The 55,211-nt window shown below is 72.0% G+C and carries 51 protein-coding genes, 5 tRNA genes, 1 other RNA gene and 3 pseudogenes; 20 read left to right on the top strand and 40 right to left on the bottom strand.

Going from position 1 to position 55,211, the window contains the following annotated elements; all coding sequences use genetic code 11:
• The first annotated feature begins 217 nt into the window (after nt 1–217).
• Entirely contained in the window at nt 218–556 is a 339-nt protein-coding gene (locus tag ACIGEZ_RS31320; RefSeq protein ID WP_399837895.1) for a DoxX family protein, read from the top strand.
• A 4-nt stretch (nt 557–560) separates the two neighbouring features.
• On the opposite strand, the pseudogene ACIGEZ_RS31325 reads toward ACIGEZ_RS31320, so the two are convergent.
• A pseudogene (locus tag ACIGEZ_RS31325) lies at nt 561–662 on the bottom strand (DUF397 domain-containing protein); the annotation flags it as partial.
• Entirely contained in the window at nt 634–1,584 is a 951-nt protein-coding gene (locus tag ACIGEZ_RS31330) for a Scr1 family TA system antitoxin-like transcriptional regulator (RefSeq protein WP_399837898.1), read from the bottom strand. The pseudogene ACIGEZ_RS31325 and the gene ACIGEZ_RS31330, both read right to left, overlap by 29 nt.
• 126 nt (nt 1,585–1,710) lie before the next feature.
• Between ACIGEZ_RS31330 and ACIGEZ_RS31335 the strand changes: the two genes are divergently transcribed.
• The 4 genes from ACIGEZ_RS31335 (at nt 1,711) to ACIGEZ_RS31350 (ending at nt 3,995) form a co-directional block, all read left to right on the top strand.
• Entirely contained in the window at nt 1,711–2,082 is a 372-nt protein-coding gene (locus ACIGEZ_RS31335; protein WP_399837900.1) for a hypothetical protein, read from the top strand.
• Between the two features lie 12 nt (nt 2,083–2,094).
• Nucleotides 2,095–2,373, top strand: coding sequence for a hypothetical protein (locus ACIGEZ_RS31340; protein WP_399837903.1), 279 nt, complete (start codon nt 2,095–2,097; stop codon nt 2,371–2,373).
• Between the two features lie 78 nt (nt 2,374–2,451).
• Complete coding sequence (locus ACIGEZ_RS31345) at nt 2,452–3,015, top strand: TetR/AcrR family transcriptional regulator (RefSeq protein ID WP_399837905.1); 564 nt, start codon at nt 2,452–2,454, stop codon at nt 3,013–3,015.
• Nucleotides 3,012–3,995, top strand: coding sequence for an alpha/beta fold hydrolase (locus ACIGEZ_RS31350; RefSeq protein ID WP_399837907.1), 984 nt, complete (start codon nt 3,012–3,014; stop codon nt 3,993–3,995). The genes ACIGEZ_RS31345 and ACIGEZ_RS31350 overlap by 4 nt, the downstream gene beginning before the upstream one ends.
• Here ACIGEZ_RS31350 and ACIGEZ_RS31355 read toward each other — a convergent pair.
• From ACIGEZ_RS31355 to ACIGEZ_RS31375, 5 genes are all read right to left on the bottom strand, one after another.
• Nucleotides 3,976–4,266, bottom strand: coding sequence for a hypothetical protein (locus ACIGEZ_RS31355; protein WP_399837909.1), 291 nt, complete (start codon nt 4,264–4,266; stop codon nt 3,976–3,978). The genes ACIGEZ_RS31350 and ACIGEZ_RS31355 overlap by 20 nt on opposite strands.
• A 554-nt stretch (nt 4,267–4,820) precedes the next feature.
• Nucleotides 4,821–5,792, bottom strand: coding sequence for a SigB/SigF/SigG family RNA polymerase sigma factor (locus tag ACIGEZ_RS31360; RefSeq protein WP_399837912.1), 972 nt, complete (start codon nt 5,790–5,792; stop codon nt 4,821–4,823).
• 235 nt (nt 5,793–6,027) lie between these two features.
• Nucleotides 6,028–7,185 carry a SigB/SigF/SigG family RNA polymerase sigma factor gene (locus ACIGEZ_RS31365; RefSeq protein ID WP_399837914.1) on the bottom strand — a complete coding sequence of 386 codons (1,158 nt, stop codon included), beginning with the start codon at nt 7,183–7,185 and terminating at the stop codon, nt 6,028–6,030.
• A 219-nt stretch (nt 7,186–7,404) separates the two neighbouring features.
• Nucleotides 7,405–7,698: a Dabb family protein gene (locus ACIGEZ_RS31370; protein WP_399837917.1), complete on the bottom strand. Its 294-nt coding sequence runs from the start codon at nt 7,696–7,698 to the stop codon at nt 7,405–7,407.
• Nucleotides 7,699–7,737: 39 nt separating this feature from the next.
• Complete coding sequence (locus ACIGEZ_RS31375; protein WP_164986384.1) at nt 7,738–7,902, bottom strand: hypothetical protein; 165 nt, start codon at nt 7,900–7,902, stop codon at nt 7,738–7,740.
• Nucleotides 7,903–8,313: 411 nt separating this feature from the next.
• On the opposite strand from ACIGEZ_RS31375, the gene ACIGEZ_RS31380 reads away from it, so the two are divergent.
• Nucleotides 8,314–12,243 (top strand): hypothetical protein, encoded by a 3,930-nt coding sequence (locus tag ACIGEZ_RS31380; RefSeq protein ID WP_399837919.1) that lies wholly within the window; start codon nt 8,314–8,316, stop codon nt 12,241–12,243.
• A 54-nt stretch (nt 12,244–12,297) separates the two neighbouring features.
• Here the strand turns inward: ACIGEZ_RS31380 and ACIGEZ_RS31385 are convergent.
• The 4 genes from ACIGEZ_RS31385 to ACIGEZ_RS31400 form a co-directional block, all read right to left on the bottom strand.
• Nucleotides 12,298–12,385, bottom strand: a tRNA-Ser gene (locus ACIGEZ_RS31385).
• Nucleotides 12,386–12,452: 67 nt separating this feature from the next.
• The gene (gene tadA, locus ACIGEZ_RS31390) at nt 12,453–12,881 is read right to left on the bottom strand and encodes a tRNA adenosine(34) deaminase TadA (RefSeq protein ID WP_399837921.1); all 429 of its coding nucleotides are present in this window, start codon (nt 12,879–12,881) and stop codon (nt 12,453–12,455) included.
• A 179-nt stretch (nt 12,882–13,060) separates the two neighbouring features.
• Nucleotides 13,061–13,588, bottom strand: coding sequence for a hypothetical protein (locus tag ACIGEZ_RS31395; RefSeq protein ID WP_399837923.1), 528 nt, complete (start codon nt 13,586–13,588; stop codon nt 13,061–13,063).
• Between the two features lie 215 nt (nt 13,589–13,803).
• The gene (locus ACIGEZ_RS31400; protein WP_399837926.1) at nt 13,804–14,010 is read right to left on the bottom strand and encodes a hypothetical protein; all 207 of its coding nucleotides are present in this window, start codon (nt 14,008–14,010) and stop codon (nt 13,804–13,806) included.
• Between the two features lie 103 nt (nt 14,011–14,113).
• On the opposite strand from ACIGEZ_RS31400, the gene upp reads away from it, so the two are divergent.
• On the top strand, nt 14,114–14,749 hold the full coding sequence (upp, locus tag ACIGEZ_RS31405; protein ID WP_399837929.1) for a uracil phosphoribosyltransferase: 636 nt from the start codon (nt 14,114–14,116) through the stop codon (nt 14,747–14,749).
• Between the two features lie 108 nt (nt 14,750–14,857).
• Here upp and ACIGEZ_RS31410 read toward each other — a convergent pair whose 3' ends face one another.
• Both ACIGEZ_RS31410 and ACIGEZ_RS31415 read right to left on the bottom strand, forming a co-directional pair.
• On the bottom strand, nt 14,858–15,490 hold the full coding sequence (locus ACIGEZ_RS31410) for a LytR C-terminal domain-containing protein (RefSeq protein ID WP_399837931.1): 633 nt from the start codon (nt 15,488–15,490) through the stop codon (nt 14,858–14,860).
• Nucleotides 15,491–15,739: 249 nt separating this feature from the next.
• The gene (locus tag ACIGEZ_RS31415; protein ID WP_003949502.1) at nt 15,740–16,036 is read right to left on the bottom strand and encodes a type II toxin-antitoxin system VapB family antitoxin; all 297 of its coding nucleotides are present in this window, start codon (nt 16,034–16,036) and stop codon (nt 15,740–15,742) included.
• Nucleotides 16,037–16,131: 95 nt separating this feature from the next.
• Between ACIGEZ_RS31415 and ACIGEZ_RS31420 the strand changes: the two genes are divergently transcribed.
• On the top strand, nt 16,132–17,706 hold the full coding sequence (locus tag ACIGEZ_RS31420) for a helicase HerA-like domain-containing protein (protein WP_399837934.1): 1,575 nt from the start codon (nt 16,132–16,134) through the stop codon (nt 17,704–17,706).
• On the opposite strand, the gene ACIGEZ_RS31425 is transcribed toward ACIGEZ_RS31420, so the two are convergent.
• The 9 genes from ACIGEZ_RS31425 to ACIGEZ_RS31465 all read right to left on the bottom strand — a co-directional run bounded on the left by ACIGEZ_RS31425 (nt 17,707) and on the right by ACIGEZ_RS31465 (nt 25,938).
• On the bottom strand, nt 17,707–19,260 hold the full coding sequence (locus tag ACIGEZ_RS31425) for a M28 family metallopeptidase (RefSeq protein ID WP_399837937.1): 1,554 nt from the start codon (nt 19,258–19,260) through the stop codon (nt 17,707–17,709).
• Nucleotides 19,261–19,458: 198 nt separating this feature from the next.
• Nucleotides 19,459–20,085, bottom strand: a complete 627-nt coding sequence (locus tag ACIGEZ_RS31430) for an HhH-GPD-type base excision DNA repair protein (protein ID WP_399837940.1) — start codon at nt 20,083–20,085, stop codon at nt 19,459–19,461.
• A gap of 41 nt (nt 20,086–20,126) precedes the next feature.
• Nucleotides 20,127–21,110 carry a prolyl aminopeptidase gene (pip, locus tag ACIGEZ_RS31435; RefSeq protein ID WP_399837943.1) on the bottom strand — a complete coding sequence of 328 codons (984 nt, stop codon included), beginning with the start codon at nt 21,108–21,110 and terminating at the stop codon, nt 20,127–20,129.
• Nucleotides 21,111–21,120: 10 nt separating this feature from the next.
• Complete coding sequence (locus ACIGEZ_RS31440) at nt 21,121–21,696, bottom strand: RBBP9/YdeN family alpha/beta hydrolase (protein WP_399837945.1); 576 nt, start codon at nt 21,694–21,696, stop codon at nt 21,121–21,123.
• 75 nt (nt 21,697–21,771) lie between these two features.
• Entirely contained in the window at nt 21,772–22,416 is a 645-nt protein-coding gene (locus ACIGEZ_RS31445) for a TetR/AcrR family transcriptional regulator (RefSeq protein ID WP_399837948.1), read from the bottom strand.
• Between the two features lie 114 nt (nt 22,417–22,530).
• Nucleotides 22,531–22,818: a metal-sensitive transcriptional regulator gene (locus ACIGEZ_RS31450; protein ID WP_399837950.1), complete on the bottom strand. Its 288-nt coding sequence runs from the start codon at nt 22,816–22,818 to the stop codon at nt 22,531–22,533.
• A gap of 135 nt (nt 22,819–22,953) precedes the next feature.
• Nucleotides 22,954–24,168 carry an RNA polymerase sigma factor gene (locus ACIGEZ_RS31455; protein ID WP_399837952.1) on the bottom strand — a complete coding sequence of 405 codons (1,215 nt, stop codon included), beginning with the start codon at nt 24,166–24,168 and terminating at the stop codon, nt 22,954–22,956.
• Nucleotides 24,165–24,599 (bottom strand): YciI family protein, encoded by a 435-nt coding sequence (locus ACIGEZ_RS31460; protein WP_399837954.1) that lies wholly within the window; start codon nt 24,597–24,599, stop codon nt 24,165–24,167. The genes ACIGEZ_RS31455 and ACIGEZ_RS31460 overlap by 4 nt, the downstream gene beginning before the upstream one ends.
• Before the next feature lie 133 nt (nt 24,600–24,732).
• Nucleotides 24,733–25,938, bottom strand: a complete 1,206-nt coding sequence (locus tag ACIGEZ_RS31465; RefSeq protein WP_399837957.1) for a winged helix DNA-binding domain-containing protein — start codon at nt 25,936–25,938, stop codon at nt 24,733–24,735.
• A 287-nt stretch (nt 25,939–26,225) separates the two neighbouring features.
• On the opposite strand from ACIGEZ_RS31465, the gene ACIGEZ_RS31470 reads away from it, so the two are divergent.
• Nucleotides 26,226–26,627 carry a hypothetical protein gene (locus ACIGEZ_RS31470; protein WP_399837959.1) on the top strand — a complete coding sequence of 134 codons (402 nt, stop codon included), beginning with the start codon at nt 26,226–26,228 and terminating at the stop codon, nt 26,625–26,627.
• Here the strand turns inward: ACIGEZ_RS31470 and ACIGEZ_RS31475 are convergent.
• The 3 genes from ACIGEZ_RS31475 to ACIGEZ_RS31485 all read right to left on the bottom strand — a co-directional run bounded on the left by ACIGEZ_RS31475 (nt 26,575) and on the right by ACIGEZ_RS31485 (nt 29,571).
• Entirely contained in the window at nt 26,575–27,633 is a 1,059-nt protein-coding gene (locus ACIGEZ_RS31475; protein ID WP_399837961.1) for an aldo/keto reductase, read from the bottom strand. The genes ACIGEZ_RS31470 and ACIGEZ_RS31475 overlap by 53 nt on opposite strands.
• A gap of 10 nt (nt 27,634–27,643) precedes the next feature.
• On the bottom strand, nt 27,644–28,477 hold the full coding sequence (locus ACIGEZ_RS31480; protein ID WP_399837964.1) for an alpha/beta fold hydrolase: 834 nt from the start codon (nt 28,475–28,477) through the stop codon (nt 27,644–27,646).
• A 134-nt stretch (nt 28,478–28,611) separates the two neighbouring features.
• A complete protein-coding gene (locus tag ACIGEZ_RS31485; RefSeq protein WP_399837967.1) occupies nt 28,612–29,571 on the bottom strand; it encodes a DUF5937 family protein in 960 nt (319 codons plus the stop codon).
• Nucleotides 29,572–29,701: 130 nt separating this feature from the next.
• Between ACIGEZ_RS31485 and ACIGEZ_RS31490 the strand changes: the two are divergent.
• A pseudogene (locus ACIGEZ_RS31490) lies at nt 29,702–30,928 on the top strand (MFS transporter); the annotation flags it as partial.
• Nucleotides 30,929–31,036: 108 nt separating this feature from the next.
• Here the strand turns inward: ACIGEZ_RS31490 and ACIGEZ_RS31495 are convergent.
• The 5 genes from ACIGEZ_RS31495 to ACIGEZ_RS31515 form a co-directional block, all read right to left on the bottom strand.
• Nucleotides 31,037–31,252 carry a DUF4287 domain-containing protein gene (locus ACIGEZ_RS31495; protein WP_399838117.1) on the bottom strand — a complete coding sequence of 72 codons (216 nt, stop codon included), beginning with the start codon at nt 31,250–31,252 and terminating at the stop codon, nt 31,037–31,039.
• A 92-nt stretch (nt 31,253–31,344) separates the two neighbouring features.
• The gene (locus tag ACIGEZ_RS31500; RefSeq protein WP_399837970.1) at nt 31,345–33,297 is read right to left on the bottom strand and encodes an FtsX-like permease family protein; all 1,953 of its coding nucleotides are present in this window, start codon (nt 33,295–33,297) and stop codon (nt 31,345–31,347) included.
• Between the two features lie 326 nt (nt 33,298–33,623).
• A complete protein-coding gene (locus ACIGEZ_RS31505; RefSeq protein ID WP_399837973.1) occupies nt 33,624–34,283 on the bottom strand; it encodes an ABC transporter ATP-binding protein in 660 nt (219 codons plus the stop codon).
• Nucleotides 34,280–34,684, bottom strand: coding sequence for a hypothetical protein (locus ACIGEZ_RS31510; protein ID WP_399837974.1), 405 nt, complete (start codon nt 34,682–34,684; stop codon nt 34,280–34,282). The genes ACIGEZ_RS31505 and ACIGEZ_RS31510 overlap by 4 nt, the downstream gene beginning before the upstream one ends.
• A 138-nt stretch (nt 34,685–34,822) precedes the next feature.
• The gene (locus tag ACIGEZ_RS31515; RefSeq protein WP_399837976.1) at nt 34,823–35,404 is read right to left on the bottom strand and encodes a dienelactone hydrolase family protein; all 582 of its coding nucleotides are present in this window, start codon (nt 35,402–35,404) and stop codon (nt 34,823–34,825) included.
• Nucleotides 35,405–35,963: 559 nt separating this feature from the next.
• On the opposite strand from ACIGEZ_RS31515, the gene ACIGEZ_RS31520 reads away from it, so the two are divergent.
• Nucleotides 35,964–36,281, top strand: coding sequence for a hypothetical protein (locus ACIGEZ_RS31520; RefSeq protein ID WP_399837979.1), 318 nt, complete (start codon nt 35,964–35,966; stop codon nt 36,279–36,281).
• A 182-nt stretch (nt 36,282–36,463) separates the two neighbouring features.
• Entirely contained in the window at nt 36,464–37,024 is a 561-nt protein-coding gene (locus ACIGEZ_RS31525; RefSeq protein ID WP_399837982.1) for a hypothetical protein, read from the top strand.
• A 368-nt stretch (nt 37,025–37,392) separates the two neighbouring features.
• On the opposite strand, the gene ACIGEZ_RS31530 is transcribed toward ACIGEZ_RS31525, so the two are convergent.
• On the bottom strand, nt 37,393–37,614 hold the full coding sequence (locus tag ACIGEZ_RS31530; RefSeq protein ID WP_399837984.1) for a hypothetical protein: 222 nt from the start codon (nt 37,612–37,614) through the stop codon (nt 37,393–37,395).
• A 291-nt stretch (nt 37,615–37,905) separates the two neighbouring features.
• A pseudogene (locus ACIGEZ_RS31535) lies at nt 37,906–38,220 on the bottom strand (PIN domain nuclease); the annotation flags it as partial.
• A gap of 703 nt (nt 38,221–38,923) precedes the next feature.
• Here ACIGEZ_RS31535 and ACIGEZ_RS31540 point away from each other — a divergent pair.
• The gene (locus ACIGEZ_RS31540) at nt 38,924–39,265 is read left to right on the top strand and encodes a hypothetical protein (protein WP_399837986.1); all 342 of its coding nucleotides are present in this window, start codon (nt 38,924–38,926) and stop codon (nt 39,263–39,265) included.
• 26 nt (nt 39,266–39,291) lie between these two features.
• Complete coding sequence (locus ACIGEZ_RS31545; RefSeq protein WP_399838120.1) at nt 39,292–39,600, top strand: type II toxin-antitoxin system PemK/MazF family toxin; 309 nt, start codon at nt 39,292–39,294, stop codon at nt 39,598–39,600.
• Between the two features lie 20 nt (nt 39,601–39,620).
• Here the strand turns inward: ACIGEZ_RS31545 and ACIGEZ_RS31550 are convergent, their stop codons facing one another.
• From ACIGEZ_RS31550 to ACIGEZ_RS31565, 4 genes are all read right to left on the bottom strand, one after another.
• Nucleotides 39,621–42,053: a helicase-associated domain-containing protein gene (locus ACIGEZ_RS31550; RefSeq protein WP_399837988.1), complete on the bottom strand. Its 2,433-nt coding sequence runs from the start codon at nt 42,051–42,053 to the stop codon at nt 39,621–39,623.
• 492 nt (nt 42,054–42,545) lie between these two features.
• Nucleotides 42,546–43,508, bottom strand: coding sequence for a hypothetical protein (locus ACIGEZ_RS31555; RefSeq protein WP_399837991.1), 963 nt, complete (start codon nt 43,506–43,508; stop codon nt 42,546–42,548).
• 139 nt (nt 43,509–43,647) lie between these two features.
• The gene (locus ACIGEZ_RS31560; protein WP_399837994.1) at nt 43,648–45,120 is read right to left on the bottom strand and encodes an ATP-binding protein; all 1,473 of its coding nucleotides are present in this window, start codon (nt 45,118–45,120) and stop codon (nt 43,648–43,650) included.
• A gap of 223 nt (nt 45,121–45,343) precedes the next feature.
• A tRNA-Ser gene (locus ACIGEZ_RS31565) sits at nt 45,344–45,431 on the bottom strand.
• A gap of 174 nt (nt 45,432–45,605) precedes the next feature.
• On the opposite strand from ACIGEZ_RS31565, the gene ffs reads away from it, so the two are divergent.
• The 6 genes from ffs (at nt 45,606) to ACIGEZ_RS31595 (ending at nt 54,095) form a co-directional block, all read left to right on the top strand.
• Nucleotides 45,606–45,704, top strand: an RNA gene (gene ffs / locus ACIGEZ_RS31570) — signal recognition particle sRNA small type.
• 36 nt (nt 45,705–45,740) lie between these two features.
• Nucleotides 45,741–47,954: a DNA polymerase III subunit gamma and tau gene (locus ACIGEZ_RS31575; RefSeq protein WP_399837997.1), complete on the top strand. Its 2,214-nt coding sequence runs from the start codon at nt 45,741–45,743 to the stop codon at nt 47,952–47,954.
• 61 nt (nt 47,955–48,015) lie between these two features.
• Nucleotides 48,016–49,266: a phosphoribosylamine--glycine ligase gene (purD, locus tag ACIGEZ_RS31580; RefSeq protein WP_399837999.1), complete on the top strand. Its 1,251-nt coding sequence runs from the start codon at nt 48,016–48,018 to the stop codon at nt 49,264–49,266.
• 250 nt (nt 49,267–49,516) lie between these two features.
• Entirely contained in the window at nt 49,517–51,421 is a 1,905-nt protein-coding gene (locus ACIGEZ_RS31585; protein WP_399838002.1) for a hypothetical protein, read from the top strand.
• A 172-nt stretch (nt 51,422–51,593) separates the two neighbouring features.
• Entirely contained in the window at nt 51,594–53,054 is a 1,461-nt protein-coding gene (locus ACIGEZ_RS31590; protein ID WP_399838004.1) for a N,N-dimethylformamidase beta subunit family domain-containing protein, read from the top strand.
• A 129-nt stretch (nt 53,055–53,183) separates the two neighbouring features.
• Nucleotides 53,184–54,095, top strand: a complete 912-nt coding sequence (locus ACIGEZ_RS31595; RefSeq protein ID WP_399838006.1) for a phosphoribosylaminoimidazolesuccinocarboxamide synthase — start codon at nt 53,184–53,186, stop codon at nt 54,093–54,095.
• 43 nt (nt 54,096–54,138) lie between these two features.
• Here ACIGEZ_RS31595 and ACIGEZ_RS31600 read toward each other — a convergent pair.
• From ACIGEZ_RS31600 to ACIGEZ_RS31615, 4 genes are all read right to left on the bottom strand, one after another.
• Nucleotides 54,139–54,214 (bottom strand) — tRNA-Gly (locus ACIGEZ_RS31600).
• Between the two features lie 148 nt (nt 54,215–54,362).
• Nucleotides 54,363–54,435 (bottom strand) — tRNA-Gly (locus tag ACIGEZ_RS31605).
• Nucleotides 54,436–54,514: 79 nt separating this feature from the next.
• Nucleotides 54,515–54,586 (bottom strand) — tRNA-Gly (locus ACIGEZ_RS31610).
• An 88-nt stretch (nt 54,587–54,674) separates the two neighbouring features.
• A complete protein-coding gene (locus tag ACIGEZ_RS31615) occupies nt 54,675–55,004 on the bottom strand; it encodes an Lsr2 family protein (protein ID WP_399838009.1) in 330 nt (109 codons plus the stop codon).
• Nucleotides 55,005–55,211: the final 207 nt, after the last annotated feature.

The raw sequence follows: 55,211 nt of genomic DNA on the forward strand, positions 1-55,211 counted from the left end.
CAGGGAGCGCCCTTGACGCGGTGGCGGAAGGCGCGACTCTCGGAAAGAGGGCGGCCGCACCAGAAGCCCACCAGGAACGCCCACCACAAGGGCCCGGACCCGCAGTTCACGTCGGCCGAAGAAAAAGTCGCCCGCGCGGTCACACGTACCGCCTGCGCGGGGTCAGAGGGGTGAGCGAGCGAGAAGCGTTCGCCGCAGTCCGGCAGAGGAGCCCCTCATGTCCACCACCGCCATCGTCGTCACCGCCGTCGCCGCCTTCATGGCCGGTTTCTCCGGTGCCTCGATCTTCTTCCGCGCCAAGTTCGTCGTCGAGCCGCTCGCCGAGTACGGCGTTCCGCGCTCGTGGTGGAACCTGCTGGGCGCGGCCAAGCTGGCCGGCGCGGTCGGACTCCTCGTCGGCTACGCCGTCCCGGCGATCGGTATCGCCGCCGCGATCGGCCTCGTCCTCTACTTCGCCGGTGCCGCCATCACCGTGATCCGCGCCCGCGCGTACGGGCACGTGCCGTTCCCGCTGCTCTACATGGCTCCGGCGGTCGCCGTCCTGGCCCTGGTGTGACGGTTCACAGGCTGTGGACGAAGACGTCCCACGCCGAACGACCGAAGACGACAGCAGGGCCCTCCGGGGCCTTGCTGTCACGTACGGGGACGAGGTCGGGGAATCCGGGGGCGACTTCGAGGCAGTTGCCGCCGTCGTTGCCGCTGTAGCTGCTCTTGATCCAAGCCGACGCGTCGAGTTCGTGCTTCTGCATGGTGCTCGTACCCCTTCATCGCCTCGCTGATCAAAGCGGCGGACTCGTCCGCTGACAGACTGTCTGCCCGGAGCACATCATAGGTCTGGCTATGCCGGGCGAAGAGGGCCGGATCATCGATGAAATGGCCTTGCCCCAGGGATTCCGAGTAGACCCACTCGTCCCCCTCCGGGAGACGGATCAGCGACATCGAGGTGTTGGGGCGGACCAGTTCGGCGCGGTCGGCAGGGGCGACCTGGATCACGAAGTTGGGCCGACGGCCCAACTCCAACAGGTGCGCGCACTGGTCGCGCATAACGGCGGCGTCGCCCACTACGTTCCGCAGACAGCTCTCGTCGACAACGGCCATGTACAGAGGGCCACCTTCTGCCAGGAATCGCTGCTGGCGGCTCAGTCGGGCTTTGACCCTCTTTTCGGCTGCGTCCGCTGTGGCGATCTGCGAGAGCAGAGCGTGCGCGTACTCCGGCGTCTGCAACAACCCCGGCACCACCTGCACCTGGTACTCCCGTAACGCCACCGCCTCGCCGTCCATCGCCGCGCGCCGCTCGAACCAGTCCGGGTGCTCCACCTGCGGGTACCAGTCGATCCGCCCCCACAACCGCAGCAACACCCCGCCCGTCCCCAGCACCTCATCGCACGCCTTCGCGAACGTCTCCGTCGGGACTCGCTTGGCCGCCTCCACGCGCGCCACCTGTGAGCGGTCGCAGTGGACGAGGTGGGCCAGGGCCTCCTGGGTGAGGCCCGCCGACTCCCGGTAATGCCGGAGGAGTTCGCCGAAGACGTCCGCCGTCGTGGCGGCTGCCTCCATGCTCACCCTCGCGTTTCTCTGGGTCATCCCAAACCCCCTCGTGACAGTGGCCCTTGGCACGCGGCGAGCGTTGTGGCCGCCCCTCCCATTGAGCAACGCTGAAGACACAGAGAGTAGTCGCCCGATCGGGTGAGCCGAGGAAGGAACCGAGGAATGGCAGGGCACACGGAGTGCGGGGCGTACCTGTACGACCCGGTCGCGCGGAAGGTCGGCGAGTACCGGGGGCAGGCCGGGCCGTACGCGATGCTGCGGCCGATCGGCGGAGGGCGCGAGTGGCAGGCGGACCCGGACGGGGTGCGGCCGGCCACCCAGGACGAGCGGCTCAGCGCCGGCGTACGCGCCGCCAACGAGCGGGCGAGTGCGACGTACGACGTGAGCCGCCCGCCCGCCCCCGTCCCGCACTGCGTCGAGTGCGGCGAACTCGCCGGCTCCCGCGCCGCCGCCCGCGCCCGGTTCGACTGGAGCGCCGAGACCGACGTGAACGTCCTGCTGCGGCGGCACCTCCAGTCGGGTCACCCCGAGTGACGTGCGGGTCCCTTGATCGTTGGCCTCGCCGTGAACATGAAGAAGCTGGCCGCCACGGCCACCCTGGCCCTCGCTGCCCTCGCCCTCGCCGCGCCCGCCCACGCCGCCCACGCCGCCGACGACGACGGCGACTTCGGCGGCGGCGGCAACGCCGCCGACGGCTGGAACTCCGCCGCGGCCGCCGTCTGCCGTCAGGAAGTCGCCGTCGTGCCCGTCATGGGTGACTGGGTCGGGGATCACGCCGACAACTGCTCCGACGGCAACGTCGTCGACCCCTCCGGACGTAGTTAGCCCCGCCCCGCCCCACCTCGCCCCACCTTCCTAGAGGTGCTAGGTTGACTCCTAGAGCCTCTAGGAAGGAGCTCGCGCATGGTGCGCGCCGGTATCACCCCCGACCTCCTCGTCCAGGCCGCCGCCGAGATGGCCGACGAGAACGGGTTCGACAAGGTCACCGTCTCCGCCCTCGCCCGCCGCTTCGGCGTGAAGGACGCGAGTCTCTACTCGCACATCCGCAACCTCCGCGACCTGCGCGTCCGGCTCGCCCTGCTCGCCACCGCCGAGATGAACGAGGCCATCGGCGCCGCCGTCGCCGGCCGCTCCGGCAAGGACGCGCTCGTCGCCTTCGCCGACGCCTACCGCGACTACGCGCTCGCCCACCCCGGCCGCTATACGGCCACGCAGCAGCGGATCGAGCCGGCCGAGGTGGCCGACACCGCCGCCTTCCGGCGCAGCGTCGAGCTCACCTACGGCATGCTCCGCGGCTACGGCCTCGCCGAGCCCGACATCACCGACGCCGGACGCCTGCTCCGCAGCACCTTCCACGGCTACATCCACATCGAACTGAGCGGCGGATTCGCCCACTCCCGGCCCGTCGCCGCGTCCTGGGCGCGCTCGCTCGACGCCCTCCACGACCTCCTGGAGAACTGGGCATGAACGTCGGCACGCTGAAGGTCCCCGGTGCCACCCTGCGCTACGAGGTCCGCGGCAGCGGTCCCGTCCTGCTGCTCATACCCGGCGGCGCCGGCGATGCCGGCCTGTACGAGGGGATGGCGGACCTGCTCGCGGCCGCCGGGCACACCGTGGTCTCGTACGACCAGCGCGGCCTCTCGCGCAGACCGCTCGACGGGCCGCTCGCCGACCAGCTCGTCGCCGAGTGGCGTGAGGACGCCCTGAGCGTCCTGGACGCGGTCGTCCCGGCCGGCGAGCAGGCGTACGTCTTCGGCAGCAGCTCCGGCGCCATCGTCGCGCTGGACCTGCTCGCCGCCCACCCCGAGCGGGTACGACGGCTGGTCGCCCACGAGCCGCCGCTGGTCGAGCTGCTCGCCGACCCGGATCCGTACCGTGCCCACTTCGCCGAGGTGCGCGAGCTGAACCGCACGCAGGGGCTCGGGCCCGCGATGGCGCGGTTCGCCGAGCAGCCGGGGGAGGGGCCGGGGGAGACCCCTGGGGAGGCGACCAGTGCGCCGGCGGCCGGAACCGCTGCGACCGATGCGGCTGCGACCGATGCGGTGGCGACCGATGAGCTGGCGACCGGCGCGGTGGCGACCGGCGCGGTGGCGACCGGCACGGTGGCGGCCGGTGAGCGCGGGCAGCAGCGGCCGCACGCCGAACTCCCGCCCAGCATCCGGCCGATGGCCGCCCGCATGACGGCCAACCTGCCGGTCTTCCTGGAGCACGTCCTGTGCCCCTTCTCCTCCTCGCGGCCCGATGTCGGCCGGCTGCACGCGGCCGCCGCGAAGCTGATCCTGGGCGTCGGCCGGGAGTCGGCCGGTCAGGAGGCGCTGGTCGGGCCGGCCCGGCGGCTCGCGGAGCTGACCGGCGCACCGACCGCCGAGTTCCCCGGCGGGCACGTGGGCTGCACCGAGTATCCGGGGGAGTTCGCGGCCCTGCTGCTCACTGCCATGCGGCGGTGACCTCGCGGGTGTCCACGTGCATGCCGAGCGGCACCCGCCAGGAGTCCACGCAGACCGTGTACGTCTCCGTCCGCACCGCCCCGGCGGCCAGGGGCGCGGGCAGCGGCCGGCTCGACCGGATGGTCCCCCAGTCGATGCCGAGGGCGCCGATGATGTGCGTGCCGAAGTCGACGGTTCCCGAACGGATCGCGGTGCCACCGGTGTTGCGGAAGGTGACGGTCACGTTCTCGCACCAGCGGGCGTCCGCGTCCGTGAGGGTGGGGGCGGACACGGTGAGTGCGGCGGGCGCCGGCGGGGGGCCGGTGGGCGCCGTCGTCGAGGGGGCCGGGGCCGGGGCGGGGGTGGGGGCGGGCGGTGCCGTGGTCCCCGGTGGTCGGTTGCCCGGTGTCCCCGCGGTACGGGGCGGGGGCGTGGCGCCCGTGCCCGTACGAGGGGTGTCCGGTGACCTCGGAGCCGTACCGCCGGGTGTCGTACCGCCAGGTGTCGTACCGCTCGGAGTCGTACCACCACCGCTCTCCGGCGGGCGTGACGTGCTCGACGTGTCTCCGGGGTCCTGGGAGTCCTGAGGGCCCCCGGATGCCGACGGGTCCAGTGGGACCAGTGTCACCGATCCCGATGGCGGTGCCGCTTCCTTCGGTGACGAGCCCGCGCCGACCGCCGCGTACCCCTCGCCGTCGTCGCCCGAGCCGCAGGCGGTCAGCGCTCCGCCGAGGCAGAGCGCGACCACCACGAGTCCCGGTCGCTTCCTTCGCCACACGGGCATGGACTTGGACTTGGACATGGACATGGGCGCAGTGTGGCTGACGATGCGTCAGCAAGGAAGGGTCAGTCCGCGATCAGGCCCTCGCGCAGCTGCGCCAGCGTCCGCGTGAGCAGCCGGGAGACGTGCATCTGGGAGATGCCGACCTCCTCGCCGATCTGCGACTGGGTCATGTTCGCGAAGAAGCGCAGCATGATGATCTGCCGCTCGCGGGGCGGGAGTTTGGCGAGCAGCGGCTTGAGCGACTCGCGGTACTCGACGCCCTCGAGGGCCGCGTCCTCGTAGCCGAGGCGGTCGGCGAGGGAGCCCTCGCCACCGTCGTCCTCGGGGGACGGGGAGTCGAGCGAGGAGGCGGTGTACGCGTTTCCGACGGCGAGGCCGTCGACCACGTCCTCCTCCGACACCCCGAGCACCGCGGCGAGTTCGGGCACGGTCGGGGAGCGGTCGAGCTTCTGCGCGAGCTCGTCGCTGGCCTTGGTCAGCGCGAGGCGCAGCTCCTGGAGGCGGCGCGGGACGCGCACCGACCACGAGGTGTCGCGGAAGAAGCGCTTGATCTCGCCGACCACGGTCGGCATCGCGAACGTCGGGAACTCCACGCCGCGTTCGCAGTCGAAGCGGTCGATCGCCTTGATCAGTCCGATCGTGCCGACCTGGACGATGTCCTCCATCGGCTCGTTGCGCGAGCGGAAACGGGCCGCCGCGTACCGGACGAGGGGGAGGTTGAGCTCGATGAGGGTGTCGCGGACGTAGGTCCGCTCCGGGCTGTCCGCGGCCACGCCCTCGTCGTCCAGGGCGCGCAGCCGGAGGAACAGGGAGCGGGAGAGGGTGCGGGTGTCGATGGCCTCGGGTGTGACGACCGGCGGGGCGGCGAGGGGTTCCTCGCTCTCCACGGCGGTCGGAGCCGTCGTCTGCGCGGGCACGGGCAGCGGCGCGGACGGCGACGCGGGGAGCGGCGCGGGCGTCGGCACGGGCGTCTGCACGGACTCGGGCATGGGCGTGAGCGTGAGCACCTTCGAGCTGCCCTGTTCTGCGGACATGCCACCCCCTTGAGGTCGCGGACGGTCGTGTCGGCCACGACCATCGGAGGAACGCAGCCTCCACCTGAATACCGGAGGCGGGGCTGCGGCAAACGCGGTTCCAGCAGAATGTCACATGTCGGCAACACGCTGTAGTGACTTGTCGACACAGCGAGGGTGAATATCCGCAGGAAACAAGGGGTGTGCGGCATTTGGGGTGCCGGAAAACTGCTCCGAAACGGTCTACCCGTTCCGGTTACACCTCGATCCGATTTGCGGATCTCAACCGGGCGAAGCTCCGGGCGAGGAGCCTTGACACATGCATCTGGGAGACCCCGAGCTCCTGGCTGATCTGAGACTGGGTCAGATTGCTGTAGTAGCGCAGCATCAGGATCCGCTGCTCGCGCTCGGGGAGCTGGACGAGCAGATGCCGTACGAGATCGCGGTGTTCGACACCGGCGAGCGCGGGGTCCTCGTAACCGAGCCGGTCGAGCAGTCCGGGCAGTCCGTCGCCCTCCTGGGCCGCCTCAAGGGAGGTGGCGTGGTAGGAGCGGCCGGCCTCGATGCAGGCCAGCACCTCGTCCTCGCCGATCTTCAGCCGTTCGGCGATCTCGGCGGTGGTGGGGGAGCGGCCGTGGGCGGTGGTGAGGTCCTCGGTGGCGCCGTTGACCTGCACCCACAGCTCGTGGAGGCGGCGGGGGACGTGGACGGTGCGGACGTTGTCGCGGAAGTACCGCTTGATCTCGCCGACGACGGTGGGCATGGCGAAGGTCGGGAACTGGACGCCCCGGTCGGGGTCGAAGCGGTCGATGGCGTTGATCAGGCCGATGGTGCCGACCTGGACGACGTCCTCCATCGGCTCGTTGCGGCTGCGGAAGCGGGCGGCGGCGTACCGCACGAGCGGCAGGTTGGCCTCGATCAGGGCCCCGCGCACCCGGTGGTGCTCGGGGCTGCCCGGCTCGAGGTTCTTGAGCTGCCCGAAGAGCACCTGCGTCAGGGCGCGGGTGTCGGCGCCGCGGGTGCTCTGGGGCCGGGGGCGCGGGGTCTCGGGGCCGCCGGGCTCGGTCTGGGGGGCGGCGGGGGCCGCGGACCCGTTTGCGGTCCCGGTACCGGTCCCGGTCGTGGTCGCGTGCGGGGTCGGGGTCCCGTGCGGGGCCGTGGCCCCGTTCGGGCTCGCGTTCGGGGTCGGGTTCGTGGTCCCGTTCGGGCTCGCGTTCGGGGTCGGGTTCGTGGTCCCGTTCGGGCTCGCGTCCAGGGTCGGGTTCGTCGTCCCGTTAGGGCTCGCGGTCCCGTTCGGGGGCGCCGTCGGCGTCGTGTTCGCGGTCGCGGTCGGGGTCTCGTACGGGGTCGCGTGCGGGGTTTCTTTCGGGGTCTCGTTCTGGGGCGGGACCTGAGGCGCTGTACTGGCCGGCACGTTCACGCCACCCCTTTGGCTGGTCTTGCTGGTGGACTGGCTTAAGTAGGTCAACTACGGTCAACTCATCCGTCAAAAGCGGTCATAGCATCACAAGACATGTCCACTGTGTGCAAGCACCGCATAACCACGTGTTGAGGGTGCGTTGGGCAGCAAAAACCCCGGGCCCCTCGCCGTGGTGGCGAGGGGCCCGGGGGAGACCGGAGGACCTGGCGGGTCCTAGAACTCGTAGTCGGCGATGACCCACGTCGCGAACTCGCGCCACTGGGCGACACCCGCCTGGTGGGCCGGGTGCTCCAGGTAGCGCTGCAGCGCGTCCTTGTCCTCGACGGCCGAGTTGATGGCGAAGTCGTAGGCGATCGGCCGGTCCGAGATGTTCCAGGCGCACTCCCAGAACGTCAGCTCGGGGATCTGGGAGCCCAGCGCGCGGAAGGCCTCGACGCCGGCGGCCACGCGCGGCTCGTCGCGCTGCACGCCGTCGTTGAGCTTGAAGAGGACCAGATGGCGGATCACGGCGGGTACTCCCGGTGGTGCGGGTCGTCCTAGGTCGTCCTAGTTGACGAGCTCGGTCATGAACTGGCCTACGCCTTGAGCGGCGCTCGATATGCCCTCGAACCCTACCTGGACGAGATCCGCCGCCCGGGCCGGGGACGTGATGATCGTGTACAGCACAAAGACCACGACCGCATAGAGCGCGATCTTCTTCGCCTGCGCCATCCGCCTGCCCTCCCCTGCCGCCCGCTGCGCGGTCGCCGAGTCTAGCCCAGCCCCTCCTCACGGGGCCTTTATGGACCAAGGGCCCGGCGGCAGGGGCCTTTTGCCGACGTCCGGCAGGGTGCCGGACGCGCAGTATGGATGTCGAGCCCGGCGGATCTGGCAGGAATCCGCAGGGCTGAGGAGCCGGCCCTCACTGCGGGGTCCGTGCCGCGTGCTTCCCCCTGACTGCGGCGCAGGACTTACAGGACCGGCTCTCATCGGGGGGAGCGGCTTGTCCCCCCGATGCCGCTCCCCCCGTCCTCGACTTTCCTGACTGCCTGTAGGTGTCATGCGCATGGCCGCGTGCATGGTGCTGCGGCTAGTGTGACGACGCTTCACGTACGCGACGGGCGTTCCCGAGGGGGCCGAGCGGTGAGCACGGTGGACGACGGCGGCAGCGACCACGGCTACGACGGTCGCAGAGACGGCGACAGTGAGGGCGGCTACGACGCCGGCAGCGGCTCGGAGGCCGAGCCCCCACGCTCCTACGCCTCCGCGCGCGACATGTACATCGCCGAGCAGGGCGACGTCCACCTCTACGTCGAGCACCCCGACGGCCGCGAGCACCACACCGTGGGCCCGATCGTCGACGGCTGCCCCTACCCGGGTCTCTCCGCCTTCACCGCCGACGAGGCGGACCGTTTCTTCGGCCGGCGCAGACTCCTCACCGAACTCGGCGAGCGGCTCGCCGAGTGCCACGCCGCCCGCACTCCGGTCGTCGTCGTCGCCCCGTCTGGCGCGGGCAAGACCTCCCTGCTCCAGGCCGGCCTGTGGCAGGACCTCGACCGGGGCGGGGTGCCGGTGCCGGGCTCGCGGCACTGGCCCAGGGTGTTGCTGACGCCGACGGCGCAGCCCGTACGGGAGCTCATCGGGCGCCTGGCGGGTGTCACAGGTGACGACCAGGACCGCTTGGCGGCCTGGTGGGCGGGCGACCGCTCACGGTTCGCGGACCGGCTGCGCCGGGCCACGCCGGAGGGCGGGCGGATCCTCGTGGTCGTCGACCAGGCGGAGGAGCTCTTCACCCTCTGCCCGGACCCCACCGAGCGGCAGGCCTTCGTCGACCTCCTCGCCTGGCTCGCGAACCCCGCCGACCACGGCGACCCCGCCGCCCCCGGCGACACCCGCACCGCCGCTCGCCCTGGCGACCGCCGCCCCGTCGCCACCCCCGGCGACCATCGCACCGGCGCCGGCCCCACCGGCGCCGGCCCCGCCGCCGCCGGCCGCCCCGCCGCCGGCCCCGGCGCCCGCGCCCCCCTCGGCCTCGTCGTACTCGCGCTCCGAGCCGACTTCTACGCCCGCTGCGCGGAGCTTCCCTGGCTGCGGACCGCCGTACAGAAAGGCCAGCTCCTGCTCTCCCCGATGACCCGCGAGGAACTCCTCGACGCGATCAGGCTCCCGGCCAGGGCGGCCGGATTGCGGCTCGAACCGGGGCTGGTCGAGATCCTCCTCACCGACTTCGGCGCGACGGCCGGCGAGGCCGGCGGCGAGGCCGGCGGGCTCCCGCTCCTCGCCCACGCCCTGCGCGCCACCTGGCAGAACCGCAGCGGCCGGCTCCTCACCGTCCACGGCTACACCAGCACCGGCGGCGTCGCCCACGCCCTGGGCAACAGCGCCGACCGCGTCTACGACCGGCTCGACCCGGCGGCCCGGAGCGCCGCCCGCCGGCTCTTCCTCGGCATGGTCACGATCGGCGAGGACACCGCCGACAGCCGCCGCCGGGTCCGCCGCGACCAGCTCCTCGCCACCGTCCCCGACCAGGAGGCCGCCGAGGCAGTCCTGGCCGCCTTCACCAGCCGGCGGCTGCTCGTCCAGGAACGGGAGACGGTCTCGATCACCCACGAGGCACTCCTGACCGCCTGGGACAGCCTCCACGGCTGGATCAACGACGACCGGCCCCGCAACCTCGCCCTCCAGGAACTGGACGCCGCCGCCCGCGCCTGGCACGCCACCGGCCGCGAACCCGACGCCCTCCACCGGGGCAAGCCCCTCGACCGCGCCCTCGCGGTGGCGCCACGGCCCGCGCGGCCGGAGGAGGACGATCCCCTCAGGCGCGACTTCCTCGACGCGTCGTTACGCCTCCGCAAGCGGACGGTACGGAACAGGCGGCGGCTCGTCGCCGTCCTGGTCGCCCTGGTGCTCGTGGCCGGTACGGCCGCCGTGGCCGCCGTACGGCAGCGGGACGCGGCACAGGCCGAGCAGCGGGCGGCCCTCGTCTCGCGGATCGTCACGCAGGCGGACACACTGCGCGGCGCGGACCCGGCGCTCGCGGCCCAGCTGGACCTGGTCGCCCACCGCCTCGCACCGCGCCGCGACACCACCATGAACCTCCTCGTCGACGGCAACGCGATCCTGCCGAGGACGCTCACCGGGCTGGGGATCCTCGTGCACCTCGTGGCGTACCGCCCGGACGGGCGGGTCCTCGCCGCGGCGGACGGGCGGGGCACGCTCCGGCTCTGGGACGTCTCCGACCGGTCCCGCCCCCGGCCCCTCGGCGAGCCGCTCGACAGCAATCCGCTCGCCACCTTCCTCACCTTCAGCCCCGACGGGCGAACCCTGGCCAGCGGCGGCTTCGGTGAGAAGGTCCGGATGTGGAACGTCGCCGACCCCGCCCGTCCCGCCCGCCTCGACCTGCCGCTCGACGCCCAGGGCGGCAAGGTGGTGCTCGTGGCGTTCAGCCCGGACGGGCGTCTGCTCGCCGGCAACGGACCCAAGGGCCGGATCCTCTTCTGGGACCTCACCGACCCGGCCCGCCCCGCCCTGCTGCGCCAGCCGCTCACCGGCTCGACCGGTTTCCGGAGCCTGGCCTTCGGCCCCGACGGCCGTACTCTCACCGCCGGGGGCAACGAGAGCGCCGTACTGGTGTGGGACCTCGCCCACCCGACGCGCCCGCCCACGCAGCTCAAGCCGCCGAACCCGGCCATCAGGCCGTACCGGGTGGCGTACAGCCCGGACGGGCGGACCCTCGCCACGAGCAACGACAAAAGGGTCTGGCTGTGGAACCTCACGGACCCGGCCCGGCCCACCCGGCTTCCCCTGTACCTCCCGGCCACGGCCGACGTGAACGGCCTTGCGTTCAGTCCGGACGGGCAGACCCTCGCCGTCTCCGACCGCGCCCGGACGGTAGGCCGGTGGAACGTCGCCGACCCGGCCGCCCCCAAGGGACGGCCCGCCGTCCCCAACGCCGTGGACGAGATCGGGGCGATCGCCTTCAGCCCGGACGGGCGAACCCTGGCCGGCGGCACGGGCAACGGCACCCTCAAGCTGTGGAGCCTCCCCGGCGGGACCCTTCCCGCGGCCGCGTACGACAGCAGGGCGCTGGCCTTCGCCCCGGACGGCCGGACGCTCGCCACCGGCGGAAAGGACGGCAGGGCCCGCCTGTGGAGCCTCGCCGACCCGGCCCGCCCCCGCGCCCTCGGCGAGGTCGCCGCAGGTACGGACGAGGTGACCGCCCTCGGCTTCGGCCCGGACGGGCGCACGCTCGCGGTCGGCGGGAGCGACGGCGACCTCGGCCTGTGGAACGTCGCCGACCCGTCCCGCCCCCGGCCGCTCGGCTGGCCCGCCCGGCTCGCCGACGAGGGGCGGCCACTGGCCCTGAGCCCGGACGGCCGCACCCTGGCCGCCGCCGGCAGGACGGCGGTCACTGTACGGAGCCTCGCGGATCCCGCACGGCTGGCCGAGGCGGACGGGTCCCTGACGCATGAGAAGGGCGTCGACTCACTGACCGTCAGCTCCGACGGGCGCACCGTCGGCGTCGGGTACGCCGATGGCAGGTTCGCGCTGTGGGACGTCACGAAGCCGCGGCCGGTCGCCGAGCTCGACGGTTCGCCGGATGCCACGTGGGAGCGCCACAGCGTGGCCTTCGCCCCGGACGGGCGCACCCTCGCGAGGGCCATCGGGGACACGACGACCCTGTGGAACCTCGACGACCCGGCCCGGCCCACGGCGCTGGGCACGCTGGCCGGAAGCAGCGCCGTCGAGACCCTGGCCTTCGCCCCGCGCGGCGACCTGCTGGCCGAAGGAAACGCCGACGGCACCATCAGGTTCACCGACCCGGACCGTCCCACGGGCCTGAGCCGTGCCCTGAGCAGCCACCCGGGGCGCGTCGAAGCCCTCGCCTTCAGCCCCGACGGGCGGACCCTCGCCGGGGCCGGCGTCGACCAGCCCGTCCGCCTCTGGTCCACCGCCCCCGACGCCGCCGCCCGTTGGATCTGCGCCGCCACCGGTGCCACCCTCACCCCGGCCCAATGGGCGCAGTACGTCCCCGGGTTGGCGTACGACCCGCCGTGCCCTGCCGAGAACTAGGGGGGCATGAAAAAACCTCCCCGACCCGCGTTTCCGCAGTTCGGGGAGGTTTTCTGGCGGTAGCGGAGGGATTTGAACCCTCGGTGACTTGCGCCACACTCGCTTTCGAGGCGAGCTCCTTCGGCCGCTCGGACACGCTACCGAGAGAGAGCTTAGCCCAAAGGTGCCCGTGGACTGAAATCCATAAGTCCTCGCAGGTCGGCCGGGGGTCAGCGGTCCCGGAAGAAGCGGGTGAGCTGGAGCGAGCACTGTTCTTCGAGCACCCCGTGGATCACCTCGGGCCGGTGGTTGAGCCGCCGGTCGCGTACGAGGTCCCAGAGCGAGCCGGTCGCGCCCGCCTTCTCGTCGAACGCGCCGAACACCACCCGTTCGACCCGCGCCTGCACGAGCGCGCCCGCGCACATCACGCAGGGCTCCAGGGTCACGACGAGCGTGCAGCCGGTCAGCCGCCACTCGCCGGTCTCCGCGGCCGCCCGGCGCAGGGCGAGGACCTCGGCGTGGGCGGTCGGGTCGCCGGTGGCCTCGCGCTCGTTGTGGCCGAGGGCGAGGACCGTGCCGTCCGCGGCGAGTACGACGGCGCCGACCGGCACGTCGCCGGCCAGCGCGGCCTTGTCGGCCTCGGCGAGAGCCAGCCGCATCGGGTCCCGCCAGGGGTCCCGTACGGGATCGGCGCCCGCGCCCGGGCCGGGTTCTGCGCCTGGGCCGGGTTCTGCGTCCGGGCCGGGTTCTGCGCCTGGGCCGGGTTCTGCGTCCGGGCCACGTTCTGCGCCCGGGCCGGGTTCTGCGCCCGCGCCCGGGCCACGTACGGCGAGCGGCACTAGCGCACGGCCTCCAGGATCTCCCCGGCGCCGAGGACCTCCGCGATCTCGCCCAGGGCGTCCTCCTCCAGGGCGAGCAGCTGCCGCTCGGTCAGTCCGAGGTCGGCGAGGATCTGCCCGTCGCCGAGCGGACCCGACGGGACGACGCTGTCCTCGTCGGTGTCCTCGTCGCGCGCCTCGGCCTCCGGCTCCCCGTCCTCGGTGCCGTCCAGGTCGACCAGATCGTCGAGCGCGTCGGGGCGCTCGTTGTCGCCGAGGAGTTCGCTGGTGAGCATCTCCCCGTACGAGGAGCGGGCGGCGGCGGCCGCGTTCGAGACGAAGACGCGGGGGTCGTCCTCACCGTCGACGCGGACGAGCGCGAACCACGCGTCCTCCTGCTCGATGAAGACGATCACCGTCTCCATCTCGTCGGCTGCGGACTGGCGGGCCAGATCGGCGAGGTCCGCCAGCGTTTCCACGTTGTCGAGCTCTGTATCGCTCGCTTCCCACCCGTCTTCGGTGCGCGCGAGCAGTGCGGCGAAGTACACCTGACTCTCCCACTGATCAGAGGTGTGACGATCCGGCGCGGCGCTCCTGATGCCCCGCCCAATCGGCATCGTGGCAGAAACCGGGGCCTCAGGAGAGGTCTTCGGCTGTTGCGTCGTGCATCAGTCTGAACGACACCGCGATCGGGTGGGCGTGCGACCCCGGCGCACAGAGGGGGCGCATCGCCCGTCCGGCCCGGCGGTGCCTCGCGGGCCGGTCACCAGCGGAAGGTCCGCATGCGCATCGCCTGCCGCATCCGCGCCGCCCGGGCGCGCCGGGGCTGCACGCGGTCGCGCAGCGCCTTGGCCTCGTTCAGTTCGCGCAGGAACTGGGCGCGGCGCCTGCGGCGTTCCGCGTCGGTCTCGTGGCGCGGCTCCTCGGCGTGCGAGGCCGTCTCGCCGGGCGTCTCTTCCAGGTCGGGCATAGGCCACACCACCCCATCCCCATGGCTGGGTCCGGTCCCTGTGCTGCCCTCCCACCTTCCCTCGCTGGCATGGGTTGACGCCAGTCCCGGCTACTGTTGGGGCATGCGTCTCCACGTCGTCGATCACCCGCTGGTCGCCCACAAGCTCACCACGCTGCGCGACAAGCGCACGGACTCCCCGACCTTCCGCCGACTGGCCGACGAGCTGGTCACCCTGCTCGCCTACGAGGCCACCAGGGACGTGCGCACCGAGCAGGTCGACATCGAGACCCCCGTCACGCCGACGACCGGTGTGAAGCTCTCGTACCCGCGGCCGCTGGTGGTCCCGATCCTGCGGGCGGGTCTCGGCATGCTCGACGGCATGGTGCGGCTGCTGCCGACCGCCGAGGTGGGCTTCCTGGGCATGATCCGCAACGAGGAGACGCTGGAGGCGTCGACCTACGCCACGCGGATGCCGGAGGACCTGTCGGGCCGCCAGGTGTACGTCCTCGACCCGATGCTCGCGACCGGCGGCACGCTGGTGGCGGCGATCCAGGAGCTGATCAAGCGCGGTGCGGACGACGTGACCGCGGTCGTGCTGCTCGCCGCCCCGGAGGGCGTCGAGGTCATGGAGCGCGAGCTGGCGGGCACGCCGGTGACGGTCGTGACGGCCTCGGTCGACGAGCGGCTCAACGAGCACGGCTACATCGTCCCGGGCCTGGGCGACGCGGGCGACCGCATGTACGGGTCGGCCGAGTAGGACCTCTCCGGGCGGGCCAGGACCAGGACCAGGCCCCAGGAAAACGACCCGGGACCTGGGCGCTCGACGCCGAGTCCCGGCCGGCCGTTCGACGCCGGCCGGCCCGGCTCAGCAGCGACCCGGGACCGGCTTGGGCTTGTTCAGGGCCGTGAGGGCCGCGTCCGCCGCCGCCTTCGGGTCCAGGGTCTTGAAGGCCGTACCGATGATCAGGTCGACGTCCGCCGTGGTGCGGGCGTCGACCTTTGTCGTGGCGCCCTTCAGCTGGGTGCCGAGCACGGAGAAGGCCCCCTTGGTGGCGGCCGGGGCGCCGAGCAGCAACCCGTTGCCGGGCACCTTCTTGTCGTACGCCGTGGGGGCGTTGCCCACCTTGCCGATGGTGAAGCCGCGCTTCTTCAGCTCGTCCGCGGTCGTCTTGGCGAGACCGCTGCGCGGGGTCGCGTTGTAGACGTTGACCGTGATCTGGCCGGGCTTGGGGAGGGCGGCGGCGCCGGGCTGGGCGGTCGCCTTGGGCGCCGGTTTGCAGTCGGCCTGTTTCCCGGCGGCCGTCGTGGTCTTCTCGTCGCCGCCGGAGAAGACGTCGACGAGCTGCAGCGTTCCCCAGCCGGCCGCGCCGAGCACGAGCACGGCGGCCGTGGCCCCGAGGACGATCCTGCGCCGGCGGTGGGGGCGGCGCATGCGCGGGTAGACATCGCCCGTGATGCGGTACTTTCCGCCCATTCCGGGGGGAGTGAGCATGCTCATGGACGCAGCGTAATGCCGCTGGTGGGCGATGGATACTGGACGATCATGTGATCGCGTCCGGATGGCCGCGAAGGGACCCCGAAAGGGCCATAGGGCACGCCCCCTACGGATCGGCGATCACGCCCCCTACGGATCAGCGGACACGCCCCGAGTGGGTCGGCGATCACGCCCCCTACGGATCAGCGGACACGCCCCCGAACGGATCGGCGGACACGCCCCGAATGGGTCGGCGAACACGCCCCGAAAGGGTCAGTCGAGCTCGAGCACCCGGGCGTGCAGCACCTGTCGCTGCTGGAGTGCGGCGCGGACCGCGCGGTGCAGTCCGTCCTCCAGGTAGAGGTCGCCCCGCCACTTCACGACGTGCGCGAAGAGGTCCCCGTAGAAGGTCGAGTCCTCGGCGAGCAGCGTCTCCAGGTCCAGCTGGCCCTTGGTCGTCACCAGCTGATCGAGGCGGACCGGGCGCGGTGCCACGTCCGCCCACTGCCGGGTGCTTTCCCGGCCGTGGTCGGGATACGGCCGGCCGTTTCCGATGCGCTTGAAGATCACACGGAAAGCCTACCGGGCGAGCGCCTCCCGGCGCAGCCACGCGAAGCCGGTGCGATGCTGGGACAAACCACTTGAAATACGGACAGGGGACCGTCATGAGCGTGAGCGAGCAGCCGTCGACCACCCCCACGGCGGAGATCGCCGCGGGCTACGCCTTCGACGGAGCCGCACTCGATCTGGGGGCCCTGCTCTGGGACGGCGAGTGTCACCCGGACGCGCCGATCCGCATCCCGCTGCCCATGCTCAACCGCCACGGCCTGGTCGCCGGCGCGACCGGCACCGGCAAGACCAAGACGCTCCAGCTGATCGCCGAGCAGCTCTCCGCCAACGGCGTGCCCGTCTTCCTCGCCGACATCAAGGGCGACGTCTCCGGCGTCTCCGCGCCCGGCGCGGACGGCGCGAAGGTCCGCGAACGGGCCGCCCAGGTCGGGCAGGAGTGGACGCCCAGCGGCTTCCCCTGCGAGTTCTACGGCCTCGGCGGCACCGGCGCCGGCATCCCGATCCGCGCCACCGTCACCAGCTTCGGCCCGGTCCTCCTGTCGAAGGTCCTCCAGCTCAACCAGACCCAGGAGCAGTCGCTCGGCCTGATCTTCCACTACGCCGACGCCAAGGGCCTGGAGCTGTACGACCTGAAGGACCTGCGGGCGGTGGTCGCCTTCCTCGTCTCGGACCAGGGCAAGGCGGAGCTGAAGGGGATCGGCGGGCTCTCGACGGTGACGGCGGGGGTGATCCTGCGCGCGATCACCGCCTTCGAGCAGCAGGGCGCCGGAGGGTTCTTCGGGGAGCCGGAGTTCGACACGGGCGAGTTCCTGCGGACGGCCGCGGACGGCCGCGGCATCGTCTCCGTACTGGAGCTGGCGGCCGTGCAGGACAAGCCGCAGCTGTTCTCGACCTTCCTGATGTGGCTGCTGGCCGATCTCTACGGCGATCTGCCGGAGGTCGGCGACGTCGAGAAGCCCAAGCTGGTCTTCTTCTTCGACGAGGCCCATCTGCTGTTCAGCGGGGCCTCGAAGGCGTTCCTGGAGTCGATCACGCAGACGGTGCGGCTGATCCGCTCCAAGGGCGTGGGGGTCTTCTTCGTGACGCAGACCCCGAAGGACGTGCCCTCCGACGTGCTCGCCCAGCTCGGCAACCGGGTCCAGCACGCGCTGCGCGCCTTCACGCCGGATGACGCGAAGGCGCTGAAGGCGACCGTACGGACCTTCCCGAAGTCGGCGTACGACCTGGAGGAGGTGCTGACCGGGCTCGGCACGGGCGAGGCCGTGATCACCGTACTGAGCGAGAAGGGCGCCCCGACCCCGGTGGCGGCGACCCGGCTGCGGGCGCCGCAGTCGCTGATGGGCCCGGTCCCGGCGGCCGATCTGGAGGCGGCGGTGAAGGGCTCGCCGCTGTACGGACGGTACGCGCAGGCGGTGGACCGGGAGTCGGCGTACGAGAAGCTGACGGCCGAGCAGCAGGCGGCGGAGGCGACGGCGGAGCGGGCCGCGGCGGAGCAGGAAGAAGCGAGGGCTCCTCGGCAGGCGCAGCCGAAGCCGCCGAAGGAGGAGCCCTCGCTCGTCGAACAGGTCGTGGGGAGCGGCCTGTTCAAGTCCCTGGCGCGGTCGGTCGGCACCCAGGTGGGCCGGGAGATCTCCCGTTCGCTCTTCGGGACCGCGCGCAGGCGGAGGTAGTTACTGCGTGACCTCGTCGTGGTCGCCGTGCAGGCCGCCGCCGCTGCCCGCGTCGCCGGTGGTCGGGACGGAGACGACCGGCTTCTTCAGGGAGCTGATGTCGTGGGCGTAGGTGCCCACGGCGTTGGCGATGACGTCGATGTTGACGTCGAAGGCCGTCATGTTGATGTTGTGGATGTCGTCGCCCTTGGCGTGGTAGTTCACGTCGTACGCGACTCCCGCCTGGCCGCCGAACTTCTGGGCCTGGGCGGCGGTCTTGATGCCCTCGGCGCCGGTGAAGGTGCCGCCGGAGGGGATGCCGGCCTCGATGAACGGGCCGTAGTCGGAGCGGCCGGTGAAGTCGGTGCCCTCGCGCGCGACCCCGCGCTTGTCGAGGTAGTCGTTGATGTCGCGCTCCAGCTGGGCGGAGCCCTCGGGGCCGGCGCCCGCGCCGACGCCGTCGGAGTCGTCGCCGTCGTAGACGAAGAGTCCGTAGTTCGGCGAGGCGATCATGTCGAAGTTGAGGTAGAGCTTGATCTCCTTCTTGTCGAGGGAGCTCAGGTTGGCGACGTAGTGCTCGGAGCCGAGCAGACCGTTCTCCTCGGCGGACCACCAGGCGAAGCGGATCTTGTTGCGGACCTTGTCCTTCGACTTGGCGAGCTCCAGGGCGGTCTGGAGGAGACCGGCGGAGCCGGAGCCGTTGTCGTTGATGCCCGGTCCGGCGGTGACGGAGTCGAGGTGGGAGCCGAGGACCACGGTGTTGGCGGCGTTGCCGCCCTTGGTCTCCGCGATGACGTTGTTGGTGGAGCGCTTCTCCTGGAACTGGCGGATCTCGAAAGAGAGGTTCACCGGGCCCTTCGCGAGCTCGCCGGCCAGCTTCTCGCCCTCGGCCTGCGTGATGCCACCGGTCGGGATCTTGCCGGCGGCCGCGTCGCCGAGGGTGCCGGAGAGGACGCCCTCGGCGTTGTTGTAGACGATCGCGCCGACGGCGCCGGCCGCGGCCGCGACCTCCTGCTTGACGGCGAAGGCGCAGCCGCCGCGCTTGATGAGCGCGATCTTGCCGGTGAAGGTGCCGGAGGCGTAGTCGCCGGGCTCGCAGCCGGTGGTGCCGTCGGCGTCGACGGGGACGGCGGCGAGGTCGGCCTTGATGCCGCCCACCGGGGTCGACTTGGTGTAGGTCATCGCGCGGATCGGGAGGTCGCGCGGTGCGGGGGAGAGGACGGCGGCCTTCTCGGCGAGCGTCTCGGTGTAGATGAAGTCGAACTTCTGGTACGTGACGGCGTAGCCGGCCTTCTTGAGCTGCGTGTACACGTACGCGGCCGAGGCGTCGTGTCCGAGCGAGCCGGCCGCGCGGTGGCCGCCGGCCGAGTCGGCTATCGCCTGGAACTTCTGCAGGTGCTTGTAGGCGTCCTGGGCGGACGTCTCACGGACCAGCTTCTTCGCCAGCTTCGCGGCGTCGCGGGCCGGTGCGGCCCCGGGGGCGGGGGTGGCGGTGGCGGGCGCGGCCAGCACCAGCGGGGTGGCGAGTGCGGCTGCGGCCAGAACGGCGGCGGCTCTGCGCTGGGATGCGTTCACAGAAGTCCTTCCCGGTTCTTATGAGGTTGAGGGGAAGTTAGCGATCTCCAGGTCTTTTTGTGAACACATCCGGCACAATTCCTGTCAGGTAGAGCAGGATTGACATCTGGAGTTAGCAATTCCGGCCCTGTGTGGCCCTGCCGGTTCCCGCGCGGCCCGGTGCGGACCCTTCCGGCACCCGGTCCGGTCCGTCCCGGGCTACTTGTCGGCCTTGTCGGCCTTTGCGGGTTTGCCGGCGGTCGCGGCCTTCGCCGCCTTGGCCGCCGCCTTCATCTCCTGCTTGTGCGCCCGCACCTTCGCCAGGGACTCCGGCCCCGTGATGTCGGCGGCCGAGCGGTAACAGTTCTGCTCGCCGTACGCGCCCGCCGCCTCCTGCCAGCCCTGGGGCCGCACCGCGTACTGCTTGCCGAGCAGCGCCAGGAAGATCTGCGCCTTCTGCTTGCCGAAGCCGGGCAGCGCCTCGAGGCGGGCCAGGAGCTCCCTGCCCGTCGCCGCGTCCCGCCAGACGGCCTCGGCGTCGCCCCCGTACTCGTCCACGAGGAACCGGCACAGCTGCTGGATCCGCTTGGCCATCGAGCCCGGGTAGCGGTGCACGGCCGGCTTCTCGGAGAGCAGCGCCGCGAAGGCCTCCGGGTCCTGGGCGGCGATCTCGTGCGCGTCGAGGTCCTCGTGGCCCATGCGGGTCGCGATCGTGTACGGGCCGGAGAACGCCCACTCCATCGGCACCTGCTGGTCCAGGAGCATGCCGACGAGCGCGGCGAGCGGGGAGCGGCCGAGGAGCTCGTCGGCCTCGGGCTGCTGGGCGAGGTGGATCGCGGGGCTCATGTCTCGATCATCCCGCCGCGGGGCCGCCGGCGCCCGGCGGTTCACCCCTTCGCGAAGCGTTCGAGGGCCGTCAGGACGTGCCGGCGGGTCTCGTCGCCGCCCAGGTGCCCGGCGCTCTCCACCACGTGCAGCTCGGCGTCCGGCCATGCGCGGGCCAGCTCCCACGCGGTGGTCAGGGGGCCGGCCATGTCGAGCCGGCCGTGGACCAGGACGCCCGGGATGCCGGCCAGCCGGTGCGCCTCCCTGATCAGGGCGCCCTCCTCGAGGAAGGCGCCGTGGGCGAAGTAGTGCGAGCAGATCCGGACGAAGCCGAGCCGGGTGTCGTCGACCCGGTCGGTGTACGGGGTGCCCCGGCCCTCCATCGACAGGACGGCGTCCTCCCAGGCGCACCAGCCGGCCGCCGCCTTCTCCCGTACGGCACGGTCGGGGTGGTTCATGCGGGCGGCGTACGCGCCGATGAGGTCCGCGGCCCCGTCGACCCCCGCACGGAAGCGCTCGTGCGCCTCGGGGAAGAAACGGCCGGCGCCCTCGTACAGCCAGGCGATCTCGGAGCGGCGGGTGGTGGTCACGGCGGCGATCACGATCTCGCTGACGCGCTCGGGGTGCGCCTGCGCGTAGGCCAGGATCAGCGTGGAGCCCCAGGACCCGCCGTACAGCAGCCAGCGGTCGATCCCCAGGTGGCAGCGCAGTCGCTCCATGTCGGCGACCAGGCGGTCGGTGGTGTTCACGGACATGTCGGCGGCCGGGTCGCTCGCGTGCGGGGTGGAGCGGCCGCAGCCGCGCTGGTCGAAGAGGACGATCCGGTATACCGCCGGGTCGAAGAGCCGCCGCGAGCCGGGCGAGGACCCGGACCCCGGCCCGCCGTGCACGACGAGCGCGGGTTTCCCGTCCGGGTTGCCGGCGACGGACCAGTGCATGAGGTTGCCGTCACCGACGTCGAGCAGGCCTTCGTCGTACGGGGCGATGTCGGGGAAGGGGGCGGGTGCCGGGTCGGGTGAACGGTCGGGGGCCGGGTCGGGAGGCATCCGCCCGACGCTACCGGGCGGCCCGCACCCGCGCCGCCGGATTCTCACACCATTCCAGGACGGAGGCCCACTCCCCGTACCCGTCGGCGGGAGTCAGATGGCCGCCGCCCGGCACCGCGTCCATGTCGAGCCCGAGCGGGGTCCCGTAGTGCACGTCTGCGCCCTCGGGGCAGTACGCGTCGCCGTCCGCGTACACGAGCCGCACGGGCGCCTCCAGGCGTACGGCGCCGAGGTCGAGCCCCTCGGCGAAGGCCGCGATCTCCGGGACGGACCTGGTCACGGGCGGCGACGGCGGCGCGACGAACAGCACCCGGTCCGCCTCGGGCGCCCGCCCGGCCGCGGCGGCCCGCAGCCACAGCAGCACGCTCAGACTGTGCGCGAGCACCACGAGACCGCCCTCGGCCGGCCGCTTCCCGTGCTCCTCCAGGGCGTCCAGCCAGTCCCCGAGGACGGGCGCGTCCGGCTCCGGCAGCTGCGGATACCGCACCTCGTGCCCGCGCTCGCGCAGCTCGCCGGCGAGCCAGTGCTGCCAGTGGCCGGGCGGACGGTGGTTCTCGAAACCGTGCAGGATCAGATACGTGGTCATGGCAGCGATCATGCGGGCGGGACGTGTGGGCGGTCCAGGGTGGTTCCGAGGGATGGACGGACAGGCGCGCGTTCTCTAAGCCGGAGGATTTCGCAGACTCAGCAACTGCCTGATGCCCGCCTTGAGTTCGGCGCCGGTCGCGTGCTGCTCGGCCGACAGGTGGTGGACCAGGCTGGGCGAGAAGGGGGCGAGGAGCAGGTGCGCGAGCAGGCCGCCGTTCGTGTCCGGGCGGGCCTGGCCGATGAGCAGGGTCAGGTGGGCGTGCAGGGCGAGGTAGGCGCCGCTGGTGTAGCGGGCGCTGGGCGCGGCGGACTGGGCGGCGAGCAGGATCTCGCGCTGTTCGACGACCCGGTCGACGAGCGCTTCGAGGAAGGCGTCGAGCCGCTCGGCGGCGGGCGCGCCGGGCCCGAGCGGGGGCGGCCCGCTCAGATACGCCTCCTGGAACTGCCGCTCGCGGTCGTCGAGCAGGGCCCAGAGCAGCTGGGCGACGTCGCCGAAACGCCGGTAGACGGTGCCGACGCCGATGCCGCTGGCGTGGGCGACCTGGTTCATGGTGACGGCCTCGGGCCCCTGCTCGGCGACGATCCGGGCGGCGGCGTCGAGGATCTTGCGCCGGTTGCGAGCGGCGTCGGCCCGCTCGGGCGCGGGCCCGCCGACGGTCGCGAGCAGGTTGAGCAGCGGTGCGGACCCGTCACCGGCCTGCGGTCTCTGCGTGCTCATGAAGTGAGCATACTCGCCCGGGCAGCAAATCGGATAGCTGTCCGCTTAGGCGGCCGCGCTTGACCGGGGATCCGGAGCCGGTCAAGGGGCCGGCCCCGCTCCTGCGAAGGCCGCCTACGCCAGCGACAGGAAGAGCTTCTCCAGCCGGGCCCGCATACGGTCGCGGTCCTCGTCGGTCCTGGGGCCGCCCTCGACGTCGGTCAGGCACTGCTGGAGCCCGGTGGCGATGATCGCGAAACCGGCCCGGTCGAGCGCGCGGGACGCGGCCGCGAGCTGGGTGACGACCTCCTCGCAGTCGCGCCCCTCCTCGATCATCCGGATCACGCCGGCGATCTGGCCCTGCGCCCGGCGCAGCCGGTTGAGCACGGCCTTCAGTTCGGCGCCCGCGAGCTCCAGTTCCACGACCACTCCTCCACAGATACCCCCAGGGGTCATTCCCTCCCCGTCACGGGGCCCCGTCGAAGACCAAGAATGACACCCGCCCGAACCACCCCAACCAGGCCGCCCCCACCCTCAGGGAGGCCACCCACCGGCAGGTCAGCCGGACAGCCGTGCCGCCCTCGTCTGCAAGTAGCGGCGTTCCGGGAGGCTTTGGGTGGCGCGGGCTGCGGTGCGGTAGGCGGTGGCGGCTTCGGTGTGGGCGCCGGTGCGTTCGAGGAGGTGGGCGCGGACGGCGGTGAGGCGGTGGGAGTGGGGGAAGCCGGGTTCCAGGGCGGTGAGGGCGGCCAGGCCCGCCTCCGGGCCCTCGACCATCGCGAGGGCGACCGTGCGGCCGAGCCGGGCCATCGGGTCGGGGGTCTTCGTCACCAGGACGTCGTAGAGGGCGAGGATCTGGGGCCAGTCGGTGGTGTCGGGGCCCGTGGCCTCGTCGTGGAGGGCGGCGATCGCGGCCTGGAGCTGGTACGGGCCGGGCGGGCCCTCCGTCAGGGCCTCCTCCACCAGGGCGGTGCCCTCGGCGACGGCGGCCCGGTCCCAGAGCGTGCGGTCCTGTTCGTCGAGGGGGATCAGCTCGCCGTCCGGCCCGGTGCGGGCCGCGCTGCGGGCCTCGGTGAGCAGCATCAGGGCGAGCAGCCCCGTCACCGCGCCCTCCCGTGGCAGCAGCCGCCGGGCCGCCCGGGTCAGCCGGATCGCCTCGCCCGCCAGGTCGCCGCGGTGCAGGGCGGGGCCCGAGGTGGCCGTGTAGCCCTCGTTGAAGATCAGGTAGAGGACCTGGAGGACGGAGGCGAGGCGCGCGTCGCGGTCCCGCGGGGCCGGCGGATGGAAGGGCCGGTCGCGCAGCTTTGCTTTCGCCCGGCTGATCCGCTGGGCGACCGTCGCCTCCGGCACGAGGAACGCGCGGGCGATCTCCGCCGTCGTCAGGCCGCCCACCGCGCGCAGCGTCAGCGCGATCCGGGCGGCCGGCGCCAGCACCGGGTCGCAGCACAGGAACAGCAGCGTCAGCGTGTCGTCCTCGGCGGGCGCGGCCCGTGTCTCGCGCGGTTCGAGCCGCAGCGCCGTCCGCTCCCGCCGGGCCCGCGCCTGCTCCGCCCGCAGCGCGTCCGCCAGGCGCCGGGACGCCACCCGGATCAGCCAGCCCCGCGGATTGGCGGGCACCCCGTCACCGGGCCACTGCCGGGCCGCGGCGAGCAGCGCCTCCTGTACGGCGTCCTCGGCGGCGTCGAAATGCCCGTACCGGCGTACGAGCGCGCCGAGGACCTGCGGCGCGTGCAGGCGCAGCAGGTCCTCGACGGTGTCGGAGTGCGGGACGGTCAACCGGTCTCGCCTCCACCGAGGTCCGCCCCTCCGGCCTCGTCGATCGCCCGGATCACCACGGGGTAGACCGGCGAACCGGCCGGCGCCGGGCACTGTGCGACCCGCGCCGCGATCTCGGTGACCCGCTCCAGGCTGGCGCAGTCGAGCACCCAGTAGCCGGCGAGCACCTCCTTCGTCTCCCCGTACGGCCCGTCCGTGACGACCGGCCGTCCGTCGGCGTCCGCGGTCACGAACCGGGTCTTCGCGGGCTCGACGAGCCCCTGCCCGTCGACGAACTCCCCGGTCTCGGCCAGGTCGTCGTTGATCGCGTTCATGTACGCGAACATCGCCCTGAGGTCCTGCTCGCTCCAGGCCGGGCTCCGCGGCGTGGGCCTGCCGTTCATGGCCTCGTAGTCGGCCTGCGCGCCCTGCACCATCACCAGGTACTTCATGACCTTCTCCTCCGTGGGCTCGTGCGGTGGTTCTTACACAGGAGACGTCGGAGCCGCGCCCCGCTCCTCGACACCTCGCCGGAGCTCACCTGTACGAGTTCGTCCAGAGGTTCGTCCAGGGGAAGGAGCCGGGTCACGCGTACGCCTCCTCCGTACCCGCCGCCAGCTCCCGCTCCAGAGGCGTACGGAAGCGCGGCGTCACCCGGACCTCCCCCACCCACCCGGCCAACCGCTCGGCCTCCGCCTCGACCGCGCGTACCCCTTCCTTCCCCAGGCCCGCGTCCGTGAGCAGCCGCCACACGATCTCGCCGTCCGGCCGCTGTGCCCAGCCGCCGACGATCCGGCCGTTCCACCACACGGTCGGGCCGATGTTGCCGCTGCGGTCGAAGAGGGCCGGGCGGTGCTCCGGGTCCAGGTACCAGTCGCGGGACTGCCAGCCCATCGCCGTCGGGTCGAGCGCCGGGAGCAGCGCCGCCCACGGCTGCACCGCCTCGGTCCGTACGGGGTCGAGGTCGTCCGGCAGGACATGACCGACGCCCTCGTCCAGCGCGACCCGCTCCGCGCCGAGCACGGCCAGCGCGCGGCGCACGTCGGTGACCTTCCAGCCCGTCCACCACTTCAGGTCGGCCTCCGTCGCGGGGCCGTACGCGGCGAGCCAGTGCCGTACGAGCTCCGCCTGCGCCTCGGCGGCCGGGAGGTCTTCGTGCGGGGGTACCAGCGCCCACCGGAACCGGCTCGACGTCCAGCCGCCCTGCGGCCGGCCCCGGGCGATCAGGCCCGCCATGCCGAGGACCCGCAGCACCCGGCTGGAGACCGCCTGCGGGCCTTCCTGGTTCGTGCCGACGCCGTACACGTACTGCTCCCGCAACCGCGGTACGGCGGCGCCGAGTTCGGTCCCCGTCGCCTCTCCGCGGGCCGCCAGCTCGGCGAGGACCTGACGCTCGGTCTCGGCGAGCCACGCCTCGTCGAAGTCGCTGCCCGCCGCCAAGTGCTTGACCAGTCCGGTGCGTTCGCGGACGGCGGCCGCGTCGGCGGTGGAGGAGTGGACGGCGGCGGCGAGGCGGGTGGGGACGACGAAGACGGTGTGCCGCATGCCGTGCATCCGGGTCAGCGTCCGCTCCTCGTACAGCGCCCGCTCCACCTCCGCCACGGGTTCCACATCCGCGGCGAGGCGCGCCCCCGCCGCCAGGAACACGGTCGCCGCGTCCGTCGCGTGCAGCGCCACCAGCGAACCGGCGACCTCCTCGGCCGTCGCCGCCCGCGCACCCCCGGCCAGCCGGTGGCGCACCGCGAGCCGCGCCCTGCGCTCTTCCGGACCGATCGCCCGCTGTTTGTCCATGTGCCTCACCCATGCGTCTCACCGATGCGTCTCACCCATGCGTCTCGCCGATGCGTCTCACCCAGGTGGCTCGCCCACGCCTTTTTGCCCACGCCGCTCACCCATGAGTCCCAGCATGGCGTCAGGGGGCCAGGAAGTCCGTCACCGTCTTCACGAACTCGTCCTCCCACTCGAAGAACATCACGGCGGCGGCGCCCCGCGTCGACATGCGCGTACGAGCTGACGCCGATCGCCGCCGCGAGCTCCCGGCTGTGCCACCGGATGTCCACCTCCAGGTCGGACGCGACGTGACGCAGGGTGCCGGGCGTGGGCGGCGTGTCCGGGATCGGCGCCTCGGCCTGCTCGCGGCCGACTTCCTGCGCCGCTCCCGCGACCGCATCCGCCCGCAGGGCGCGGGCCTGCCCGCGGGCCCGCGGCGCCGTACGCCCGGCCCGCGGCGCCGTACGCCCGGCCCGCGGCGCCGTACGCCCGGCCCGCTGCACCTGCTCGGCCGGCTACCGACCACCCCCGCCCAGATCCTCAACGACCTCGGGGACGTCCCGGCACGGAACGCGATGGCCCGGGCGCTGCTCGGCGGGGTGTGCACGGTGTCGGAGCACGGCCGCAACGCGGGAGGGCGGACTCGGGGCTACGGCCTCAGGCCGCCGCCCGCTCGCCCAGTGGCCGGCGCCGCAGCGACGCGTCCGTGAGGGCGGCCGGGCGCCAGGCGCCGTCGGCCTGGTAGAGGTCGGTGCCGGGCGGCACGATGGTGTCGATGCGGTCCAGGACCTCGTCCGTGAGGACCACGGAGGCCCCCTTGAGCAGCCCCTCCAGCTGCTCCATCGTCCGCGGCCCGAGGATCACGGAGGTGACGGCCGGGTGCGCGGTGACGAACGCGATCGCCAGCTCCGGCAGGGAGCAGCCGATCTCGTCGGCCAGGGCTACGAGTTCCTCGACGGCGTCCAGCTTGGCCTGGTTGCCGGGGAGGGCGGGGTCGAAGCGGTGCGGGGTGATGGCGGCCCGCCCGCTGGTGAGGTCGACGGGCTGCCCCTTGCGGTACTTGCCGCTGAGGAAACCGGAGGCCAGCGGGGCCCAGGTCAGCACCCCCATCCCGTACCGCTGCGCGACCGGCAGCACGGAGGCCTCGATGCCGCGCGCGAGCAGCGAGTACGGGGGCTGCTCGCTGCGGAAGCGGCGCAGGCCGCGCCGCTCGGCGACGGCGTGTGCCTCGACGATCCGCTCGGCGGGGAAGGTCGAGCAGCCGAAGGCGCGGATCTTTCCCTGGGAGACGAGGTCGCCGAGGACGTCGAGGGTCTCCTCGATGTCGGTGCGGTGGTCGGGCCGGTGGACCTGGTAGAGGTCGATCCAGTCGGTGCCGAGCCGCCTGAGGCTGTTCTCGACGGCCTGGGTGATCCAACGCCGTGAGGTGCCGCCCCGGTTGGGGCCCTCGCCGCCGACCGGGAAGTACACCTTGGTGGCGAGCACGGTCTCGTCGCGGCGACGCGTGTCGCGCAGTGCCTTGCCGACGATCTCCTCGGACTCGCCGGCGGAGTACATGTCGGCCGTGTCGACGAAGTTGACCCCCTGGTCGAGGGCGGCATGGATGATCCGTACGGAGTCCTCGTGGTCGGGGTTGCCGACCGCTCCGAACATCATCGTGCCGAGGCAATACGTACTGACTTCGATCCCGGTCCCGCCGAGTACCCGATAGCGCATGGGCTGCACCCTAGGAGTTGGAGTCCACTCGAACGCAAGGCCTTTCGGCAACCCCGGTTCCGTCCTGGGCGAGTTCGGCGAGGAACCCGGAGACCAGCCGGTGAAGGACATCAGGCCGCTCAAGGTGCAGGTCATGCCCGGTGCCGGGCACGCACACCCCTTGGAGCCCGGGCCGGAGCCGCGCCATCTCGTCGTACTCGGCGGCCTCGATGATCCCGTCCTGACCGACGACGGACAGCAGGGGCACGTCGATCGCCTGCCACTCCTCCCACCAGGCACGCCCGGCGTTCTCGGCGAGCGAGGCGATCAACACCTCGGGGTCGAATCGGGGCCACAAGCCGCCGTCCCGCTCCTCCAGGCCGTCCGCCCATCCCTCCCCTACGGGCCCGCCGCCGAGATACGCGACGGCCGCCTCCCGCGTGGGGAACGGCACCGGCCAGGCCCGCAGCCAGCCGCCGATCTCGTCCAGGGTCCGGGGCGGGGCGCCGCCTGGCCCGGCCTCGACGAGGACGGCCCCGGCGAGGCGCGAGCCGTGCGCGGCGGCCGTGAGCAGGGCGGCGTGGCCACCGTACGACTGCCCGACGAGCAGGGGCTGTTCGAGGCCGAGCCGGTCGAGTACGGCGACGACGTCGGCGACGTACGCGGCGCGCGAGGTGTCGGCGGGGTGCCGCTCGCTCGCGCCGTGGCCGCGCTGGTCGACGGCGACGACCCGGTGGCCGTCGGCGTGCAGGAGCCGGGCGAGGCCGTCCCATTCTCCGGCGTGCCCGGCGAGCCCGTGGAGCAGGACGAGGGGACGGCGGGCGGAGCCAGTGGCGGGCGCCCAGTCCCGTAGGGAGAGCCGCACGCCGTCCCGTAGGAGAACACGCTCGGCCGGAGCCGGTGTTGGTGTAGGTACCGGAGGTGCCGGTGACGTCAACGTGGGCGTGGGCGTGGGCGTGGGCGTGGGCGTGGGCGTCGGCGTAGGCGTGGGCGAGGACGTCACAGGGTCTCCATCTGAGGGCAGAGCAGCGCGTCGGCGACGGCCGTGCGGGCGTAGAGGACGGACCGCCCGCTGCGGTGCGCGGTGACCAGGCCGGCGTGTTTGAGGGCCATGAGGTGCTGGGAGACGGCGGCGGCCGACAGACCGGCGGACGCGGCGAGGTGGGTCGTGGAGGCTGGGGTGTCGAGCTCGGCGAGGAGCAGGGTGCGCGAGCGCCCGAGGACGGCGGCGACGGCGTCGGTCGCGGTGCTCGTGGTGCGCGGCTCCCACAGGTTGCCGATCCCGCGGGCGGGATAGGCGAGTTGGGGTGGATCGGGGGCGACGGAACGGGTCAGGACCCGCGGCCAGGCGAAGGCGGACGGGATGAGCAGCAGTCCGGAGCCGGCCTGGTCGCGGGTGAGCGCGCAGGCGCGCCGTACGAGGTGCAGGGTGCCGTCGTCCCACCGTACGGTCTCGTGGAGTTCGCCGAGGACGCGGGCGGAGCCGTGCTCGGCGACCTGGCGGGCACGGTGGAAGACGTCGGCTTCCAGGAGGCTGCGGATACGGGCCCAGTAGGGGGCGAGGGCGAGTTCCCAGTAGGTCTCGATCTCGTCGGCCAGGCGATCGAGATCGAGGTCGCGGCGGCTCGTGGAGAGCAGGTCGAGGTCACGGCCGACCTGTTCCTGCGGCGTACGCCGGATGGCGTCGAGCTCCCGCTCAAGGCTGGGGAAGGGCCCGTAGGGGGTGGGGTTGAGGAAGTCGGCGAGGTAGCCGCGGGCGGGGATGAGCTCGGCGAGCCGACCGCGGTCGAGCCCGGCGCGGACGATCCTGGGCCGCACCTGCGCGGCCCAACGCCGGTGCAGGGGAGGCTCGGCGGCCTCTCTGAGCAGCCGGAAGCTGGTGACGACCTCCCACATGGGGGAGACGGCGAAGCGGGTCTGGGCGAGGTCGGCGGCGGAGAAGCTGAGTCCGGACTCCATGCGAGGCCCCTGATCGTCCGAGTGCGGCTGCGGGTACGGGTACGGGTGCGGGTGGCAGAGCGTACGAGCGTGGATTCGGTCAGAGCTTAATCATTGGAGCGCGCCCAGGGCCCGGCCGCATTCTCGCCGCATGCCCTCCTCCTTCACAGGCCTGCCGCCCGTCGTCTGGACGATCTTCGCCGGAACGATCATCAACCGTCTCGGCTATCTCGTCACACCCTTCCTGGTGTTCTTCCTCGCCTCGCGGGGAGTCACCGGCACCGACACGTCGTACGTCCTCGGCGCGCTCGGGGCCGGCAACCTCCTCGGCCCAGCTGTCGGCGGCATCCTCGCCGACCGCATCGGCCGACGCCCCACCATGCTCATCGGCCTCATCGGCGCCGCCGTCGCGCAGGGCGCGCTGTTCCTCGCCCCCGGCGTGTGGACGATGGCGGCGGCCGCGCTGCTGATCAGCGCGACCGGAATGACCGTCTCCCCGGCGGCGTACGCGCTGATGGCCGACGCGGTCGACGCCGAACGCCGGCAGCGGGCGTACGCCCTCTTCGGCTGGGGCGTCAACATCGGCACCGCCATCGCCGGCGTCCTCGGCGGCGTGCTCGCCGCGCAGGGCTACTGGCTGCTGTTCGCGGTCGACGCGGGATCGATGCTGATCTACGCGGCCGTGGTGGCCACACGGGTGAAGGAGCCGCGCCGGGGCGCGAGCGCGGATGGGGACGCCGGGGGCGCGACCGGCGGCCGGCGGGCCGAGAAGGACGGCGGGGGCGCGACGAGTGGCACCCGCCCGGAGAGGGACGGCGGGGGCGCGACGAGTGGTACCCGCCCGGAGAGGGACGGCGGGGGCGCGACTAGCGGCACCCGCCCCGACCGGGACGGCCTGGGCTACGGCGTAGTGCTGCGCGATCGCCTCGCCGTACTCCTGCTCCCCCTCTTCGGAGTCCAGCTCTTCGTCTACTCCCTCACCGAGGTGGCCCTGCCGCTCGCGATCCGCGACAGCGGCCTGTCCCCCGCGGTGTACGGCGCGATGGCGGCGGTCAACGCGGTCCTGGTCGTCGTGCTCCAGCCCTTCACGACCGCCCGCCTCGCCCGCCTGCCCCAGCTCCCGGTGCAGGCCGCGGGCAGCGTCCTGATCGCCCTCGGAGTGGCGCTGACCGGTGTGGCGGACGGCATCGTCGGCTTCACGGTCTCGGTCGTCGTCTGGTCCCTGGGCGAGGTGGTGGTCGCCGGCATCGCGGCCGCCGTCATCGCCAACCTGGCCCCGCCGCACGCCCGCGGCCGCTACCAGGGCGCCTTCAGCTGGACCTGGGGCGTCGCCCGCTTCGGCGCCCTCACCCTGGGCGTCACCGTCTACACCGGCGCCGGCGCCGCCACCCTCTGGTGGGCCGCCCTGGCCCTGGGCCTCGCCTCGGCGGCGGTGACCCTCGCCCTGGCGGGCAGGGTGACCCGCCGGACGGCCGCCGGACAGGCCCTAGCGGTCGAGGGTGGCGAGGGTGTGGGCGACGAGGGCGTTGGCGTGACCGTGACCCATCCCGTGCTCGGCCTTGAGCCAGGAGACGAGCTCCATGTGCTTGGTGAGCGGGGAGGCGACGATGAGCTCCTGCCACTCGGCGATGGAACGCCCGTACTTCTTCTCGATGGAGGGGAAGTAGCTGGCGGGGCCCTTGGCGGCGGGGGTGGCGGACATCGGGCGGCCTCTTCTCTGCGCGGTACGTGCTGACGGCTTGCGAAGGGTAGACCGGTGCCCCACCGAGAACTCATCGGTGGGGCACCGGTCTTTCAATCCCTCCTGATGTGCTCGGGATCGACATGCCGCCGCACGAGCGGCAGCGAAGCCACGCCACCGAGCACGAGCACCCCGACCGCGCACCCGACGAGCAACGGCAACCCGTCCCAGTCCCAGTGCACGGCCCCACCCCCGGTGATCAGATAGCTGGACTCGGCCAACCACCCGGTCACCACAGCCGCCCCGAGCCCCACCCCGAGCGGCAACACCACCTGCGCGCACTGCGCCACCCGCAACGTCCCACCCCGCGCCCCCAGCAACACCAGCGCCGCCACCTGCCCCCGCCGCTCCATCGCCCGATCCGCCACCGACACGACGAACGCCGCAACCCCGACAACCAGCCCTAGAACCATGCCGGAGGCCAGGAGGGAGCGGATGACGGTTAGTTGGTGCAGGGAGCTGACGACGATGCCTACGGGTTCCACCTGGGCGGTGGGGGCGATGGCACCGATGGCGTCGAGGGTGGTGCGGATGGTGGCGGGGTCGGAGTCCGTGACGAGATGGACGTTGCTGTTCGAGGGAGGCAAGGCTGCTTCCGGAAGGACGGAAGGGGGGATGAGAAGGGCACCGGTGTCGATGACCGATGGCTCATACGCCCGCATGGTGAGCTGGTCCTGCGGAACCGTGATGGTGACATGACGTCCGTCCTTGAGTACGAACGGGAAGCCTTGCCCGGGCCGGGCGTCGTACTCCGCCGGCGCGCCCAGTTCATGTAACCGGAGAACCTTCCCATCGACACACCCATCAACCCATTCTGTGAACGCCGCGACTTGGGCACAGGTGGCGACCACCGCATCGATGCGCGGAGCGAATTCCCCGGTGTCGGGAGTCCACGAGTGAACGGAGAGCACACTGGCCCGTGCCCCCTCCACCTGGGCTAAATCGGCCCGCTGGCGCTGATCGAGCCCGGAGACCGGTACGCGGTACTCCTGGACGGGCGAGGTGCGGCGGCTCACCTGGTCCAGCTCGACCAGCACTCCCTGTGTGAGTGACGTGGCGTATACGAGCAGCACGAGCCCGGTGACGACCCGCAGCGCACTGCCGGGCTCGACCTCGGCACGGCGCATCGCGAGCGCGAGCGGCAGCGATCGTACGTGGCCGGCCAGCCTGCGAGCCAGCCATGCCGTGACCGGGGCCAGGCCGAGGACGAGCCCCGCACCGGTCAGCAGTACCGCGGCGGGGATCAGTACGGTGCTGGCTTTGCCCCCGGACGGGTCGCGCCCCAGGACGCTGAGCACGCAGTACCCAACGATGACGCCCATCCCCGGGACCAACAGCAGCGTTCCGTACTTCCTCGGTGGCTTGCGCTGCGCTGTGCGACGGACATTGAGCGGCGTGAGCGCGGCCTCACGGGCCGAACGCCGTCCCACGAGCCATGCGAGCATCGGGCACAGCACCAGGCAGGCGGCGAGGGTGGTGGCCTCGGGGCGCCCGTCAGCCGGGTACCAGTGCAGGCCGGGCAGGCCGATCCGAGACACGACCTCGTTGAATCCGACATACCCGAAGACCCCGATAGCGGCGCCGAGGAACGCGGCAGCCACCGTCTCCCCGGCGTTGACCCTCAGTGTGTCCTTCACGCTGAGCCCGACCAGCCGAAGGGCCGCGAGCCGGCGGGCCCGGGACTCGGCGGATAGCCGGGCGCAGACGGAGAGGAACACGGCGAGGGGGAGCAGGACGACGCAGGCAAGGGTGAACCGCAGGATGTCGACCGTGGATTCGTCCACGAGGGGATGCGGGTCGAAGGAGGAGCCGAAGGAAGCCAGCTCCGCGGCATCCGACGGCAGCTGCTTCTCCGTACGGCCGACGTATGCGTAGAGGTCATCCTGGCCCGCCAGCCCCGCTGGTCCGATGACGCCGGTCACCTTGCCCGGTACGAGCCCGGCCATTCCCGGTTCCTTGGCCAGGATCTCGCGGAGCCGGGGCGAGACGATCGTCTCGCCCACCATAGGAAGTCGCTCCAGTCCCGGCGGTAGCTGAGTTGGGCCCGGCGCCGTGCGGGCGACGAACACCCGGTACAGGGGCTCTGATCCGTACGTGTCCTCTCGCGCCACAAAGGAGACGTTGGAGACGGGCCGAGGTTCCATCTCCTTTATGACCGGCCGGGGGTTCCGGGCGGAGGAACGTGCATCGTGGGCACCGATGATCGTCGGGATGGTAAGCACGGCGGCCAGACAGGCCACACCCAACGCGCATCCACCCGTCATCAGCATGAACCGGGCTCGGCCCCTGGGGCCACTGCGCCACAGGAGCCGTAGTCCGAACAGAAAACCGTTCACGTCAGGACTCCGTCGGACATCGCGTAACGGACGTCGGCCTGCGCGGCCACCTTCTCGTCGTGCGTCACGATGACGACGGCCGTGCCCTGATCACGGGCGAGCCGCAGGAACTCCTCCAGCACGGCCGCGGCGTTGGCGCTGTCGAGCGCGCCGGTCGGCTCGTCCGCGAACACCACGGCCGGCTGGTGTACCAGGGCCCGTGCCACGGCTACTCGCTGGCTCTGGCCGCCGGACAGCTGCGAGGTCCTGCGCTGGAGCAGTTCGGTCATCCCGAGTCGCCCCAGTACCTTCCCAGCCGCCGCGTGTGCGGGGCCCTTCCGCTGCCCGGCCAGTCGGAGCGGCAGGGCGGCGTTCTCCTCGACGGTGAGCTCGGGCAACAACTCCCCGTACTGGAAGACGAACCCGAACCGCTCACGCCGCAGCGTGCTCAACTCGTCATCGCCGAGGGTCGCGAGATCGACACCGTCGAAGACGACCCGCCCGCCCGTCGGCGCCAGCACCCCCGCCAGGCAGTACAACAGCGAGGACTTACCGGACCCGCTGCTTCCCATGACAGCGGCCACTTCTCCGCGCCGAAGCGTGAAATCGGCGCCGCTGACTGCTTGGTGGGCCCCGTAGAAGAGATCCACGCCCTCGGCGCGGAGAACGGCGCTCATCGTGTGAAGACGCGAGTCGGAGAGCAGTTGTCAGGACGCAGGGAACCCCGGTCGCGACATACGCGAATCTCGGCGTCGGTCGAGTACCTGGCAGCCCCGTCATAGACGAGCTTGTCCACGTAGACGTCCTTGCGCTGGGTGCCGTTGAAGCGGCTCCAGCCGTAGCCCTGCACCTTCGCCTGGATGTAGACGTTGTGGCCGTCCCCAGCCTCGTCGTCCCTCAGCATGCCCCTGAAGTGAAAGGCACCGTGGTTCGTCTCCTTGGGCTCCCATGCGTAGTCACCTACGAACTTGGCTCCATTGGTCTCCATGTTCAGGCGATGCCAAGAAGCAGCCACCGCACCCCCGACCCCACCCACGAACAACCCGGCAGCCACCGCCACCGACACCCACTTGCGCATGTCGCCTCCGCTCAGAGAACCCGATCAAGCTCGTGGCTACGAGTATTGGGGCGATTGCTCACCGTAGCGAAATGATGGATCGTTTCCTTCCCACCATCTGGTGAACGGACGAGCAGATCGTCGGCGAAAGCGGCGCCGCTAGGAGCGGTTCAGGAAGCCCCGCACCCGTTCCAGCAGCAGCTTCGTCGCTCTCTCGTCGTACGAAGTCAGCCCCGCGTCCGCGAACAGGTGCGCATCCCCCGGATAAAGGAACAGCTCCCCGTTCCCAGCGCCCGCGCCAGAGACCAGTGCCCGCGCGGCCTCCACGTCGCCCTCGCCCGTGAAGAACGGGTCGGCGTCCATGCCGTGGATCTGGACCGGCACTCCCTCGGGCCAGGCGGCGCCGAACTCCTCCACCGGCACGCACGCTTCGAAGAGCAGCGCCCCGGCCGCACCCGGCCGCGTCTGCGCGAGCTTCTGCGCGGGCAGGACACCGAGCGAGAAGCCCGCGTAGACGAGGCCGCGCGGCAGCGACTCCGCCGCTCGCTCGCCGCGCTCGAGGATCGTGCCGAAGCCGACCTCCTGGGTGTAGCCCGCCCCCGCCTCCAGCGAGTCGAAGGTCCGCCCCTCGTACAGGTCGGGCACGTGCACCACATGCCCTGCGCGCCGCAGCTCGTCGGCGAAGGCGTGGACGCCGGGCGTCAGGCCGCACGCGTGGTGGAAGAGCAGTACCTCGGCCATGTCGGTCAGTCCCCTCGTCGTTCTCGGCATCGTTCTCGGTATCTCCAGGAGTGACACCGGCCCCACCGCGCCGCCCCTGGGCCCTACGGGCCCATCCTCCCGGGGACCACTGACAATCCCGCCCGGCTACAGCCCCTACACCGCTTCAGCCGTCTCAAACAGCATCTCCCGGCACTCGGGCCACTCCACATCTCTGAGGGAGAAGATCGCGGAGGCGGGCAGCAGGCCGTTGTCCTCCGGAGGAGGGGGCCCAGTTCCGCAGGATGCCCTCACGCGGCCGCCGCCAGGTCCGCCGCGTGGCGGCGGTCGAGCGGCTCCAGGCGTACGAAACCGCCTGCCAGTACCGGCCCCTCGAGTACGAACGTCATCCAGTTCGCCGCGCTCGCCATCCCCCAGCCACGGCTTCCGCGTTCGACGGTCCGCGTTCCGCGTTCAGCGTTCCGCGTTCAGCGGTCGATGTTCGGCGTTCGATGATGCTCAGCGCGCAGGGTCGCAGAGTGGTGGTGGCGTGTCGCGCGAATTCCGCCGCGCGGCCCGCGCGTGCTCCTACGCTCCGTACGTGAACGAGAACGAGATCAAGCTCAAGGCCATCGCCGCCCTCACGGCGCTGCGTGGCGGGGTCGACGAGAGCCTCGTCTCCGATCTGCTCGGCGAGGTGATCCCGCGGCAGTTCGAGGTACCGGCCGACGCGAGCGCCGAGGAGGCGGGTCTCTCGGTCCTCGCGCAGCTCTCCGACCCCTTGAGCGCCCTCGTGAACGGCTTCATCCTCGCCTTCGACGCCGTGGCCGACGCCCACGACGCCTCGGGCGCGGAGCCGGGCACCGAACCGATCCTCCAGGAGCTGGCCCTGCGCCTGGCCAGCGACGACTTCGACTGATCCGTCACCGGCGCGGTCACCGGTCCGACGAGGCGCCCTCGCCGCCCCGGGCAGGCCCCGCCCGCTGGAGACAACGATCCGCCCGCCGTTGATCACTTGCACGGGTGAGCCGTGGAACCCCTCCGGGTGATCACCGGTGTGGCTGCGTGAACGGGTCCTTCCCGGCTGCCGAGGATGCGCCCATGCGCCTTTCCTCCTCGCTGCCGCGTCGCGCGCTCTTGCCCTTCGTGGCGGCCATCGCCTTGCTGACCACCGTCGTCTCCGTCTCGGCCACCGCGGCGGAAGCCTGCGGTTCGATCATCACGGCCCCACTCGCCCCGCCGGCCCCGGCCGACGATCCGTGTCCCAGCACCGACCCCGTCGTCTGCCGGATCCGCGTCCTGCCGATGGACGAGAAGGTCGAGGCACAGCGGACCCGGATCCGCTATCACGAGCTCCTGGAGTCCATGCACCGCACCGAGGCCGACATGCGCGAGGCCGGCGCCTCCGAGGAGGAGATCGCCCGCGAGATGGTCGACATGCGCAACCAGGCGAAGGAGATCACCCGGGCCGGCATGACCCCCGAGGAGGTCCGCATCCTGGAGGAGCGCAACCAGGCCAAGTACGGCAACCCCCTCGGCCCCACCGCCGACCAGCTCTACGCCAAGTACGGCTCCTGGGAGAAGGTCACCGACGCCGCCATGCGCACCAGCTACGCCGTCGACCGTGAGCTCAGCCTCGAATACCGCCCCTGCCCGGTGTGACCGCGGGCCCCGGTGTGACCGCGGGGCCCTGGTGTGACCGCCGAGAGCGGGCCCCGGTGTGAGCCGGGGGGGAGACAGGGAAGCGCGCCGGGAAAGACAGAGGGCCGGTCCGCTGGTGCGGTCCGGCCCTCTGGGGGCTGGCGGCCATGTCACTGTTCGCTGGAGTCCGTCCCCTCCGGCAGGAAGGTCTCGTCCTCCCCGAAGTCCGGGGCCTGGAAGGGGTTTGTCGTCGGAGCAGGCGAGGCTGCGGTGGAAGAGCGGGGGTGCCCTTCCGGAGCGGAGAACAGCGAGGTCGAATCGATGAGCGGGCTACCTTTCGTTACAGGTCCCCGAAGGGACCTGGTGTGCCATGACCGGGCACAGCGGACCTACAGCTTGGTCATCTTGGCGTACGGGCTCAAGATCCGCATTTGAGCGGAGCCGAAATCGACGAGTGCCGCGATTCCGTTCTCGATGCCGATCACTCGGCCGAGGCCGTACATGTCGTGTGTGACCTGGTCGCCCACGGCGAAGTGCTTGGGAGCCGGCGCGGCCGGGGCCTTGAAGGGGCTGGTAGGCAGATGGCGCTTCGGTGAAGCAGGCTTTGTCATTGCACCCAGTATGCGCTGCGGGAGGGCCGATCGAGCCTAAAAGTGAGACTGACAACGTCGAAGGACCCCACCGCGAACGGTGACGCCCTTCGAATCGCGCCGCTTGGGGCACTGGCGGAGGATGCGAGATTCGTACTCGTGAGGGGCCGCCCCCAACACGCTTTCCACATGTTCGTACGGGGGTCCGGCCGGGGTCGTGCTCGTCCTGACCTGGGGCGGAGTGACTGGAGCGCTACCTCGCGAACGGCTCCGGACGGGGTGAAGGCAACCAGAACTGCAACCACCGCTCGGCTACTTCCGCCCCTCGGGGCCGTACCACTGGAGGGGTTGGCCGGTCACTGCGGCGATGCACTCGAAGTCGTGGTCACAATGCAGAAGAGTGAGTCCCTGCAACTCGGCGGTCGCGGCGACGACGAGATCCACTGCACTGGCGCTGCGGTGCCTGCCTTGTTTGGTGAGGGCCTCCTGGACCTGCCAGGCCCGGTCGTAGGCGCGGTCGTCGACCGGGACCCAGCCGAAGATCAGGCGGACGTCCTCGATGCCGTGTGCCCGGTCGGCGGCCGATCGGGCGCCGTAGAAGAACTCCAGCTCCGTGATGGGGCACGAGGGTGCGTACGGTCCGGTTGCCCGAGGTGGCGACGTACTCGACGGTGATGGCCTGACCGGTGTCGACGGCGTGGGCGAGCTGGCGGATGTCGCCTACGGCAGGCGTTTCGCCCATCCTGCGACGATCTCTTCGGTGTCCGTGGCGAAGGGCGCTCCGCCGTCGAACGGTGCCGGTTCGGGAGTCGTGGGCGGGGGCGGTCAGCAGCCGGGTCGTCAACGTGCTCGGGCCGAGGGCGACGGATACCTCCGCCGTACTCGTGGCGGCGATCCGGCCGCCACTCCTCGCCCTTGAACCGCGCGGGGCCGGAACGGCAGAGGCGGCGCGCGGAGGCCGGGACTTTTCGATGCGTACCGATCCCTCGTCGCTCTCGGCGACGGGTGCGTATCCCTCGGCACGGAGCGCGGCGAGGGTTGTGTCGAGCGGGCTGCGGCTGATCAGCACCGTCGGGGCCGGCTGTCGCAGTCCGAGCTTGGCGAGCCTGCGTCGGAGCGTTCGGGGCGGCCCCCTCTGGACGAGGCTGGACGGGGGCGAATGAGACCAGAACTGAGACCAGGCGTGGCCGGCCGGGCCGCTTGCCTGATCCCGCTCGCAGTGCTGCTGGCCTTGGCTGAGCGGGCGGCGGTTCTCCGGGAATGCCTTGACCGGGCCAGTCGCTCGCCTCACACTAGGTGTATGACATTTGTACGACAGGCTGGAGGAGGCATGGATACCGCAGCAGCTCCCAAGAAGAGGGCAGCCAAGAAGGCTGCCTCGACAGCGACGAGGCGAAATGCGGCGGCTGTGCTCGGGCCCAGTCGGTTGGCGCAGGTCCGGCTCCGTGGCGATGAGATGCAGGCCCTTCAGGAGGTCATGCGGACACTGCACCTCAACTCGACCTCGGACGCTCTTCGCGAAGGGCTGAGGCTCCTCGCGCGGGAAGCGGCCGAGGTAGGGGCGGCCGAAGAGATCCGCGCCTTCTACCAGGAGCAGGGTGCGCCTCTGCCTGACGGCGTGGTCGAGCCGAGTGATGCCGAGCTTGCGGCAGCGGACGAGATGCAGTGGTGAGTCCAGGCACGGCCCTTCGCGGCGAGGTGTGGGTCTGCGCACTGCCACAACCGGTGGGGCCGCACCCCGTCGTCGTCCTCACCGTCAACCGGATCGCTGAGCCGCTTGCTTCGGTGACGGTCGCGCTGATCACGGGTACATCCGGTCCCCAGGTCACCCATGTCCCGATCGGGCCTGACGCCGGACTGACGAAGTATGGCGAGTCGTACGTGAACTGCGCGGACCTTCACACGGTGGCGAAGTCGCGGTTGCGACGGAAGCTGGGGCTACTCGCTCCGGCGGAACTGCACCGTGTGGAGGACTCCGTCCGTCTGATCCTCGGGCTGCAGCGCTGACCTTGTGCGCGCGGCCTCGCCTACACCGGCATGACACCGTGGATGCGGGAGAGCGTGAAGACACGTTCGGCTTCACGCAGGTGGCACCAGGCTTCGAGGTAGGGCGGGTCGAGTTCGAGGCGGCTGAGGGTGCGTACGGTGCGGCTACCCGAGGCGGTGACGTATTCGACCGTGATGTCCGTGCCGGTGTCGAGGGCATGGCTCAGTTGGCGGACGTCGGTGTAGGTCAGTTGCTTCGCGTACCCGGCGACGATCTCCTCGGTGTCCGTCCCGAAGGGGCCACCGTCGCCGAAGGGATCGGGGTCCGGGAGGATTGGCGGGGCCGCCAGCAGTCGGGCAGCCACAGCGCGTGAGTCGACGCCCCCCGACACCTCCGCTGCCCTGCGCGTTGTGAGTTGTCCGCCGGTCTTTACGGACGGCTTCCGTGGCGCCGGAACAGCGGCGGCCCGCCGGGGCGGGACCCTCTCGATGCGTACGGTCCCGTCCGGGGCCTCGGCGACGGGGGCATAACCCTGGTCCCGGAGCGCGGCAAGGGTCTGGTCGGGTGTGCCGGCGCTGACGAGCACCGTCGGGGCGAGCTGCCGCAGGCCGAGCGAGGCGAGCCCTCGGTGAGCGGCGAGTTCGGCCAGGAGGGACGGTTCGTCGCCGTGGATGACGCAGGCGGCGGGGGCGACGCGCACACGGCCGTGACGGCGTGCGGCATCGGCGATGAGGTAGGACAGGGGCTGTGGCAGGGCAGCACGGGACCCCTCGGCGATGGCGGCCAGCTCGGCCGAGACCTTGTCCGGAGTGCGGCCGGAGTCCAGGGCCCGTCGGATGCTGCTGGCGCTGAACCGCCATACCGACGCCGTGCCGCTGCTCTCCCGGTCCGCGGTCGCATCCAGGAGCTCGGCGAGGCTCGCCGTGGGCGTGCCGCTGACGACGGCCGTGAGGTCGCTGCCGAGCCGGGCTGTGCCGGTGGCCTCGGGCAGCAGCCGTCGGCACTCGGTGGCCAGTACCTCGGCGTCGCCGGCCAGCAGAGCCGCACCGAGCGGGGAGAGGGAGCCCCGGGCGATGACACCCAGCAACTCGGCCTCGCGGACCGCGGTGGCGAACGGCGCCTCATCCTGGAATGACAGGTGGGCAAGCGGACGGTGCCAGGCCACGAGCAGGCCAAGATCCGTGGCGGCCCGCGCGCCCAGCCCCTCCGGGAGCCGTGCCGCAGCGGTGAGAAGTCCCCTGCGTGCCTGCAGGCAGCCGTCGCAGGGAGGCGCTCCGGCCAGGGCGGGTAGCGCCTTGTTCTCCTCGTCGCGGGCCTGGGACGAGGTGAGCGGCAGGTTCCACCACGCTTCGAGCAGTACGGCGAACCGCGCTGCGGGTTCCTGCGCCGCCCAGGCGTCGTACTTCTGGGTGGGCGCGACGCGATGGCCGTCTCTGGCCATGAGTCCGACCGAGTACGCGGTCTCCAGGACGACGCGCACCACGACGTCATCGGCCTGTGCGGCCTTGCTGATCCGGCCCAGTTCACGTGCGCCTACCCCACCGGACTTCAGTCGGGCCGGGGGAGCCGACGAGCAGACTGACAGGACCGAGGCGGCGTGGGCCGCGAAGCCCGTAGCCGCTGCCGCTGCCTCCCGTTCCACCTCCGCAGCGGCGACGGACGCCATCTCTGCGGCAGGCGGTACAGGATCGAACGGGGCATGCCAGTCGGGGCCGCGGAGCGAGAGTGCCACTTCGGCGGGCATGCGGGCCGGCCCGTATCCGTGACGGTTCCGGATCAGCAGGCCCCGGTCGAGGGCCCATCGCTCGCCGGGCCGGGATTCGGGCTCGGGAGCCCCGAACACGATGAACTCCGTGTGCCGAGGTGCGGACCTCGCTCGGTGCTCGAGCAGCTCGCGGGCGGAGGAAGGCGCCTTCGCGACCACCATGGCGATGCGTTCCGGATCGCCATGGTGGTGCAAGACGGCGGCCGTGCGCTGCTGCCTGGTGCCGGGCGGCTTGATGCCCAGCGCGACGAGCATGCCGCGCAGCTCCTCGGAGGTCACGCCCTCCAGGAGCTCCTCCAGCGGAGCGTCAAGCCCCAAGGGCGCTTCCCAGGCTTGCCGCAATGGCGCGGCCATGCGGAGCTTTCCGTCGCCATCAGGCCAGACCAGAGCGCGATCGGCCAGAGTCTCCAGCACGGCGTCGAGTTCCCGAGCGGCGGTGGGTGTCGTCGCTCCCAGCGCCTTCGCCAAAGCGCCGCACGACATGGGCGTCCCCAAGGCGGCCAGGGCCTCGGCCGCCTGGAGGCACGGCAGTGGGAGCTGCGGCAGGGCGAGCGCCACCGAGCCCGGTCGCAGAAGGCGTTCGGCCAGTTCGTCCAGCGAGCGCGGCTCAGGGGGAGCCGAGGCGTCCTCCCGCAGGGCGAGCGCACGCCCCAGCCGCGGGGCGTCGAGACCGGCAAGCCAGGCCGTCAGCGTGGACCGGGACGTCACAGGAACACCTCACGAGGTCGGGAACGCACGAGCGGACCGGATCCGGCCTGCGCGCAGATCAAGGATGGCGCTTCCCATGGCGCCGCAGGCGGCGTACGTGAAGGTTCCCCCCTGAAGGCGAGCCGTTTGACCGGGCAGGGGCGCCGACGGTTCCGGCGCACCGGCCGAGATGTCGTGAATGCCGAATATAAACGAGACCGCAACTGAGACCAGGGCATGCCGAAGAGCCGGACCGCAATCAGCGGTCCGGCTCTTCGTTTCGCCTGTTAAGGCGGCTGCGGAGGATACGAGATTCGAACTCGTGAGGGGTTGCCCCCAACACGCTTTCCAAATGTTCGTACGGGGGTCCGGCGGGGGCCGTGGGCGTCCTGACCTGCGGCGGAGCGTTCGGGGTGGCCCCGTCCGGACGGGCCCGGACGGGGGTGAATGAGACCAGAACTGAGACCAGCCCGTCCATGCTGCCGGTGGTCACTGCGAGAGGATCGCAGCCGGTCAGGTGAGTGAGGAATCCCGGCCTCGGAGAGCTTGCTCCGCGATGGCGGCGATGCGTCCGACCTGTTCTCGTAGCCGGGCAAGCTCAGCGGCCTGCTGCGATCCTGCCACGATCTCGGACAGGGCGGCGATGACGGTTTCCTGGTGGTCGCCGGTGCCCAGCACCTGGGCGGCACGACGGAGCAGAACGGTGTCCACGCCGGCCAAGGGGCTCGACTCCGGCGTGGACGGGGTGGTGGGCTCAGGGGCCGGCCTGGCCTTGCGGCGGGGTGCGCATGGTGCCGGAGCAGGCGTGGGCTCGGCCGTCGGACGGGGTTCGGGCGCAACGGTGCCGGGGCTGCCGAGCACTGTGACGACCGGCTTTCGGTAGCAGACGCCTTTACCCGTCTTGGTCGTGTAGACGACGAGTTCCATAGCGAGGTCGCAGACGGCCGGGCCACCGACACGCTCCAGCGCGTCTGTCAGCTCGGAGAGCTGGGCCGTCATCTGCCACGAGCCCGTCATGAAGTGGAACGTGCCGAGCGCGGGTGCCGCTGCGATCCGGAAGGTGATGTCGATGGAGGGCATCGGGCCGCGGCCGTTCCTGGCCGCCAGCTTCCTGTCCTCAAGCAGTGGAGGGCAGCCGCAGGGCTGGCCCTTCTTCTTTTCCGGTGACAGGAACTCCACGCCGTCGCACTCGTGGATGATGCCCTTACTGCCCCGGAGGACCATATGAGCCGCCACCGCGTCGGGTCCGTCCAGGAGGACGCGTACGCTTTCGCGGCTCGTCAGCACTTCGTAGGCAAGGCCAGCTCCTCCCGTCCCCTCGTTCGGTCGAGGTTCGCCGCCCAGGAAGCCGGCGACACGGGCGGCCACATCGGCATCGTCGGTGGTGACACGCCAGGCATCCAGGGTCTGGGGCCGTCCGTCGGATAAGCGTCCCTGGTGGAAGCGTCCGGCTCGGGCGGCTGAGCTCTGCGTCATTCGGGAACCTCGGTAGAGCGGACAACAGACAACGCTTCACCTTCCTGCTGCAGCTGCTGCACGCGCTGTGCCGCTACGCCAGGGCAGGGTGGCGCTCACCGTAGTGCCCTCTCGATGGTCACGGATGCGTGGGCGTACATCAGGCCTGGTTGTAGAGGGTCGCTAGGTCGACCAGCCGAACGTCCGAGTGGGCCGTCGCTGCTGCCTGCGCCTTGTCGTTGAATCCGGCGCCGCTGAAGCAGATGAGCCGTGTGTGGGTCGTGTCGTAGCGTCCTGCCTGAGCGACGAGGTCGCGGATGTGCCGAAGGCGTTCGATGTGGGCGGCTCCCATGGTGTCGTTCCATTTGGCCTCTCCGATGGCGAGAAGGGGAGGCTTGGCGCCGTCCGCGATTCCGATGACCGCCACGTCGACCTCATGGCCGGTGCGGGCCTTGGGGTCGTGGACGACGCCGTGTCCTACGCGGGCGGGTAGACCGCCCAGAATCTCGGGGTCGGCGTGATGCAGAGTCCAGTCCCGGCAGACCTGCTCGAAGTGGGGCCCGAGGACGTTGCTGACGAAGCGGCGACGGCTGGCTTGCCAGACCCGTGCCGCGCTGCCCGGGCGTTCGAGCTGGTCCCAGACCGGTCGCATGAGCGCGTGGTAGAAGCCGATCAGCGGTTCGGCGATGCGGTACGTGGGACGGTTGTCACGGAAGGCGTCCGCGTCTCGGTGCAGCAGGCCTGCGTCTTCGAGGACGTTGATGGGATGGGCGATGTCGGTGGCCTTGCGTTCCAGGTAGCCGGCCATGCCCCCGCGGGTGGCGTTGCCGTCGGCGACGGCGGCCAGGACGGACAGGTACAGGGCGGTGTCGCGAAGGTCGGGTTCTTCGGCCAGCAGATAGCGGGCTTCGCGGAAGAGGGGGGTTTCAGGGTTGAGGACGGTGCGGACGACCCAGTCGTCGAAGTCATCCGGCCCCTTTGGCGTGTCGCCGCGTGCGAATTCGCGCCGATAGGCCGGGGTGCCGCCCACGATCGCGTTCACCTTCATGGCCAGGTGAGGGTCGGTGATGTCCCAGAATTCGGCGGCGAGGCGGTGGTCGAGGGGGCGGACGACCAGCTCCAGCCCGGCTCGTCCGCGCAGTGGGGCGTTACCTGAGAGCAGCCGCCCCATGAAGGACAGCGCCGAGCCGCACAGCAGCAGCCGGGTACGTGAGCCGGTGCGCTGGTCACGCAGAGGACGCAACGCCTCTTGGATGATCGAGGGCAGCTCGGGGTTGGCCTTGGCGAGGTACGGAAACTCGTCGATCACCACGGGGACGGGCTGCTCGGCGCCGAGCGCGAGGAGTGCGTCGACGGCCTCTGCCCAGTCGGCGAAGTGGAACGGGCTGGCGGGACGGACGTGGGCTGTCAGCGCCGTGCTGATCCGCCGTAGCGACTCGGCATCGGCGGCCTCGGTCGCACCGAAATAGAACCCTCCGGCGGCACGGCAGGCGGCGTCCAGCAGGAACGTCTTGCCCTGGCGGCGGCGCCCGGAGACCACGCCCAGAGTCGCGCCGGGCTGCGGATCGGTGATGAACCGGCTCAGCGCCGACCACTCGTAGTCCCGGTCGAACATCTCGGCTGGCTTGTCCACGAGGGCTCCAGATATAGAAGTACACCTACATAAAACATACTCCTAGTTCTGGCGTTCACGGTGCGTCTCGTCGTTCTCGACGTCCGCCGCTCCCAAGGGTGCCCTGGCGCATGGGGTTAATGTCGCGAATGTCGCAAATAACTGAGACTGGAACTGGGACCACGGAACGCAGAAGACCCCGGCCGGTTTCCCGGTCGGGGTCTTCAAGTGCCCGGTGAGGCACTGGCGGAGGATACGAGATTCGAACTCGTGAGGGGTTGCCCCCAACACGCTTTCCAAGCGTGCGCCCTAGGCCTCTAGGCGAATCCTCCGCCGGGAACATTACATGACCGAGAGGGGTGCTCGCGAACTCGATCCGCCCGACGTCCGCCCGAGGTCGCCGGGCGGACCTCGGGCCGACCTCGGGAGGTCCTCGCGCGGGTCCCGTGAAGTTCGCCGAGGTCGGCGGGGGTGGTCGGGGAGGGGCGCGGATCGGGTACCCTTGGCGGAGCCCCTCACGTGGCGCTATCTGACTGAACTCCCCCAGGGCCGGAAGGCAGCAAGGGTAGGTCGGCTCTGGCGGGTGCGTGGGGGGCGCTTGCGTTCCCGGGTTGTCAGTGGGCGCCTATAACCTCGTATACGTGTCGTCTCTCGCGCTGTACCGCCGCTACCGCCCGGAATCCTTCGCCGAGGTCATCGGGCAGGAGCATGTCACCGACCCGCTGCAGCAGGCGCTGCGGAACAACCGGGTCAACCACGCGTACCTGTTCAGCGGGCCGCGTGGCTGTGGCAAGACGACCAGCGCGCGGATCCTCGCCCGGTGTCTGAACTGTGAGAAGGGCCCCACCCCCACACCCTGCGGCGAGTGCCAGTCCTGCCGGGACCTGGCGCGCAACGGGCCGGGGTCGATCGACGTCATCGAGATCGACGCGGCCTCGCACGGTGGTGTGGACGACGCCCGTGACCTGCGAGAGAAGGCGTTCTTCGGGCCCGCCTCCAGCCGGTACAAGATCTACATCATCGACGAGGCCCACATGGTCACCTCGGCGGGCTTCAACGCCCTCCTGAAGGTGGTCGAGGAGCCGCCGGAGCACCTCAAGTTCATCTTCGCCACGACCGAGCCGGAGAAGGTCATCGGGACCATCCGGTCGCGGACCCACCACTACCCCTTCCGGCTCGTGCCCCCCGGCACGCTGCGGGAGTACCTGGGCGAGGTCTGCGGGCGCGAGGGCATCCCCGTCGAGGACGGCGTGCTGCCGCTCGTCGTGCGGGCCGGTGCCGGGTCCGTGCGTGACTCGATGTCGGTCATGGACCAGCTGCTCGCCGGCGCCGCCGACGACGGTGTGACGTACGCCATGGCGACGTCCCTGCTCGGCTATACGGACGGGTCGCTGCTCGACTCGGTCGTCGACGCCTTCGCCTCCGGGGACGGGGCGGCGGCCTTCGAGGTCGTCGACCGGGTCATCGAGGGTGGCAACGACCCCCGGCGCTTCGTCGCCGACCTCCTGGAGCGGCTGCGCGACCTGGTGATCCTCGCGGCCGTGCCCGACGCCGCGGAGAAGGGGCTCGTCGACGCGCCGGTCGACGTCATCGAGCGCATGCAGGCGCAGGCCTCCGTCTTCGGCGCCGCCGAGCTCAGCCGCGCCGCCGACCTCGTCAACACCGGGCTGACCGAGATGCGCGGGGCCACCTCGCCGCGGCTCCAGCTGGAGCTGATCTGCGCGCGCGTGCTGCTGCCCGCCGCCTTCGACGACGAGCGATCCGTGCAGGCCCGGCTCGACCGTCTCGAGCGCGGGGCCGCCGCGGCGCCCGCGGCCGTCTTCACGACGACCTCGCCCGCGCCGCAGATGGGGTACGTGCCCGGGGTCGAGGCCCACGTTCCACCGCCCGCTGCCATGCCTCCCGCCCCCGCCGCGCAGCCCGCCGCCCCCGTGCAGCCCGAGCCCGTCCAGCAGGCCCCGGTCCAGCAGGCCCCGGTCCAGCAGCCCCCGGTCCAGCAGGCCCCCGCGCCCGCTCCCCAAGCCGCGCCCGCCGCGCCCGCCGAGGCTCCCCGTCCCGGCGCCTGGCCGGGAGCCGCCAAGCCCGGCGGCGGCGCCCCTGGCGGCGGTGCGGGTACGGCGCCCGGCGCCTGGCCCGGAGCCTCCACGCCCGCGGCCGCATCCGCCCCCCAGCCCGCAGCGGCCCCCGCCCCGCAAGCCGCCCCCGCCCCGGGATCCGCCCCCGGCGCCATGGCCGCCGGCGCCGCCCAGGTGCGGAACATGTGGCCGCAGATCCTGGAGGCGGTCAAGAACCGGCGCCGCTTCACCTGGATCCTGCTCTCGCAGAACGCGCAGGTCGCGGGCTTCGACGGCACCACCCTCCAGCTCGGCTTCCTCAACGCGGGCGCCAGGGACAACTTCGCGAGCAGCGGCAGCGAGGAGGTCCTCAAGGCGGCCCTGGCCGAGCAGTTCAACGTGCAGTGGCGGATCGAGGCGATCATCGACCCCTCGGGCGGCGCCACCCCGCCCCCCGCCGCCGGCGGCTTCTCCGGCGGAGGTTTCTCCGGAGGCGGCCGCCCGGCCGCCCCCGCCGCGCCCGCCTACGCGCCCGCGCCCGCTCCGGCCCCCGCCCACCAGGCCCCGCCGCAGCACCAGGCCCAGGCGTCGGCCCCCGCGCCCGTACAGCCGCCCGCCCAGCACGCCCCCGCGCCGCAGGCCGCCCCCGTCCACACGCCGCAGGCCCCGCCGCCCGTCGCGCCCGAGGACGACGTGCCCGAGGAGGACGACCCGGACCTGGTCGACTCCGCGCTCTCCGGTCACGAACTGATCGTGCGCGAGCTAGGCGCCACGGTCCTGGAGGAATACACGAACGAGTAGGGGCGTCTCGCTCGGTGGCCCGCACAAGGGGCATGCCGCCCCGCGGGCTACCCTGGCTGGCGTGAAGGTCCTCGTCATCGGCGGCGGCGCCCGCGAACATGCCCTGTGCCGCTCCCTCTCTCTCGATCCCGACGTCACCGCTCTGCACTGCGCGCCCGGCAACGCCGGAATCGCGGAGGTCGCCGAGCTGCACCCCGTCGACCAGCTCGACGGCGACGCCGTCGCCCGTCTGGCCACCGAGCTCGGCGCCGGTCTCGTCGTCGTCGGCCCGGAGGCCCCGCTCGTCGCGGGTGTCGCCGACGCCGTCCGCGCGGCCGGCATCCCCGTGTTCGGCCCCTCCAAGGAGGCGGCGCAGCTGGAGGGCTCCAAGGCGTTCGCCAAGGACGTCATGGCCGGGGCCGGCGTCCCGACCGCCCGCAGCTACGTGTGCACCACCGCGGAGGAGGTCGACGAGGCGCTGGACGCCTTCGGCGCCCCGTACGTGGTGAAGGACGACGGTCTCGCCGCCGGCAAGGGCGTCGTCGTGACCGATGACCTGGCGCAGGCCCGGGCGCACGCGCTCGCCTGCGACCGCGTGGTGATCGAGGAGTTCCTGGACGGCCCCGAGGTCTCCCTCTTCGCCATCACCGATGGCACCACCGTCCTCCCGCTGCAGCCCGCGCAGGACTTCAAGCGCGCGCTCGACGGCGACGAGGGCCCGAACACCGGCGGCATGGGCGCCTACTCGCCGCTGCCGTGGGCCGACCCCGAGCTGGTCGACGAGGTCCTGGAGACGGTCCTGCAGCCGACCGTCGACGAGCTGCGCCGCCGCGGCACCCCGTTCTCCGGTCTGCTGTACGCGGGTCTGGCGATCACCAGCCGCGGTGTACGGGTCATCGAGTTCAACGCGCGCTTCGGCGACCCGGAGACCCAGGTCGTGCTCGCCCGGCTGCAGACCCCGCTCGCGGGCGTCCTCCTCAACGCCGCGAACGGCACCCTCGACGACCAGCCGCCGCTCGCCTGGCGCGACGAGGCCGCCGTCACCGTGGTGGTCGCCTCGCACAACTACCCGGGCACCCCACGCACCGGCGACCCGATCGAAGGTCTGGCCGAGGTCGCGGAGAAGGACGCCCCGAACGCGTACGTCCTGCACGCCGGCACGAAGCGGGACGGCCAGGCCGTGCTGAGCGCGGGCGGCCGGGTCCTGTCGGTCACCGCCACCGGAACGGACCTGACCGAGGCCCGCGAGCGTGCCTACGCGGCGGTCGGCCGTATCCGCCTTGACGGTTCCCAGCACCGTACGGACATCGCGCTCAAGGCCGCCGGAGCCTGAGCGCGGCTGGAGCGAGGGCACGGCCGGGCAGTGAACCGCACGGCCGTGCCAACGTCATCACCTTTACCCAAAGCCATTCCATCGAGTGACGGGTCGGCCATCTGGATGACGCCCGCCGACACCCCAACTAGGGTGCGGCGAAGGCGTTCCGGCACTTGGCCCACCGGCATTGCGATGTCAGTGGCGGGTGCCACAGTGGGGGAGTGAGCAACACCGCCACGGGCAGACCCGACAAGGGCAGGAGGGGGTGATGTACGGCGTGTCCGCTACCGGATCCGCGATCGGCGAAGAGCTCGGCGCGCGCGCCGCGCGTGCCCGGGCCCTCGCCGTGCTCCGCGTCCGCGGCAGGGCGCTCGGTCTCGCGGTGCTTCCCGCCGCCGTCGCCGTCGTCCTGTACGCGGGCGGCGTCACCGGCCACTTCACGGGACCCGGCTGGGACACCGCCCGCTGGGTCGTGACCGCCCTCGCGCTGGTCGTGCTGCTCGTCGCCGCGGCCGTGGGCGTCGTCGTCGCCCGGGCCCGCCCGGCCGTGACGCCGACGGTGGAGCTCGCCGAGACCGCGGCCCCGGATCTGTACCGGATGGTCCGCGACCTCGCCGACCGGCTCGGCGTCCCCGCACCCTCCGCGATAGCCCTGACGCCGGACTGCGACAGCTGGCTGGAGGACCGCTCGCACCCGGCGCACGGCCGGGGTCGCGGCGGGGACGCGCCCGTCCTCGTCATCGGCTCGCCCTTCCTGTGGTGGATGCGCGTCGGCGAGCTGCGTGCGGTCCTCGCTCCCGTCGTCGCCGGTACGGGGCCGGCCGCGCACCCCGACATAGCCGCCGCCCGCCGCTTCGTGCGGGGTCTGGACGCGGCCGTCGCCGTGCCCCGCCGCCCCGGCCTCGACCCGTTCCGCCGGCTCGGCGCGGCCGGGGTCGGCCGGATGGCGCGGGTCATGCTGAAGGGCTGCCGCGGGCACGCCGCCGAGATGGAGCGGGGCGTCGCCTCGGCCGGCTCCGAGCGGGCCCAGTCCGTCGACTACGGCGTACGGATCGTCGCCCAGGAGCAGGTCGGCCTCGCCTACGCGGGCTGGGACCGGCTGCTGACCCGGGTCGCGCTGCCCGCCTGGCGGATGGGCCGCTGGCCCGCGCGCCTGGACGCGGGCGTGGTCTCCGCCCTCACCGAACTCTCGCGCCGCGACCGCCTCGCCGAGGGCTTCACCTCGCGCCTGGGCGAGCGCCCCGCCTGCGACCTCCTGGAGGAGCCGGGCGCGGTCGACGAGGCCGCCTCCCTGCTGGCCGCCCGCCTCTTCCACGGCGGCCCCGCCGAGCCGGGCCCGGACTGGGCGCCGGTGGAATGGAGCCGGTATCCGGAGGAGGTCGTCGACCGTAAGTGGCGCACCGACGCGGCCCGCCTGCACCAGGTCCTGGACCACGTGGACGCGACGGCACCGATGCGTCCCGCGGCGGGCGGGGGAGAGGGTTCCCGCTCCTCGGCCGCCTCCGAAGGGCCGACCCTCTCCCGGGTGATGGCCCACCTCGCGACGGCCAGAGCCACCAGGACCGCCGCCGGCGACAGCACCGCCGCCGGCGACAGCACGGCCGCCGGCGACAGCACGGCCGCCGGCGACAGCACGGCCGCCGGCGACAGCACGGCCGCCGGCGACAGCACGGCCGCCGGCGACAGCACCGCCGCCGCCGACAGCACGGCCGCCGCCGACAGCACCGCCGCCGGCGACAGCACCGCCGCCGATACGAGCAGCGAGTACGCCGCCGACACCGACCCCGCCGACTGCAACCCGGCCGCCGACGCCCTCGCCGCCGCGCTCACCGCACAGACGGCCCGCGAGGAGGGGCAGCGCCCGGCGGCCCGCGCCGCCGCGGGTCCGGACGAGGACGAACTGCCGCTGTTCCCGCTCCAGCCGCCCCGCACCGGCCGTGACCTGCTCGCCGACCACGTCGCCGCGATGGTCTGCTGCGCCGCCGTCGACACCGCGGAGGCCGCGCCCGGCCTGGACTGGCTCGACGGGCCCGCGCTGCTCGTCGGTGGTGAGCGCAGCACGGACCTGACCGGTGTGGTGCTCGCACTCGTCGAGGACGGCGACCCGGAGCCCCTGCGCGCCTGGCTGACCAGGACCGGAGTCCGCCCCGAGAAGCCCGTCCGGCTGATCTGATCCGCCGGACACCTCCTGGAGCCCACCGGACGGTCGGCTTCCACTCTCGTCAATTCACGACGAACGGTGACGGAGTGCGTGCGTTATGTGATGTGCTGGAGACCGGCACTGACAGAGGCAGAAGACAGCGGCACTGACCAGCCGACCGGGGGAGTCGAGGGAGGGGCGCAGCATGGGGGCGGAGCAGATCAGGCGGTGGGAGTCGGGCGCGCTCGCCCATGCCGTCTCGGATCCCTTCGGCCAGGGCCCGCTGCCCTGGCTGCGCGGTTCGGAGAACTACTTCGACGACACCGGCCAGCTGGTGCCCTGGTACGCCGACGAGACCCTGGCCGGCGGCGGCAGCCGTGGCCCGCGCACCGCCGACGACGTGCACGGCCAGATCAAGGGCTTCGTGTCCAACGGGGCCGTCGCGCCCGGCGAGGCGCTCGACTTCCACATCACCGTGGACCCGCCGCAGCAGTTCTCGGTCGACGTCTACCGGATCGGTCACTACGGCGGCGACGGCGCCGCCAAGATCACCACGAGCCCGCGGCTCTCCGGCATCGTCCAGCCGGGCCCGCTCACCGCCGACCGGACCGTCTCCTGCCACCACTGGTGGCTGTCGTGGCGGCTGCAGATCCCGTCGTACTGGTCGATCGGCGCGTACGTCGCCGTCCTCACCACGGCCGACGGCTACCGCTCCCACATCCCCTTCACGGTCCGCGACGACCACCCGGCGGACCTGCTGCTCGTCCTGCCGGACGTGACCTGGCAGGCGTACAACCTCTATCCGGAGGACGGCCGCACGGGTGCCAGCCTCTACCACGCCTGGGACGAGGAGGGCCGGCTGCTGGGCGAGGAGCAGGCGGCCGTCACCGTCTCCTTCGACCGTCCGTACGCCGGCGCGGGCCTGCCGCTGCACGTGGGGCACGCGTACGACTTCATCCGCTGGGCCGAGCGCTACGGCTACGACCTCGCGTACGCGGAGACCCGCGACCTGCACGCGGGCCGGGTCGACCCGACCCGCTACCGGGGCCTGGTCTTCCCCGGCCACGACGAGTACTGGTCGGTGCCCATGCGCCGCACGGTCGAGCTCGCCAGGGAGCAGGGCACCTCGCTCGTCTTCCTCTCCGCCAACACCATGTACTGGCAGGTGGAGCTGGCCCCGTCCCCGTCCGGCTCCCCGGACCGCCTGCTGACCTGCCGCAAGCGCCGCGGCCCCGGCCGTCCGGCGCTCTGGCGCGAGGTGGACCGGGCCGAGCAGCAGCTGCTCGGCATCCAGTACGCGGGCCGGGTGCCCGAACCGCACCCGATGGTCGTACGGAACGCGGAGCACTGGCTCTGGGAGGCGACCGGCGCGGGCGACGGCGACGAGATCCCGGGCCTGGTCGCGGGCGAGGCGGACCGCTACTTCCCGCGCACCGCGCTCCCCGAGCACCAGGGCCGCATCCTGCTCGCCCACTCGCCCTACCGGGACGGCGAGGGGGCGCTCCGGCATCAGGAGACGAGTCTCTACCGGGCCCCGTCGGGCGCCTGGGTCTTCGCGTCCGGCACCTTCGCCTGGTCGCCGGCGCTCGACCGCCCGGGCCATGTGGACGCCCGCGTCCAGCGCGCCACCGCGAACCTCCTCGACCGCATCTGTAAGAGGGAGTGAGAAGAGGGAGGGACCGAGGAGAGCTACCAGGGGAGCGGCCGGGCGGGGCGCGGGAGGCCCGGGGCTCGGATCCGCGTCCGCGTGGGAGAGAATCGGACAGTTCCCTGGATCAACCTACGCGGAGGAACCGTGTCCGGATTCGTAGAAAAGCCCGAGCCCGTCCAGGTCCCGGGCCTGACCCATCTCCACACGGGCAAGGTCCGCGACCTGTACCGCAACGAGGCGGGCGAGCTCGTGATGGTGGCGAGCGACCGCATGTCGGCGTACGACTGGGTGCTGCCGACCGAGATCCCCGACAAGGGCCGGGTGCTCACCCAGCTCTCGCTCTGGTGGTTCGACCGGCTCGCCGACCTGGTCCCCAACCACGTCCTGTCCACGGAGCTGCCGGCCGGCGCCCCCGCCGACTGGGCGGGCCGCACCCTGATCTGCAAGTCCCTGGACATGGTCCCGGTCGAGTGCGTGGCCCGCGGCTACCTCACCGGCTCCGGCCTGCTCGAGTACGACGAGTCCCGCACGGTCTGCGGCCTCGCGCTGCCCGAGGGCCTGAGCGACGGCTCCGAGCTGCCGGCCCCGATCTTCACCCCGGCCACCAAGGCCGCCGTCGGCGACCACGACGAGAACGTCTCGTACGAGGAGGTCGCCCGCCAGGTCGGTGCGGAGACGGCCGCCCTGCTGCGCCAGTCGACCCTCGCGGTCTACGGCCGGGCCCGGGACATCGCCCGTGAGCGCGGGATCATCCTGGCGGACACCAAGTTCGAGTTCGGCTTCGAGAGCACCCCGGAGGGCGACCGCCTGGTCCTCGCCGACGAGGTGCTCACCCCGGACTCCTCCCGCTTCTGGCCGGCCGACCAGTGGCAGCCGGGCCGCACCCAGCCCTCGTACGACAAGCAGTTCGTGCGCAACTGGCTGACCTCGCCGGCCTCCGGCTGGGACCGCAAGAGCGAGCAGCCGCCGCCGGCCCTTCCGCAGGAGGTCGTGGAGGCGACCCGCGGCAAGTACGTGGAGGCGTTCGAGCTTCTGACCGGCAACAGCTGGTCCTGAGGAACGAGAAAGCCCCCGGTCGGATCGACCGGGGGCTTCTTCATGGAGCGGACGACGAGATTCGAACTCGCGACCCTCACCTTGGCAAGGTGATGCTCTACCAACTGAGCCACGTCCGCATGCGCCGTAGCGCGCTGCTAACTATACCCAATGTTCTCGGTGCCGATGACAGGGTTTTCGACCCCTGTGGCTGTGGCCGTCGCCACATCTCGCGAGCGGTGAACACGACGAAGCCCCGGTTCGGGTGAACCGGGGCTTCGTTCCCTGAGCGGACGACGAGATTCGAACTCGCGACCCTCACCTTGGCAAGGTGATGCTCTACCAACTGAGCCACGTCCGCATGCCTCCGACCAGCTCTCACTGGGCGGTGCGAGCACCACTGTACCTGATGCACCGGAGTGCTCGGTAATGCGATGCAGAGCGGGTGACAGGAATTGCACACTGCGCCTTCCCCCTGGAAGGGGGCTGTTCTGCTACTGAACTACACCCGCACGCTGCGTGAGGTCCGGCCTTGCGGCCTCGCCCCTCGGCGTGCTCCAGACTCTAGCGGATCATGTGGGGTGTCATGCAAATCGGCCCTCAGCTCGCGGCGCGGAAGGCCTCGTAGACCCGCTTCGGGATGCGGCCGCGGGCCGGGACCTCCATCTTGTTGGACTGCGCCCAGGCGCGGACGGCGGCCGGGTCGGGTGCGAGCACGGTGTGCTTCTGCGCACGTTGGGGGGCGTTCGCCCGGCCGCTCTGCTTGCGCCCCGCGGCGAGGTAGGGGGCGAGGGCCTTGCGCAGTTTCTTTGCATTGGCGGGATTCAGGTCGATCTCGTACATCTTCCCGTCCAGGCCGAACGCGACCGTTTCCGCCGCTTCTCCGCCGTCGATGTCATCGGAGAGAGTGACCACTACACGCTGAGCCACGGATATCGGTCCTTTCCTGCGGATCGCGTGTCGCATCGCGGTGGCCACCGCTCTGACGTGCGGAGATGCCGATGTGACGGCGATCCGGGGGCAATGCTGTGCTCGTCGCAGTTTCTCTGCATTCCCTTTGTACAGCGATGGGTGGCGCATTGTGAAGCCCAGGCAATTGTTTCGCGTGTCCCGGGCCGCTCCCTTCGGGTCAATCGG

Source organism: Streptomyces sp. NPDC085481 (assembly GCF_044541845.1).
Classification (GTDB): Bacteria; Actinomycetota; Actinomycetes; order Streptomycetales; family Streptomycetaceae; genus Streptomyces.

Coding starts and splice junctions, on each gene's coding strand:
- ACIGEZ_RS31445 (WP_399837948.1), bottom strand. CDS start 22,416: ATGAGCACGCAGAGACCGCAGGCCGGTGACGGGTCCGCACCGCTGCTC.
- ACIGEZ_RS31585 (WP_399838002.1), top strand. CDS start 49,517: ATGTACGGCGTGTCCGCTACCGGATCCGCGATCGGCGAAGAGCTCGGC.
- ACIGEZ_RS31350 (WP_399837907.1), top strand. CDS start 3,012: ATGAACGTCGGCACGCTGAAGGTCCCCGGTGCCACCCTGCGCTACGAG.
- ACIGEZ_RS31510 (WP_399837974.1), bottom strand. CDS start 34,684: ATGCGCAAGTGGGTGTCGGTGGCGGTGGCTGCCGGGTTGTTCGTGGGT.
- ACIGEZ_RS31505 (WP_399837973.1), bottom strand. CDS start 34,283: ATGAGCGCCGTTCTCCGCGCCGAGGGCGTGGATCTCTTCTACGGGGCC.
- ACIGEZ_RS31475 (WP_399837961.1), bottom strand. CDS start 27,633: ATGCGCTATCGGGTACTCGGCGGGACCGGGATCGAAGTCAGTACGTAT.
- tadA (WP_399837921.1), bottom strand. CDS start 12,881: ATGCGGCTGGCTCTCGCCGAGGCCGACAAGGCCGCGCTGGCCGGCGAC.
- ACIGEZ_RS31345 (WP_399837905.1), top strand. CDS start 2,452: ATGGTGCGCGCCGGTATCACCCCCGACCTCCTCGTCCAGGCCGCCGCC.
- ACIGEZ_RS31460 (WP_399837954.1), bottom strand. CDS start 24,599: ATGAAGTACCTGGTGATGGTGCAGGGCGCGCAGGCCGACTACGAGGCC.
- ACIGEZ_RS31335 (WP_399837900.1), top strand. CDS start 1,711: ATGGCAGGGCACACGGAGTGCGGGGCGTACCTGTACGACCCGGTCGCG.
- upp (WP_399837929.1), top strand. CDS start 14,114: ATGCGTCTCCACGTCGTCGATCACCCGCTGGTCGCCCACAAGCTCACC.
- ACIGEZ_RS31420 (WP_399837934.1), top strand. CDS start 16,132: ATGAGCGTGAGCGAGCAGCCGTCGACCACCCCCACGGCGGAGATCGCC.
- pip (WP_399837943.1), bottom strand. CDS start 21,110: ATGCCTCCCGACCCGGCCCCCGACCGTTCACCCGACCCGGCACCCGCC.
- ACIGEZ_RS31320 (WP_399837895.1), top strand. CDS start 218: ATGTCCACCACCGCCATCGTCGTCACCGCCGTCGCCGCCTTCATGGCC.
- ACIGEZ_RS31525 (WP_399837982.1), top strand. CDS start 36,464: ATGCGCCTTTCCTCCTCGCTGCCGCGTCGCGCGCTCTTGCCCTTCGTG.
- ACIGEZ_RS31530 (WP_399837984.1), bottom strand. CDS start 37,614: ATGACAAAGCCTGCTTCACCGAAGCGCCATCTGCCTACCAGCCCCTTC.
- ACIGEZ_RS31410 (WP_399837931.1), bottom strand. CDS start 15,490: ATGAGCATGCTCACTCCCCCCGGAATGGGCGGAAAGTACCGCATCACG.
- ACIGEZ_RS31515 (WP_399837976.1), bottom strand. CDS start 35,404: ATGGCCGAGGTACTGCTCTTCCACCACGCGTGCGGCCTGACGCCCGGC.
- ACIGEZ_RS31590 (WP_399838004.1), top strand. CDS start 51,594: ATGGGGGCGGAGCAGATCAGGCGGTGGGAGTCGGGCGCGCTCGCCCAT.
- ACIGEZ_RS31495 (WP_399838117.1), bottom strand. CDS start 31,252: ATGTCCGCCACCCCCGCCGCCAAGGGCCCCGCCAGCTACTTCCCCTCC.
- ACIGEZ_RS31330 (WP_399837898.1), bottom strand. CDS start 1,584: ATGACCCAGAGAAACGCGAGGGTGAGCATGGAGGCAGCCGCCACGACG.
- ACIGEZ_RS31500 (WP_399837970.1), bottom strand. CDS start 33,297: ATGGTGGGCGAGACGATCGTCTCGCCCCGGCTCCGCGAGATCCTGGCC.
- ACIGEZ_RS31555 (WP_399837991.1), bottom strand. CDS start 43,508: ATGACGCAGAGCTCAGCCGCCCGAGCCGGACGCTTCCACCAGGGACGC.
- ACIGEZ_RS31485 (WP_399837967.1), bottom strand. CDS start 29,571: ATGGAGTCCGGACTCAGCTTCTCCGCCGCCGACCTCGCCCAGACCCGC.
- ACIGEZ_RS31540 (WP_399837986.1), top strand. CDS start 38,924: ATGGATACCGCAGCAGCTCCCAAGAAGAGGGCAGCCAAGAAGGCTGCC.
- ACIGEZ_RS31375 (WP_164986384.1), bottom strand. CDS start 7,902: ATGGCGCAGGCGAAGAAGATCGCGCTCTATGCGGTCGTGGTCTTTGTG.
- ACIGEZ_RS31440 (WP_399837945.1), bottom strand. CDS start 21,696: ATGACCACGTATCTGATCCTGCACGGTTTCGAGAACCACCGTCCGCCC.
- ACIGEZ_RS31465 (WP_399837957.1), bottom strand. CDS start 25,938: ATGGACAAACAGCGGGCGATCGGTCCGGAAGAGCGCAGGGCGCGGCTC.
- ACIGEZ_RS31400 (WP_399837926.1), bottom strand. CDS start 14,010: ATGCCCGACCTGGAAGAGACGCCCGGCGAGACGGCCTCGCACGCCGAG.
- ACIGEZ_RS31430 (WP_399837940.1), bottom strand. CDS start 20,085: ATGAGCCCCGCGATCCACCTCGCCCAGCAGCCCGAGGCCGACGAGCTC.
- ACIGEZ_RS31360 (WP_399837912.1), bottom strand. CDS start 5,792: ATGTCCGCAGAACAGGGCAGCTCGAAGGTGCTCACGCTCACGCCCATG.